Genomic DNA, 54,697 nt, shown 5'->3' on the forward strand with positions numbered 1-54,697 from the left:
TCATTTTGGCGACGGCCTCGCTGTTCGTGCCGCTGACGATCGAGCATCCGTTCTGGATGCTCGCTTTCCTGGTGCTGACGGCCGTGACCTTCAGCCTGTTCGGCTTCATCATCGGCATCTGGGCAAGAAGCTTCGAGCAGCTGCAGCTGGTGCCGCTGCTGATCATCACACCGCTGACCTTCCTCGGCGGCAGCTTCTATTCGATCAACATGCTGCCCGGCATCTGGCGCACGGTGACGCTGTTCAACCCGGTGGTCTACCTGGTTAGCGGCTTCCGCTGGAGCTTCTACGGCAAATCCGACGTTTCGGTCGGCGTCAGCCTCGGCATGACGGTGGTCTTCCTGCTTGTCTGCATAGCGATCGTCGCCTGGATCTTCAGAACCGGCTACCGGCTGCGCAACTGATCGATTGGCCTTGCCAGGCAAAGCAGCCTTATCGATCAACGGAAACAGCACTGAGTGCAGCCCCTGCGACGATAGCCCCTTGACCTTCATGTTTGGTTATATATCATGTTATGATTTATCGCGAGGCGGATTGGCCTATGGAAGACGTCGTACGATCGCTTGGCTTCCTGTGCCTGGGCAGCAGGATGAAGCGTATAGGCGAGCAACTGCAAGCGGAGGCGCAGCGCCTTCTCGACCGGCTGGATGTTCCGGTTCAGGCGAGCCAGTACCCACTGCTGGCCGCGCTCGACAGGCTCGGCCCCCTGCCTGTCGGGGAACTGGCGCAATCCCTTGGCATCGCGCAGCCAGGCGTAACGCGAAGCGTCTCGCTTCTCGCCGAGTTGGGATTGCTCGAGGTCAGTCCGTCGATCGATGACCAGCGGCGCAGGATCGTCTCCCTCACCAGGGACGGCCGGCGGCTGGTCGATGTCGCAAAGCGCGAGGTCTGGTCGCGCATCGAGAACGCCGTCGCGGATCTGTGCGCGGATCTTTCGGGGCCGCTTCTCGATCAGTTGGCCGCCATCGAGGACGGCCTCGCCGCGGCTCCTCTCGACCGTCGTGCACCAAAACCGAGAGATGCCGTGCAATGAAACACCTGCTTGACCGCCCGATCTGGAGCGCGCTTCAGACGCGACATCAGGCCTTCGCGCAAGGTGGAAACCTCGCCAGGCGATATCGGCCGTTGATTGTTCCTTTCGCCGCCACTGGCGCGGACGACGCGGAAAGCCTGCGGGCGCTTGAAAAGCTTGTCTCCCCAGGCGAGAGTGTGATCCTGCTTCAAGCGGACGCCATTGCTCTGCCCACGGGGCTTTCCGCGACGTCGACCGCAGCCGGGGTTCAGATGATTGCCGAGCAGCCGTTGCAGATCGTCTCCGACCAGCGCGTGCAACGTCTGACGCGAGACGACGCCGCTGAGATGCTGGCTCTGGCGTTGGTCACCAAGCCTGGCCCATTCACGCTCGAAGCCTTGAGCCTGGGCGATTTTTGGGGTGTGAAAATCGAGGGCAGACTTGCGGCGATGGCCGGCGAGCGCATGAAGCAACCTGGCTATACCGAACTCAGCGGGGTGTGCTCACATCCGGAATTTCGCGGCGGTGGCCTGGGCAAGCTGTTGTCAATATTCGTGGCAAACCGGATAGTGGCACGCGGCGAAGTTCCCTATCTCCACGCCTATGCCAGCAACGCCACGGCCATTAGATTGTACGAGTCCATTGGCTTCAGGTTGCGAAATACAATGAATGTGGCCGTGGTTCAGCGCACCGAATGATAGTCGGCGCATGATGCGCAGCATGGATGCATCCCGTATCGGAAAGGAAGGATTTCGTATCGCCGAAATCCTTCCTTGAGACTGCAAGACCTTGCTGCGTGTCAGACCGCGATCTTGCCACCACCTTGCCTGGTGATGGCAACGACCGCCGGCCGCACCGGCATGTCCGGCTTGAAGTCGGGCCAGCGGGTCGACAAATCCTCATAGTAGGACGGACGGCCGAAAGCCTCCCAGTCCTCGCCACCGTCGCCTGGATGCTGGACGGCAACGAAAGCGGTCTGGTCGTCCGGCGCAAACAGGGGACCACACATTTCGGCGCCGATCGGCACGCGGAAGAACAGTTTTGAGGTCGCCCGCGCCGGCCCTTCCGTATCGACCGCCCACAGACCGTCGGTGCGGCCAGTGGCCTTCGGACCCTGACCGTCGGTGGCGACCCAGAGGCGGCCGGTCGAATCAACCGCGCAATTGTCCGGCATGCCGAACCAGCCATTGGCCGTGGTTGCGGTCGAGAAGGTGGCGCCGACTGCCGCAACCGAGGGATCACCGCATTTCAAGAGCACCTCCCACTTGCCCTTGGTGGCGGCAAAATCGCCACCGTCCTCGACGATCTCGATGATGTGGCCAAAGGCATTTTCGGCACGCGGGTTGGCGGCGTCGACCTGATCGGCCTTGCGCTTCGAATTGTTGGTCAGCATGACATAGACCTTGCCGTTGGCGGCATTGGGCTGGATGTCTTCAGGGCGGTCCATCTTGGTGGCGCCGAGCAGGTCGGCGGCGCGGCGCGTCTCGATCAGCACGTCGGCCTGGCTGGCAAAGCCGTTCTCCGCCGTCAGCGGCCCTTGGCCGAAGACGATCGGCAGCCATTCGACCGAACCGTCGTCGGCAAACTTGGCGACATGCAAGGTGCCGTCGTCGAGCAAATCCATATTGGCGGCGCGGTCGTCCGGATTGAACTTGCCTGTGGTGACGAACTTATAGACATAGTCGAAGCGCTCGTCGTCGCCGAGGTAGAAGACGACACGGCCATCCTTGGCGACGATCGATTCGGCGCCCTCATGCTTGAAGCGGCCCATTGCGGTGCGCTTCTTCGGCACCGAAGTCGGATCCTGGACGTCGACCTCGACGATCCAGCCAAAGCGGTTCGGCTCGTTCGGCTCTTTGCCGATGTCGAAACGGTCGTAATGCGCTGCCCATTCATAAGCACCTTCGGGAATGCCGAGCCGCTTGTAATTGGCCGCTTCCTTGTGGCCTTGCGGCAGCTCGCCCGAGAAATAGCCGTGGATGTTCTCCTCGGCCATGACATAGGTGCCCCACGGCGTGACGCCGCCGGCACAATTGTTGACGGTGCCGACAACTTTCGTGCCGGTCGGGTCGGCGCTGGTCTTGACGCGGTCGTGGCCGGCGACGGGGCCGGACAGCGCGATCTCGGTGTTGGAGGTGATGCGGCGGTTGAGCTTGCCGTCGCGAACGACCTGCCATTTGCCGGCTTCCTTGCGGATCTCGACAATGGTGCCGCCATGCGCGGCCATCTCGACGTCGACTTGTTCCTTGCTGAGAGGCGCCTGCTTGGCTTTGCCATCGACGATGGTGACGAGGCCCGGAAACATCAGGTGCGGATTGGTGTATTCGTGGTTGACCACCAGCAGGCCGTGCTCGGCCGAGCCGTCGATCGGGATATAACCGACATAGTCATTGTTGTAGCCGAATTGTCTGGCCTGGGCTTCCGCCGACTGTTTTGTCGGATCGAATTCCGGCGAATCGGCGAACAGCGGATCGCCCCAGCGCAGCAGCACGTCGGCGTCATAACCGGGTGCAACGTGATGCTTGTCGTCGATGCCGGCCTCGAGCTCGTCGAAAGCGAAGGCGGAGCCTTCGGCGGCGCGGGCGTTGTCGGCGGTGATCAGCGCCAGCGGGCTGACGGTAGCGGCTATGGCCGAGACGGCAAGCGAGCCCTTGAGGAAGCCGCGGCGCGAGAACCGCGCGGCGATGATCTCACCCATGGTGCGGTTGTCGCTGGGATTGGCTCCTGGCCCATCGTTTTCCTCGAGCAGGCTGGTGCGGAAATGGGCGTCAGGGGTGCGATGTTCGGTCATAGGGGCCTGCCTCTGGCTGGATGGATTGCTGGAGCGTGTTGCCTGGCCAATCCGGTATCGCCGGCAGGTCACAGTTTGATGACATGCCGGCTAATTGCCATCTGCGATTTCGTGCCCAACATCAGCCCCGCTTGACCGCGACCGGCGCTTCGGAAACAAGAGCTGCGGCAGGCGCGCAAGGACCGCATCGGGAGGAGCAAAAAGTGAGTTTCTGGGGACTTGGGCAGCTCTGCATTTCGACAGTGATCTTCCTGCTTGCGGCGACGGCGGCGAAGCAATGGGGACTGGCGCCGAGCTTTGGCAAGATCGTGCTGACGTTGGCGCTCTATTCGCTCGGCAATCTGATCATGCTGAGGCTGATCCGTGAATTCGGCATGTCGGTGTCGTTCAGCCTGTCAGCGGTGATCCAGCTGGTGTCGGTGAATGTGGTGGCGCTGGTCTTCTTCGGCGAGCGCGTCAATGCCTTGCAGGCGACCGGCATCGTGCTTGCCATCGCAGCTGTGGCGCTGATCACGCTCGGACCCTATCTGCAAAGGCTGTAACTGCGATCGGGCCGATGAAGAAGACCGCAAGCAGACTGCGCAACTGGCTGGAGTTCCCGGTTCTGCTGGCCGGGCTGATCATTGCCGGCGGGCTGTGGGGGTTCGAGGAGCTAATGGAGATGGCGCGGGCCACTACGCCGCATGCCTTCGATACCGAAATCCTGCTTGCCTTCCGCAAGGCCGGCCAACCCGACAATCCGATCGGACCGGCGTGGCTGGAAGGAGCGATGCGCGACATCACCAGCCTCGGCAGCGCCAGCGTGTTGGTGCTGATCACGGCAGCAATGATCGTCTATCTGCTCCTCATCCGCAGGCCAGGCGCGGCGCTTCTCATGTTCATCGCGGTAGCGGGCGGCCAGGTCCTGTCAAGCGTGCTCAAGTTCGATATAGATCGGCCGCGCCCCGATCTGGTCTCGCATCTCGCCGACGTGGCATCACTTTCGTTTCCGAGCGGCCACGCCATGCTGTCGGCGGTGACATATTTGACGCTGGGCAGCATGGCGGCGCGGTTTTTGCCCGGGCGGACAACGAAGATCTATGTGCTCGGTCTGGCGGTGCTGACGACGGTGGTGGTCGGCATCAGCCGCATCTATCTCGGCGTCCACTGGCCCTCCGACGTATTGGCCGGCTGGTGCGCCGGCTTTGCCTGGGCGATGCTGTGCTGGCTTGCGGCCCGGTTCCTGCAGCGATGGCTCGGGCGGGCCGGCGGCACCTGACTCATGTCAGTCGATTTGCGGTCAAATCAGCCTGTTGATCAGGCCATGACCGCAGCCTGCCAGCAGGAAAACCATCGACAGCAAGGCTGTCGAGGTCGCCAACGCATTGAATATCTTCACCTGCTCATCCTTTTTGAGTCGTTGCCTGTGAAATCGGGATCGCAATGGATGTCCCGCCAAACGATGCCGAAATTGTAGCATGCTAGCGCATCGGCTGGCAAAGAGTGCTGCATGTTTCACATATGCAAGATGATGCTTGAACCATCATAATGAAGGTATTACACGTGATATCGCAGACTCAGACGGGGGTTATGGCCGATGATCACTGCCGCGCAGATGCGTGCCGCGAGGGCGCTGGCCGGCATCGATCAGAAGACGCTCGCCGAGCGCGCCGGGGTTTCGCTTCCAACCATTCAGCGCATGGAAGCGAGCGACGGCGTGGTCCGGGGCGTGGTCGATACGCTGATGAAGGTCATCCAGGCCCTTGAAGAGGCCGGGGTCGAGCTGATCGGCGACAACCAGGCGAGCGAGCGTGGCGGCAGGGGCGTTCGCCTCAAGCCTGTCACGCCGCAGAACCCGCAAGGCTGACGGTACTGCCGCATCGCCGAAAATCGAAATCGATTTTCGGATAGTCCAATGCGCGGTTCAAAAGTGTTGGAGCGTACCTGTGCGTCGATTTGGACGCACGCCGCTCCAAGTCGCGACGGCGACCGCCGACAGTCCTGCCGACGATCCCGCCGCCTCCTTGGTTTCATGGGGAAGGCACTCGATGGATCAGACCCGGCGGGCAGTGCATCAACCGGCACGGCCGACATTTTCCGAACTGTTCACGCCGAAGCTGGTGACGGTGCTGCGCGAGGGCTATACGCTCGCGCACTTCAAGGCGGATGCCATCGCCGGGCTGACTGTCGCCATCGTGGCGCTGCCGCTGTCGATGGCAATTGCCATTGCTTCAGGCGTGACGCCGGAGCGCGGGCTCTACACCTCGATCATTGGCGGCTTCCTGGTCTCGGCGCTTGGCGGCAGCCGTTTCCAGATCGGCGGCCCGGCCGGCGCCTTCATTGTGCTGGTGGCTGCGACGGTGGCGCGAGTTGGCGTCGACGGCTTGCTGCTGGCGACGATGATGGCCGGCCTGTTCCTGCTTGCCATCGGCTATCTCAGGCTTGGCACCTACATCAAGTTCATCCCCTATCCGGTGACCGTCGGCTTCACCGCCGGCATCGCCGTCATCATCTTCTCCGGCCAGATCGTCGAACTCTTCGGGCTGAAGCTCGCCGGCAAGGAACCGGGGCCGCTGGTGCCCAAGCTGATGGCCATCGGCGAGGCGGCCGGAACGATCAACCTCGGCGCAACCGCGGTGGCGGCACTGACCATCATCACCATTGCGCTGTTGAAGCGGTTTCGGCCGAAGTGGCCGGCCATGCTGATTGCCATCGGGCTGGCATCACTCGTCGTGGCATTGCTCGCCATGCCGGCCGAAACGATCGGCACGCGCTTCGGCGGCATCCCGCGCAGCCTGCAATGGCCGGCCTTCCCGCCGCTCAGCCTCGACAGGATAATCGACGTGCTGCCGGACGCCATCGCCTTTGCGCTGCTCGGGGCGATCGAATCGCTGCTGTCGGCCGTCGTCGCTGACGGCATGACCGGAAGACGGCATCGCTCCAATTGCGAGTTGGTGGCGCAGGGCTTCGCCAATATCGCCTCCGCCTTGTTCGGCGGTATCTGCACCACCGGCACCATTGCCCGCACCGCGACCAATGTACGGGCCGGCGCGCATGGACCGGTCTCAGGCATGATGCACTCGGCCATCCTGCTTGCCCTGATGCTGGTGGCGGCACCGCTGGCCAGCTATATCCCGCTTGCGGCACTTGCCGGCGTGCTGGCGGTGGTGTGCTGGAACATGTTCGAGAAACAGGCCTTCGCCACCTTGCTGCGCGCCTCGCGCGGCGATGCGCTGGTACTGCTGGCGACGTTCCTGATCGTCATCTTCCGCGACCTGACCGAAGGCATCGTCGTCGGTTTTGCGCTGGGCTCGATGCTGTTCATCGACCGCATGGCCAAGAGCATCGCGGTGGAGGCGGACCATCAATCCTTGGTCCAGGAAGACGTTGCCGACCGCGCCAGCGCTTATGATTCCAGCGAGGCGAGCGATGCCGATACCGTCGTCTACCGGATATCGGGCGCCTTTTTCTTCGGCGCCGCCTCGACCGTCGGCACGGTGCTGGACCGCATCGCCGACCAGCGCAGGAACTTCATCCTCGACTGTTCGGCGGTGCCGTTCTTCGATTCGACGGCGGCCAATGTTATTGAGGGCGCGGCCCACAAGGCCAAGCGCGCCGGCGTTCGCTTCATTATCTCAGGCGCTTCACCGCAGACACGCCGCATGCTGATCAACCACGGCGTCAAGCGGCCGCTGGTGACTTATGCCGCCTCGATCACGGATGCGCGGGCGCAGCTGAAGAAAGCCGCGCCCGCCGCCTGAGCCGATGGCTGGCTTAGTCGAGGCCTAACGCCGCGATCTCTCCGTCGTTCATCAGCGGCACGAAGATTGTCGACTTGCCGTCGGTGCCGATGTCGGCGCTGCCCGGCTTGAACGTCGCAACCGCTTGCGGCGTGCCGCCGGCTTTGTAGCTGTAGAGCGTGCCGGTCATATACGCGGTGGCGTAAACGCTGCCGCCGATGGCGACGACGCCATCGAGGTTAGCGAACTTTTCTGCGCCGGGCAGTGACGCAATTGCCTTGGTGGCGAGATCGACCGAGAGCAGGCCGCCCGGCTCCGCGGTGCTGAAATCGGGCTTGATGCCCTTGCCCCACGAAGCGACGATCAGCCGGCCGCCATCGGCGAAGATGCCATTCGGCGAAGCAAGCGCCGCATCCCTGACGAACAGTTCGGGCCGGTCGCCGTCGATGCGATAGATCGTATCGGCAAGCATATCAGTGACGTAGACCTTGCCGGACGCGTCGGCGGTCACGTCGTTGAGGAAGACCGCGTTCGGCACGTCGATCGTCGATGTTAGCTTGCCGCTTGCGAGATCGACGACGCGCACATGGGTGAGGTCGGCGACGTAGAGTTTGCCGTCGGCAATCGCCATGCCCTTGGGCGCGTCCATGCCGTCGGTCCAATGTTGCGTAACCATCTTGCCGTCCACAGACAGGACCGACAGGTATCCATTGCCGTCGGCGTCGCCGGGATTGCCAACGATATTGGAGATGATGATGCGTTTGCCGGCGGCATCGAACAGCGCCGATTCCGGTTGCTCAAGCCCGGTAGCGCGCCAGAGTTCGGCCGCCTGAACTGCCGGAGCGGCGGCGATGCCGACCAGGGCGAGAAGTATCGAGGTGAAGAGGCTCTTCATGGCTAGTCTCCTGTAATGGAATGGCGGAGAGCTAGGCCTTTCGATACTTTTCGGGAAGATGTATCGGGACTAGTACCGAAGGCTGATACCAAATCGCGTAAAAGAGGTGCATCCCATGAACGGCCCGATCTTCGAAGCGCTGAAGCGGACGCTTAAGGCCAAGGGCGTGACCTACCGTGTCCTTGCCGAGCGGATGGGCGTTTCCGAGCCGACGGTGAAGCGCATCTTCCATGAGCGCAACTGCAAGCTCGACCGGCTGATCGAGATCTGCGATGCCGCCGGCGTGGAGTTGGAGAACGTGCTCGGCTCGATGAACAGGGGACCGGGACCTGCCAACCCGATCGCGCCGGAGATCGAGCGCAGGCTCGCCGGGCGGCCGGCACTGCTGTTCGTATTCGTCATGCTTTCCGAGAAATTCACGCCAGAAGGCATCATGCGCTCACAAGGGTTGAGCGAGGCTTCGATGTTCCTCTATCTGCGCGACCTCGAGGAACTCGGCCTGGTCGCGCTTGGTGGCGGCCTGTCGGCAAGGCTGCTGGTCGAGGCGCCGATCCAGTGGAATTTCGACGGGCCATTGCGGCCGCTGTTCGAGATGACCAACAAGAATTTCATCGGCTGGGCCATCACCCATCTTGAGCGCGAGGCGACGTTCGTCAGCTTCTCCAGGCGGATGCGGCCGGAAACGGCGGAAATGGTCAGGCGCGAGGCGGAGGAATTGGCGGAGCGCGCCAAATTGCTTGCTCATCACGACCAGCACACGACGCCCGAAGACGGGCTGGTCGGCTACAAATGGACGTTTGCGTTCGGCGCAACGCCATTCCCGGTGATCATGCCGATCGGGCCACATCCGCGCGACGCAGGCGCGCGGACGGACGATCGAGTTGCGGCCGCCGCAAACGGACGACGTCTGCCGGCCTAGGTCAAATCACGGAACGACTGAGGTCGGATTCTTGGGTTTAGGCTGCTGTCCTCCACAGACGCCTTGTAAGCCGCGAAGACTAGGCAGGCGCGCCGAAAACTAGGCAAGCGGCGCCTATAAATTGGGTGACCGTACCGATGTGCATGGACATCGGCTTGCGTAGGGTGAGCCTGTGATTATCCAGGCTGCTTTGCAGTCCGGGGCCGGCGTCAGGAGGTGCGCACGGGACACCGGCCAGTAATTTATGCATCGCTTCGCAGCTTACGGGAGCACGTCGCGAAGCCGTCGCATTCGTTGACCGCAATGCAAACCTGAACGCTCTTTCGTGGCGTTGTTTCTTCATCACGGCGGTGTCTCCCAATTGATGGCGCTGCCGATCAAGGAGGTCGTGACCATGAGCGCGCTCTTAAGGGCATGCTTGCCTTGCGTCCTAAGCGTGATCCTGGCGGCGACACTTGCCGCGTCCGCGGACGAGCCGGAGCTTAGGGGACCCAATGCCGATCCAGGCTCAGGATTGCCGCCGTTGGTCCTGCCTTATATCGAATTGCTCAGCGCACCCGGTGTAGTAGCATCAGCGACGCTTGCCGCGCCCGCGGGCGACTCGGAGCTTATGGGACCCGATCCCGCCCGGCCCGGCATCCAATTGCCCGGCGCACCTGGTGCTCTTGCTCCCATGAAGATGTCTGACCGCTCGCAGCCGGCCGCGCTAATGGCAATAGCGGTATGGCTTTCGTCTGAACTCGGCCTTCCGTCGATCGAAGAGCCCCCGGCGGTAAGCTTCGTACCTGCGCGCAGGATGGCAGGTTTGCGGTTTCGCGACGTGGCGGCGGATCGCTGGAACAGCAGCCCCAATTTTGCCAGTCCGGACAATGTTGGCAAGCAGCCCACTGTTATTGCTATCTACGATGACGAAGCACGGACTATCTTCTTGCCGGAGGGCTGGACAGGCGGCACCCCGGCGGAGCTGTCGGTACTTGTGCATGAGTTGGTCCATCACGTCCAAACCGTGGCCGGGCTGAAGTTTGCATGCGCGGAAGAACGCGAGAAGGCGGCCTTTGAGGCGCAAGAGCGGTGGCTTGCCTTGTTCGGCAGCGACCTTCTGAAGGAATTTGAGCTCGATCCTTTCACGCTGTTGGTTCGCACGAACTGCCTGTATTGATGCTGAAGCCGCTTCGGGGGCAGCCAGTCTGACTGAGCTTCTTACCCCAGAGTATCGGCCGCAAAACCGGTTCTCGGAGGGCCCCATGCTCAAACCACAAGATCGAGCGGCTATCCGGCGGTCTTCGTCTCCGGAGCGGCCGCGACCGCCTTGTCATCCCAGACCATCTGCCGGTAGTCGAAGCCGTATTCCAGCGTCGGCTTGACGATGCGGAAATAGGGCGACAGGTCGAAGTCGCGCGGCGTGTAGAGCGAGTGATGGCGGATGTGCAGGATTTCCTTGCGCGAATAGCTCGACTGGGCCGAGGCACGGCCGGGCGCGCGGGTAATCTCCGGCAGGATCGGGTAGCGGATCCGGCCATAGGCCTCGGCAATCAGCGAAGAGCAGATGGCGCGCGTCGGGTCGCCGGAACCGAAAGCCAGCATGCGGCGGCGCCAGCGCACCGGCACCGGCGGCGTCGGCAAGAAGTAGCGCAGCATGTCGAATATGTTCTTGAGATCGTATCTGAGACCCAGCCTGCCGATCATGAAGGCGACGACCGCTTCGCGATCGTCGGGAGCCAGGCCGCTCGCCCGGCAGATGCGGGTGTTGTAGCTGCGGTAGCGGGACAGCGGCACGGCGATGCAGCCATCGCCGAGCGTGACCTCGATCAGGCGCCGCCGCTCCGACCCGTCCTCGGGCTCCGGCAATGCATCGCCGACATAAAAGGCGGCATGCGACCAGGTCGACTGGGTGAGGTATTTGATCGCCGCCGAGATCTTCTGGTTGCCTTCGATGAGCAGGATGTCGCCCGGCTCGAGCGTGCGGCGCAGCGTTTCGGCGTCGGACGGCGTGTACGGCTCGTAGCCGGACGATTCCTCTTGCAGCCGGCCGGCAAGCCAGCGGCCAAGTCGGTCCAGAAGCGTGTCGCCGGGCTCGGTCATGCCAGACGGCGATTATCACAGGGCGGCAAATTAGACCATGATCAGCCCACGCCAGGCGCGCCGGCGTCTTCGTGCTGCGGTGCCGCTGTGAGATCGTCGCGCGCCTTACGGGCGAGCTTCCTCGTCGAGCGCTTCGGACTGTCGCCGAAAAGCCCGGCCGCCTCGGCGAGGCAGGTTTTTTTCAGGCCCTTTTCCGAACGCTTCAGCAGCTTGCCAAGCAACCGCGTGTCCTCAGGGGGGCCAAGCGGCTGGTCCTCGGCATCGAGAACCGCGCGCATGACGAGCACATCGTGCAGTTCGCCGAGCCGCTCGCCCAGTTCGTCGACGGCCTTGCGCCGCGTCTTGATCGGCGTCGGCCACAGCCTGCCGAGCAGCGACAGGTGCATGCCATGCGTCTTGGCCGCCTTGCGCAGATCGTGAAAGTCATCGGCTTCGCCTCGCGAAGCCGCCTTGTCCAGCGCTTTCCTGGCACGGCGCAAAGTGGTGCGCGCGCCTTCGGCGAGCACGTCGGCAGCCTGCTCCGGCTGGTCGGGCAAAGCGAGCTTGTCGATGCGGACGACACCTTCCTCGCAGGCGGCAACCGCCGCGCCTATCGCAGCGTCGAGGCCCGCTCCGACATGCAGCTCATGCTGGCGCGCGACGAGCCTATCGCGGACGGCACCGAGACCGCCGCCGGCACTTTGCTCGGGAAAGCTTGCCGCCAGCCGGTCGATTGTTTCGACCAGCGCAGTCGCCTCACGCGGACCGGCAAGCAGGGCCGCCACCTGGCGGTAGCACTGATTCTCGGTCACGCAGAATGTTTCGTCCCCGGAACGAACTAGGCGCAGTAAAGCGCGGACGTTTTTCAACCGTTTGCGGCACTTGTGCAGCGCCTGTTCGGGCCTGTCATGCGCCGCGTCCAGATGAACGAGCGCCCTGCCGATCTCCTCGGCGAGGATGCGCCTGACCTCGCCGGTCAGCGACATGCGCGGATCGATACGAAAGCTCATGCGACGATCTCCGGAATCCCCCCAAGGGCGAGCGACGCGTTGTAAAATCTCGGCTCGCCGGTGACTTCGCGGCCGAGCCAATCTGGCAGCATTTCGTCCGGTACATCCTCCTGCGTCTCGAGCTCGGCGATCACCAACCCCGCAAGCGTCCCGCCGAAGACATCGACTTCGTAGAGATAGCCGCGGTGTCTAACATGGTGGCGTGTCTTCTCGATGACACGTCCGATGGCAAAGGCCTGCATCTCTTGCGCCTCCGCCAAAGGCACCGGATATTCGAATTCATCGCGCTCGCGGGCCTGGCTGCCGAACTTGAGCGTCAGCTTGGCAGCGGCATCATTGCTGATGCGCACACGCACCGTGCGGGTAGGCTCGGCGACAAGATAGAATTGACGGATATGAATGTCCGCCTTGACCATTCCCCGCCATTCCTCACCTGAGACCAGGAATTTACGCTCGATTTCCTTGCCCATGGCGAGGCACTAAAGCGCGCACGGCCAGAGTTGGCAAGCCGCTTGACCACAGTTGACTTTAATCATTCGATTGATTAAAGTATAGACCATGATCAAATCGCCCAGTGCCAGCGGCCTTCCTCATGAAGCGCCCAAGACTGCCGCGGATATGACGCGGACGGCCCTCGTGCGCGCGGCGCTGAAGCTGTTCGGACGCCAGGGTTTCGACGGCACGTCGACGCGCCAGATCGCGGCTGAGGCCAAGGCCAATATCGGCTCGATCGCCTATCATTTCGGCGGCAAGGAAGGGCTCCGCAACGCGGCGGCCGACTACATCGTAGACACCATCCAGACCATTGCGGGCCAGGCGATCGGCAATCTGCAAGCGCCGCCCGCGGCATTGGCGGACACCGAGGCCGCGCGGGCACATTTAGCCGTCGCACTGGAGCGGATGGTCGCCTTCATCGCGGCAAGGCCGGAAGCCGGCGAGATTGTACAGTTCGTCCTGCGTGAGCTGTCGCATCCAACCGCCGCGCTCGACCGTATCTATGACGGCGTGTTCGAACCGGCGCATCACCGGCTCTGCCTGATCTGGGAACAGTCGACGGGCGAGCCGGCCGAGAGCGAGCGCACTAAACTCACCGTATTCACGCTGATTGGCCAGGTCGTCTATTTCCGCATCGGCCGCGAGGCGGTTATGCGCCGGATGGGCTGGCGCGAGATCGGCGATGACGAGGCCGGCAAGATCGCGGCAACAGTAACCGACAATCTCAGCGCGATTTTAGCTCGGCGCGATTTGGCTGTCCGGAAGGATCGTGGATCATGAGCCTGCTCTGTTCTTTGCCGCTTGCCGCCCAGCTTTTCAGCGCCTGCGCGCCGGCAGCACCGCTCGCCGTCGGCTACGTCGAGGGCGATTATGTGCTGCTGGCGCCGATCGAGGTGGCCCAGGTCGAGACGATTGCGGTCAAGCGCGGCGACCGCGTAGCGCCCGGCACGCCGGTGGTGACGCTGGAAAACGCCGACGCCAAGATCGCCATCGCGCAGGCCGAGGCGGCCCTCGCGCAGGCCCAGGCGCAACTTGCCGACCTGCAGGTCGGCAAGCGGGCGGAAGAGATTGCAGTGCTCAAGGCGCAGGTCGACATGGCCAAAGCGCAAGCCGCCGACGCCAAACGCAGATACAGCCGCGCCAGCGATCTGTTCAAACGCGGCACCGGCACGCAGGCCGATTATGATACGGCTTCCGCGGCGCTGGAGACGGCCAGCGCGCAGGTCGGCCAGGCGGAAGCCAATCTCGCTGTCGGCGGCCTGCCGGCACGGCCGGAGACGATCAAGGCCGCCGACAATCAGGTCAGGCAGGCGCAATCGGCGCTGGAGCAAGCGCAATGGCGACTGTCGAAGCGTGTGCTCACGGCGCCCTCGCCCGGCAGGGTCAACGATGTCATCCGCTATCCCGGCGATACAGCCGGGCCGACCGCGCCGGTCATCTCCATACTGCCGGACGGCGCAGTGAAGCTCAGCGTCTATGTGCCGGAAAGCGCGTTCTCCTCGGTCGAGGTCGGCACGCTGCTCAACGTCCATTGCGATGGTTGCGGATCGGGCGTGAAGGCACGCGTCAGCTATGTGTCGCCGGATCCGGAATTCACGCCGCCGGTGATCTACTCGCTCGAGACCCGGCAAAAGCTGGTCTATCTGGTCGAAGCGCGGCCGGAAGGCGACGCCAGCGCATTGCAGCCCGGGCAGATCGTCGACGTCGATCTGGCGGACATCGGAAAATGAACGTCATCGACGTGCACGGCCTGGTCAAACGCTTCGGCGACAAGACTGTCGTCGACCATGTGACGATGACCGTGGCCGAGGGCGAGATCGTCGGCTTCCTCGGGCCGAACGGCTCGGGCAAAACGACGACCATCCGCATCATGTGCGGCTTGCTGACGCCCGATGAGGGTGAAGGCACGGTTCTGGGCTTCAACATCCGCACCGACAGCCTGCGGATCAAGCGCGAAGTCGGCTACATGACGCAGAGATTCTCGTTCTACGAAGACCTCACCATCGGCGAGAATCTCGAATTCGTGGCACGGCTCTACCGGCTGAAGCCGCTCGACGAACATGTGGCCAAGACGCTTGAGGAGCTCGGCCTGACATCACGCAGAAACCAACTGGCCGGCACCTTGTCCGGCGGCTGGAAGCAGCGGCTGGCGCTGGCCGCCTGCATCATGCACAAGCCGAAACTGCTGCTGCTCGACGAACCGACGGCTGGCGTCGACCCGAAGGCGCGGCGCGAATTCTGGGACGAGATCCACCGGCTGGCGAGCGGCGGGCTGACCGTGCTGGTCTCCACCCATTACATGGACGAGGCCGAGCGCTGCCACCGCATCAGCTACATCTCCTATGGCAAGATGCTGGCCACCGGCACGGTTGAGGACGTGGTGAGGAATGCCGGGCTGACCACCTTCGTCCTGCAAGGGCCGCGGCTCGATCAGGTCGCTGCCGCACTTCATGGCCGCCCAGGCGTCGACCAGGTGGCGCCGTTCGGCGCGACGCTGCATGTAGTCGGCTCCGACAGGACGGCGCTTCAGGCAGCGCTCGCCGACGTCGAGAAAGACCACAAGGGCGTCAGGGTCTCGCCCGGCGAGACCAGCCTGGAGGATGTGTTCATCCAGTTCATGTCCGGTTCGAAGGACAATATGGGATGAAGAACGGGATAAACAGCGTCTTTTCCTTCGCCAGGCTCGGTGCGCTGCTGATCAAGGAGTTCATCCAGATGCGGCGCGACCGCATCACCTTCGCCATGATGCTGGGCGTGCCGCTGATGCAGCTGGTGCTGTTCGGCTATGCCATCAACAACGATCCGAAGAGCCTGCCGGCAGCGCTGGTGGCGATGAGCAGCGATCCTTACACGCGAGCCATGGTTTCGGCGCTGCAGACCACCGGCTATTACCGCTTCGACCATGTCGCGCAAAGTGCCGCCGAAGCCGAATTCCTGATGGCGCGCGGCGACGTTGCCTTCGTCGTCACCATTCCCGCCGATTTCGCCCGACGGGTCGAGCGTGGCGACAGCCCGCAGATCCTGATCGAGGTGGATGCGACCGACCCGGCCGTCGCCAGCGGCGCCATCTCGACGCTCGGCACCGTTGCCAACCAGGCGCTGCTCAGGGCGCGCGGCATGCAGGAGACAGCGGCCGAAGCTGCCCGGGGCCAGCTCCAGGTCGTAGTGCACCGGCGCTACAATCCGGAAGCCGTATCGCAATACAACATCGTGCCCGGCCTGCTCGGCGTCATCCTGCAGATGACGATGGTAATGATGACCTCGATCGCGCTGACGCGTGAGACCGAGCGCGGCACGATGGAGAACCTTCTGGCGATGCCGTCCAGCCCGCTCGAGATCATGCTGGGTAAGGTGCTGCCGTATCTGGCGGTCGGCGCCGTGCAGGTGCTGGTGGTGCTGGCGGCATCGAAGCTTCTGTTCGCCATCCCCTTCACCGGATCGATGTCGCTGCTGTTGACGGCCGTCCTGATCTTCGTGCTGGCGCTGGTGCTGCTCGGCTACACGATCTCGACGATTGCCCGCACGCAGATGCAGGCACTGCAGCTCACCTTCTTCTTCTTCCTGCCGTCGATCATGCTGTCCGGTTTCATGTTCCCCTATCGCGGCATGCCGGACTGGGCGCAGATTTTCGGCGAGGTGCTGCCGCTGACGCATTTCCTGCGCATCATCCGCGCGGTGATGCTGAAGGGCGCCGAGCTGCCGGCGGTGGCAACGGAGATCGGCTGGCTGGTGGTGTTCGTGGCGCTGTTCGCCGGCGTGGCGCTGGTGCGGTTCCGCCGGACGTTGGATTAGGGTCGAACTCGATCCGCTTGTGCAAATGACCGAGATTCACACCGGCTTGGCCTGACCCGGGACCGGCGCCAATTCAGGCGCATTGAGCCCTTCGAAGGGATCGCGCCAGGCGTCGATTTCTTCAAGCTGCCGATACCAGCGACCGACAGAAGGATAATCATCGAGCGGCAATCGGGCGACGTCGTTGAAGGGCAGAAACGTCGCCATTCGAAAGTCGGCATAGGAAACCGAACTTCCGACCAGCCAGTCTCGCTCGGAAAGCTCGGCATCAAGTATTGCGGCGGCGGTGCTGAAGTCGCTCAGGCCCTCCTCAACCCGCGCCTGATCGATCGGGCCGAGCCCATAGCGCTGTTTGGTCCCGCGTTCGAAATGCACGACGTCGCAGGCTCTTGCGAAGTTCTCTTTGCCCCAACTCAGCCATCGGATCATCTCGGGCTCGTCGTCGCCGGTGCGCCAGAAATGCGAATGCGTGTTGCGTGAAAACCGGCAGGCTATGGCGTCGGCCTCCCAGAGGCTTTTTCCCAAGCCCACAAGGATAGGCAATGAAAGATTTGGATTGAGCGGCCGAAAGCGCTCGGCCTGCCCCGGAGCGAAGGGAGAGGCGAATTCGAACTCGACCTTGGCTTTGAGATACCGTGCCACCGCGACCGCGAGGCGAGGATTGGGATTGCGGCTGAAGAACAGTTTCATTGATCTCAGTCTTTGAAGGGTACCGGTTCGACCGGGCGCAACGGACGCTCAAGCACCTCGAATCGGCACATGACCTGGAACTGGTTGCTATCCTAGCCGGCAGCAATGATCTCGGCATAGGTGCTGAGATCGACATTGCCACCGGAGAGCGCCACGGCAATGCATTTCCCGGCAAGGTCGATCTCGCCTGACGACAGCGCGGCCAAGCCGACGCAACCGCCAGGTTCGACGACCAGCTTCAGGCAAGCCATGGCATCGCGCATCGCCTGTGCCACTGCCTTGTCGGAAACGGTGATGGCGCCGGCGAGATTCTTGCGGTTGATCTCGAAAGTGATCGCGCCCGGCTCTGCGACGAGAAGGGCATCGCAGATCGAGGTGTGGCCGGGCGCGTTCGACACCCTGGCGCCTTTGATCAGCGAGCGGCGTGTGTCATCGAAATGCTCGGGTTCCACGGCCCAGACGGCGGTGCCCGGTGAGGCGTCCTTGACCGCTATCGAAATGCCGCTGCTTAACCCGCCGCCGCCGCAGGGAACGACTACCGCATCCAGGCTGACGCCAAGCGCTTGTGCTTGGCGCATCAATTCGAGGCCGATCGTGCCCTGGCCGGCGATGATGGCCGGATCGTCGTAGGGCGGCACCAGGACCATGCCCCTTTCCACGTAAGAACGGACGACGGCAGTGCGATCGTCGCGGACCCGGTCGAAGGTGATCACTTCTGCGCCCATCTTCCTGACATTGCCGACTTTCATCGCCGGCGCATCGGTGGGCATGGCTATGACGGCCTTGACGCCGAACATCGCCGCTGCGGCGGCAACGCCTTGCGCGTGATTACCCGACGAGAAGGCGACGACGCCGCCAGCGCGTTCTTCCGCCGAGAGCGAGGAGAGCTTGTTGTATGCACCGCGGAACTTGAAGGAGCCGGTGCGCTGCAACGTCTCGGGCTTGAACAGGATCCTGGCGCCGAAGCGCTTGTTCAGCTCCGGCGATTCGATCAGCGGCGTTTCGACGATCAGGCCGGACAATCGCGCTGCTGCGCTGCGGATATCGGCGATGCCGGGAGGGGTGGTCATGGCGAGGTCCTGCAAGAAATGAGACCGCCTATGGTGCACGGAAAGGGAGGCCGCGCACCAATGAAAAAATGTGACGGTTACAATTCGTCTTGCAGGCAGGAGAGGAGCGTGCCTGCCACCTGCCGCCTCCTCGTCTCTCCGCCATGCGGTCGTCGCTTCAATCGACAAATCGTTGCCGATTGACCGGCTTGGCCGCCGCTCCTCACCCCAACAGCGTCTTTTGCCGTTTGGGACCGCCCATCTTACGCCAGGTGTTGAAGCGGTGGGTGGCGGCGGCGAAGGAGATCTTCATCTGCTGGGCGACCGAATAGCGCGACTTGCCCTCGTCGAACAGGCGATAGCAGCACTCGACACCCTCCTCAGTCAACTTGCCATCGGGAGCCTTGTTGTGCGGATTGGCGGGATCGAATTTTTCGACCTGCTGCTCGACCAGGCCTTTCAGGCGCTGCAGATCCGCCTCGATGTTGGCGATCAGGTCGAGGACTGGTTTGGGATCAAACGGCTGCTGTTTTTCCGGCATCTGCGGGTTCCTTTCTCTTGGTTCAGATTCGGTTATATAAGTGAACGTTCACCGATAGCAAACGACGACCTGCTCGGGGTTTCGAAATCTGTAGCTTTTGAGCATGAGCGGAGCACGCACGATTGACCGGCGACGTGCAAGGTCATAGTTTAGAACTATTCTAAACTAGGGTGAATTTCTCATGCTTTCCCGCGTTTTCGGCCTCGGCCGCCGTTCCTTTGAATCGCTCTCGGAACAGGAGATCCTGGCGCTCGCCATCTCCTCCGAGGAGGATGACGGGCGCATCTATCGCGCCTATGCCGACGGGCTGGCGGAAAGCTTTCCGCAATCGGCCAAAGTGTTCGAAGAGATGGCGGAGGAAGAGGACGGCCATCGCGATTCACTGATCGAGCTTTACCGCAAGCGTTTCGGCGAGCGGATACCGCTGATCCGGCGCGAACATGTGAAGGGTTATTACGAGCGCAAACCGGACTGGCTGGTGAGGCCGCTCGGCGTCGATCATGTGCGCAGCCAAGCCGAGGCCATGGAGCGGCAGGCCTACCTGTTCTATGTCGAGGCGGCCAAGCGCACAGGCGATGCGTCGACGCGAAAGCTGCTCGACGATCTGGCGATCGCAGAACAGGGCCACGAGACACTGGCGCAGCGGCTCGAGCAAAAGCATGTGCCGGGCGCGGTCAAGGACGAAGAGGCGGCGGCCGAGCAGCGCCAGTTCATCCTGACCTACGTACAACCGGGGCTGGCGGGGCTGATGGATGGGTCGGTGTCAACACTGGCGCCGATCTTTGCCGCCGCCTTTGCCACGCACGACACGTTCCAGACCTTTCTGGTCGGGCTTGCTGCCTCGATCGGCGCCGGCATCTCGATGGGTTTCACCGAAGTGGCCTCCGACGACGGTAAGTTGTCGGGCCGCGGCTCGCCGGCAAAACGCGGTCTGACCGTCGGCGTCATGACAACGCTGGGCGGGCTCGGCCATGCGCTGCCCTATCTCATCCCGCTTTTCTGGACGGCGACCATTGTCGCCGCCGTGGTGGTTTTCTTCGAGCTGTGGGCGATCGCCTTCGTGCAGAACCGCTATATGCAGACGCCATTCTGGCGCGCCGCCTTCCAGGTGGTGCTGGGTGGCGCGCTGGTGTTTGCGGCAGGGGTGCTGATCGGGAATGCATAGCAAGCAGCCCCTATCCGTTCACCACCCGGCTGTCTGCTGGCGCCTCGGCGCGTTCGGTCAGGCCGTAGTCGCGCACGACGTGGGCGATGCGCAAACGATAGTCGGCAAAGATACCGCCGCGCCCGGCTTTCTGGGCCTGCCGATGTTCCTGCGTGTTGCGCCAGGCCTTCACCGCTTCCTCGTCGCGCCAGAAGGACAGCGACAGGATGCGGTTCGGATCGGCAAGGCTCTGGAAGCGCTCGATCGACAGGAAACCGTCGATGCCGTCGAGCAGCGGCCGCAGGTCGGCGGCGATGCCGAGGTAGGCTTCGCGCTTGCCCGCCGCCGGCTCGACCTCGAAGATGACGGCGATCATGGCTTCACCAAAGGACCATGCGGCCCGGAGGCCAGCTTGAGGAAGATGCGATCCTCCTTCAGGATGAATTTTTCCCGCCGGGCGAACTCGTAATTCGCCTTGCCGGCGGGATCGGCGGCGAGCCGGGCGCGGTAGACTTCGTAGGCCGCAAGACTGTCGATGTTGTAGGCGGCATAAGCCGTGGTGGCCGAGCCTTCGTGCGGCGCGAAATAGCCGATCAGATCGGCGCCGCAGCGCGGGATCGCCTGCCCCCAATTGCGGGCATATTCCTCGAACGCCGCCTTGCCGAACGGATCGATCTCGTAGCGGATGAAGCAGGTAATGGTCATTTTCGCCTCCTTGGCGGGTGGATGTTTCTTGCGACCACAGTTCGAGCCGGGTCGAAACGTTCCGAAGATCGATATGCTAGGCAATCCCTCGCTGATCATGCCTGCCAGAAGGATTTCGCGTATTCGCGACGGACGTCTTCGGGTGTCAGGCCAAGGTCACGCAGCAGATGATCGTCGATTTCGGCGAGATCGAGGCGCTGCGAATGACGGTCGTACCACCGCTTCAGGAGCCGCAGCCGCAAGCGGCGCAAGACAATTAACGGGAACGGCCGGCGAGCAGGCGCGGCGCTGAGAATGGTCCTTGCAGGCATCGTCGTCTCCTTGATTTGCATCGAGATTAATGCTTGTCTGACGAGGATGCTTCGATGAGGAACGAACTATGCGCGAAGGCCCTGACATAGCCCGCATTGCCAGCCTGGTCGGCGATCCGGCGCGGGCAAACATGCTGTCCGCACTGATGGGCGGCACAGCACTGACGGCGAGCGAACTGGCACTCGAAGCCGGCGTGTCGCTTCCGACAGCGAGCTCCCATCTATCGAAGCTGATGGAAGGCGGGCTGCTGACGCTGGCGAGCCAAGGACGGCACCGCTATTACGGCCTCGCCGGCCCGCAGGTGGCAGGAATGATCGAAGCCATCACCGGCGTCGCTGCTGCTGTCGGGCCGCAGAGGGTGCGACCCGGCCCTCGCGACGCGGCCATGCGCGTGGCGCGGGTCTGCTACGACCACCTCGCCGGCGAGCAGGCGGTGGCGATGCTGGACCGTCTTGTCGCTCGACAAGTGCTCCTGCGCGACGACAAGGAGATCCAGCTTGGGCCGTCGGCCGCCTCGCATTTCGCCGCGATCGGCATCGACATCCATACCAAAGCGCGGCGACCGGTGTGCCGGGCGTGCCTCGACTGGAGCGTGCGGCGTTCGCACCTTGCCGGCACGCTGGGCGCCGCCATTCTCGACAAGATCCTCGCCGAGAAATGGGCGCGGCGCGAGAAGGACAGCCGTGCCGTGATCTTTTCACCGGCAGGCAAGCAGGCCTTCGAGAAAACGTTTCTCGCCTGACAGATCGCTTCGACGCGCTAGTACGCATTCGTCGTTTCACGGAAACGCCGAACCGCTCTGTCTTTTTGTTTTGACGCAATTCCGGACGGAAAACCTTTTCATACTTTTCCTGGAATTGCTTTAAAGCGCGTCGCGTTCGACCGGCCTCATGCGATGCGCTTTAGGTCCTTGTTTTGATGCATGTCGTTATCGCAAAACCGCTGCACACTTTTGCGCGACATGCACTAGTCGCGCTTGAGCAGCTTGGCCTGCTTGAAAAAATCCGCCCAGGGGTCGGCTTGCCCGAGCCGCTTCAGCGTCGTCTTGTCGCCGATCGGAAAGGCGTTGGGCGGCAATCCGGCCTCGATCTCCGCCCAGGTCACCGGCATCGATACCGTGGCGCCCTTTTTGGCGCGCGACGAATAGGGGGCGACGGTGGTGGCGCCGCGGCCGTTGCGCAGATAATCGACGAAAATCCTGCCCGTGCGTGCCTTCTTCGACAGCGTCGCCGTGTAGCGGTCGGGTGCGCCCTGTTCGAGCGCTCGGGCGAACTCATGGGCGAAGCCCTTGACCTCGTCCCAATCCGCCGACGGCTTCAGCGGCACGACGACGTGGTAGCCCTTGCCGCCCGAGGTCTTGACGAAATTCGGCAGGGACAGTTCGTCGAGCCGGCCGCGGATGTCGAGTGCCGCCGCGCGCACCGCCTTCACGTCGACGCCCTCGTCGGGATCGAGATCGAAGATGATCTGGTCGGGCTTTTCCAGCTCCTCGGTGGTCGAGCCCCAAATATGGATCTCGACGACGCCCAGTTGCACCAGTGCCACGAGACCGTCGAAATCGCGGATGAACAATATCTCCTCGCCATCGGTCGGATCCTTCATCACGGCGATCTTGTCGTGCATGCCGGCCGAGGCATGCTTCTGGAAGAAGCGTTGGCCGCCGACGCCGTCCGGCGCCCGCACGAGGCTGAGCGGCCGATTGATGACGAACTGCTTCATGCGCGGCCAGACCAGCGCGTAGTGATCGACCAGATCCTGCTTCGATACGTTCTCCTCGGGCCACAGAAGCTTGTCAGGGCGGGACAGCGTAACCGAGGTTTTCGCCGCGCCTGCGGTTTTGGTGGGCTTTGGCTTCGGCTCTGCCGTGGCTGAGCGTGCTTTCGGTTTCTCCTGCACGACTTCCTCCGCCGGCTTGTCCTCGCGCAATCCCTGGAAGGACGCGTGGCGTATTATACGGTCCGACGTCCAACTGCGAAACTCCACTTCGCCGACAAGTTCGGGCTTGACCCAGACCAGCCCCTTGCCCCTTGGCACCGCGCTGTCGAAGGGCGAGGTTGTCGTCTTCAGCGCATCAAGCCTTTTCTTCAGCTCGTTGGTGCTTTTGGCCGTGAAGCCGGTGCCGACGCGGCCGGCATAGCGCAGCTTGCCGCCCTCGTGATAGCCGACCAGCAGCGAGCGCAGGCCACGCCCGGTCTTGTCCGACGGCATGTAGCCGCCGATGACGAATTCCTGGCGCGCCGTGCATTTCGACTTCACCCAGGAGGGAACACGCCCGCTGCGGTAGGGCGCATCGGCACGCTTGGAGACGACGCCTTCGAGGCCCAGGCGGCAAGCATGCTCCAGCATGATCTTGCCGGGCTCGGCAAAGTGGTCGCTGAAGCGCACGGCCTGCTCTTCGGTCTGTCCGGCGAGCAGGCTGCGCAGCCTTTCCTTGCGCTCGACCAGCGGCTCGGAACGGATGTCTTGACCATTGAGCTGCAACAGGTCGAAGACATAGTAGATGAAACGGTCCGTACGGCCCGCCGACAGATCTTGCTGAAGCAGCGAAAAGGACGACACGCCATTATCCGCCAGCACGACGATTTCGCCGTCGATGACGGCATCGGTACATTTCAGGCCGCCAAGTGCCGCGATAATTGAGCCACCAAATTTGTCGGTCCAGTCGAGGCCGGTGCGTGTCAAAAGCCGCACCTCGGTACCGGCAAGCTGCGCCTGCATGCGATAGCCGTCGAACTTCACCTCATGCAGCCAGTCCTTACCGGGCGGGGCGTCCCGCTCCAGCGTGGCGAGCGCCGGCTCGACGAATTCGAGCCGCCTTGCCGCGACAGCCTTCGCTTTGCCGGCGGCCGGCCTGTCGGACTGCCAGACGCTTGGCTTCTTGCCGTCGGCGGTCTTGCCTTCGCCGACCTCCTCGATGGTCAGGCCGGATTTCACCGATTGCGGCGCCTCCTGCAAAATGTCCTCACCGGGACGCGCGGCGGCATCGTCGGACTTGATCAGCAGCCAGTTGTCGCGTTTTTCGCCGGGCCGCGGCTTCAGCCGCACCAGATGCCAGGCGCCATGCAATTTGTGGCCATGCAGTTCGAAATTGATATGGCCTTTCTTCATCCCTTTAGCAGGGTCGCCTTCGGGGACCCACGTGCCTTCGTCCCAGACAATGACCGAGCCGCCGCCATATTGGCCCTTGGGGATGGTGCCTTCGAACGGCGCATAGTCGATCGGGTGGTCCTCGACATGCACGGCGAGCCGCTTCTCATGCGGGTCGAGGCTGGGGCCTCGCGTGACCGCCCAGCTCCACAGCACGCCGCCATGCTCGAGACGAAGGTCGTAGTGAAGCCTGGTGGCGGCATGCTTGTGGATGACGAAGATGCCACCCGGCTCGGCTTTCTTGCCGCGCGCGAGCTTACCGGCCGGTTCGGCGGTCTTCTTGAAATCGCGCTTGGCGTGATATTGCTCGAGGCCGGCCATGGTCTGATCCTAAGCCGATTTGCGCCGGGCGGCTTTGGGCTTGGCGGCTTTTGCCGGGCGTCTGGCCTTTGCCGGCGGGCTGGCCTCCGACGAAAGGCTCTTCTTCAGTGCATCGAAGAGATTGACCACGTTGGAGGGCCGCGGTTCTGCCTTGGTCTTCGGTGCCTTCTTGCCGGCCTTCTTGGCGCGGACCAGCTCGATCAGCGCGTTTTCGTATTTGTCCTCGAATTCGGAAGGATCGAACTTCGCCTGTTTCTCATCGACAATGTGTTCGGCCAGCCTGATCATCTCGGCGTCGGTCTTCACCGGCTTGATGTCGCCGAACACCATCTCGGGCCTGCGCACCGTATCGCCATAGCGCAGCGTCGTCAGCAGCAGGCCCTTGCCCAGCGGCTCGATGACCACCGGACGCTCGCGGCGGTAGAGCACGATGCGGGCAAGGCCCGCCGTCTTCTTGGCGGCCATGGCGTCGCGGATGACGGCAAAAGCCTCTTCCGAGACATCGTCCGCAGGCGTCACATAATAGGGCGTGTCGAGATAGATCTGCTGGATCGAAGATTTTTCGATGAACCCGTCGAGGCTCATCGTATGCGAGGATTCGATCTGGACGGCTTCGATCTCCTCCTCCTCGATTTGGACGAAGTCGCCGTCGCCGATCTCGTAGCCCTTGATCTCGTCGCCTTCATCGAGCGGCTTGCCGCTTGCCGAATCGACATAGACGCGCCTGACAGTGTTGCCAGTCTTGCGGTTGAGCACGCGGAACGAAACTTTTTCGGCCTGGGTGACGACATTGGTCACTTCGACCGCGCAGGTGACCAGCGAAAGCTTGAGATACCCTCTCCAGGCGGGGCGCGGCGCCATGACAAACTCCCTGCGCGACAACGTTCAACCGAGAACGGGCAAAGTCCGTTCCGGTTCCGGCGGCGCAAAAGGCAAGTCCGGGCTTTCGGCCCAGCCTTGCCTGAACTCCATTCTCGATCGCGGCCCTACTCGGCGGCTTGCAGGTTGATCTTGCTTTCCGCCATCTCGGTAAGCTTGCGGTCGGTTGCCTGTTCCTCCTTGAGGTTGTTGGCCAACACATTGGCGCAGTCGCTGCGGCCCAGTTGCTTGGCCCAGGCAATCAAGGTGCCGTAACGGGTCATCTCATAATGCTCGACCGCCTGGGCGGACGCGATCAGTGCAGCGTCGAGGACCTCCTTGTCGGCGATGTCGCCGCTGACCTCATCGGCCTCTTCGAGAATGCCATCGATGGCCGGGCAGTCGACCTCCTTGGCCTTCACGCCGTGCAGCTCGAACACCTGCTCGACACGCTGAATATGACCCTTGGTCTGGGCGAGATGCTTCTCAAAGCCGGCTTTCAACTGCGGATCACTCGCCTTATCGATCATCTTCGGCAGCGATTTCTCGATCTGTTTCTCAGCGTAATAAATGTCGCGCAGCGTGTGCACGAAGAGATCGTCGAGTGTTTTGATATCCTTCGAAAAGAAGCCCATGGCCTTTGCCTTTCCATTGCTCTTGCTGTTTCGGATTTTCGGCCGCGGCTCAACCCGAGCACGGCGGCCTGCGGAACCGGTTCGTCCCGGCACTGGGAAATCAACGTGCGGCTGACGGGCCGGTTCCTGGTTTTTCAACCACGTGCACGGAAATTTCGCGGTGGCAGCAAAAAGTGAAACAAACGCGCGCCTCGGCGACATTCAGGCGAAACATCTGTGATGCAAAAGTCACACTGGGCGAAATGCCGACGGACAGCACGGAAACACCGCGAATCAGCCGCATTGCAGCCATGAACAAAGGCATTTTCGACCAGAGATTAACATCGCGTTCACCGACTATTCACGCCTGGACGCTATGATCCCCGCAATTCGGAAGGGACATCCGAAACGGGACAGGGACCGAGTAAAATGAGCTTCTGGAATCAAATCGCCGGCTATGCCGCCGCCATCCGCGAATTCGTCGCGCCGACCTATCGGCCCGAGCGCTATTACATGCGCGGCCCAGGCCCCGCCTGCGCACGCCGTGGCAACACGCTTGGGATCAGCGTGCACTGATGATGACCATGGAAAGCCGTCACGACAGCCGTATCTGCCGGCCCGACGCCGACAACCGGTCAACGACCTATCGCGCCGAGCGCCCTGCGCTGACCGACAGACGGCGGGCGACAACGCCAAGCCTCTAACATTCCGGGCTTTGATCCAGCCGCCGGCAGGCTTAGTGTCGCCTGACACCAGCTGCCGGGCGCCACGTGATCGTCAAGCCGAACCATTCTCCTGAGCCGCCAGAATTCGAATCAAGTCGCTCGTTGATCGTGTTCGACGGCGTCTGCGTGTTGTGCTCGGGTTTTGTGCGGACGGTGGTAAAGCTCGACCGCAAGGGCCACTTCCATTTCGTAACGGCGCAATCGCCGCTCGGCGAGATGCTGTTCAAGAAATACGGGCTGCAGACGGATCGCTACGAGACCAATCTCGTCATCATCGATGGCGCGGCTTTCACACGCCTGGACAGTTTCGTTGCCGTCATGGCCGAACTCGCCTGGCCATGGCGAGCGGCGCGGATCCTGCTGTTGTTGCCGCGCCCGCTTCGCGACTGGCTCTACGATCGCATCGCAAAGAACCGCTACGCCCTGTTCGGCAAGAAGGACAATTGTGAAATCCCTTCCGCCGAGGTGAGGGCAAGATTGATCGGCTAGGCTCATCGCCGTGGCCGGGAGCGGCGCGGGGCATTTTGGGGGAACTGCGGATGAAGGTTCTTGTCGTCGGGGGTTATGGCACCTTTGGCGGTCGCACCGTCGAGCTTTTGGAGGGCGAGCCCCATCTGATCCTGTTCGTCGCCGGGCGCTCGCTCGCCAAGGCTGACGCGTATTGCAAGAAGCGCGCCCCGACGGCAGCGCAACTGCTGCCGGCACTGTTCGACCGTGACGGCGATCTCGCCGTGCAACTCGCTGCATTTGAGCCTGATATTGTGGTCGACGCGAGCGGTCCGTTCCAGGCCTATGGCGAGGGACGCTATGGCCTGATCGAGGCATGCATCGCCCGGCGCGTCAACTATCTCGATCTTGCCGACGGCTCGGATTTCGTCGCCGGTGTCTCTGCGTTCGACGAGGCGGCGCGAAACGCCGGCGTCTTCGTGCTATCCGGAGTCTCGAGCTTTCCGGTGCTGACGGCGGCGGTTGTGCGCCGCCTGTCTTCGGACCTGACGCGGGTCGACGGAATTCGCGGCGGCATCGCGCCGTCGCCCTTCGCCGGTGTCGGCGGAAACGTCATTCGCGCTATCGCCGGTTACACCGGTCAGCCGGTGCGCCTTGTTCGTAATGGCCGTCCCGAACAAGGCTGTCCGTTCACCGAGCAGCTGCGCTATACTATCGCGCCGCCGGGCCAGCTGCCGCTTCGAAACACGCTGTTCTCGCTGGTCGACGTTCCGGACCTGCGTGCTCTGGCCGAGCTTTGGCCGGAGGCGAGGACCATCTGGATGGGAGCCGGGCCGGTACCCGAGGTGCTGCACCGCGCCCTGATCGGCCTCGCCTGGCTGGTGCGCGCCGGGTTGATCGGTTCGCTTTCGCCGCTGGCGCCGCTGATGCATCAGGCGACGAACCGGCTGCGCTGGGGCGAGCATCGCGGCGGCATGTTCGTCGAGGTGGAGGGATCGGACCGCGCGGGCGCCACCGGCAAGCGCTCGTGGCATCTCTTGGCCGAGGGCAACGATGGGCCGCTGATCCCGTCGATGGCGGTTGAAGCGCTGGTCCGCAAAGTGCTGGCCGGACATCAGCCCGCGCCGGGCGCACGGGCGGCGGTGCGCGATTTAGAGCTCCGGGACTATGAGGCCCTGTTCGCCGGGCGGACGATCTACACCGGCTTCAGGAACGGGGCCGCGGACGAGGACAAGCCGCTCTATACCGAGCTGCTCGGTGCCGCCTGGCAAGGCCTTCCCGAGGCAATTCGGTCAATGCATGACCGTACGATCACGGCCGCAGGCCGCGCTAGCGTAGAACGCGGGCACAATGTTCTTGGCCGGCTAATGGCGTGGATGGTCGGCTTCCCCGGAGCAAGCGAGGACATCCCGGTTCATGTCCGCTTCGACACCGACAAGGACGGCGAGACCTGGACGCGGACATTCGGCAAGCACAGTTTTTCGAGCCTACAGTTCGCAGGCCGGGGTCGATCGCAGCGCCTGCTGTGCGAACGCTTCGGCCCGCTGACCTTCGCGATGGCACTGGTTGCCGAGGACGGCCGGCTGGCACTGGTCTTGCGCCGCTGGAGCTTTTTTGGCTTGCCGCTGCCGATCTGGCTCGGTCCACGCTCGACTTCCTACGAAACGGTGGAGGATGGCCGCTTCCGCTTCCATGTCGATATCTCGCATCCGCTTGCCGGCATGATCGCCCGCTACCGTGGCTGGCTAGAGCCTTCCGACCCGCACGGCTCCAGCGAGATCGTGTCGCCTGCCACCTTGCCAAATTCGCGGCAGTCCTGAGCCGTGCACAGCGTCCAGCCTTGACCCGTGGCGCCCGAGGCGGCGAGCACCAGGCGCCGCTGTGGCCCGACCCGGGGCGCATAGACCCACCAGCCGTCGCGCAGCGCCGAGCCTTGCGGCGGCGCCATGCCGGCGCCCGAGCCCTTGATTCGTGCCTCGACGAGTTGCAGGCCGGACGGCAGCACCTTCCAGTCTTCCTGCCACTGGGTCTTCTCCACAGAATGCGTCCAGGAGAGCGTGAAGGCGGCGACCGCGAGCGTCATCGTCTTGCCGGCCGCGACGATGCAGAGGCTCATGCCGAATTGGCCAGTGACGCCTGCCGCGCGCGCCAGCAGTGCCACCCGATCCAGGCAAGAGACAGCGCCCAGCCCGCCTCGTCGGTGAGCGGCAGCGCCGCAACCAGCAGCACGCCAGCGGCGAAGGCGACGAGGCGTTCCCACCAGGCCATGCGCCGGGCGAGAAAGCCGACGGCGGCGGCGCCCCACAGGACGATGCCCATGCAGGCTTTGATGACGATGTAGGCGACCTCGACGGGATAGCCGAACTGGGCGGCGATCGGGCCGGGGTCCTGCAGCATCAGCGCCGGGGTATAGACCGCCATGAACGGCACCACGAAGCCAGCAATGGCAAGCTTGGTGGCCTGGATGCCGATCTTGAGGCCGCTTTCCTTGGCCATGGGTGCGGCGGCGAAGGCGGCCAGCGCCACGGGCGGGGTGAGATCAGCCATGATGCCGAAATAGAAGACGAACATATGGCTGACCACCAGCGGCACGCCGAGCGACAGAAGCGCCGGCCCGGCTAGCGACGAGGTGATGATGTAATTGGGAATGGTCGGGATGCCCATGCCGAGCACCAGGCAGGTGAGCATGGTCAAAAGCAGCGACAGGAACAGATTGTTCTCGCCGATCGAGATGATCCAGCCGATGAAGGTCGAGGCGATGCCGGTGAGCGTCAGCGTGCCGATGACGATGCCGACGATGGCGCAGGCAATGCCGACCGGCAGCGCGTTCTTTGCTCCCTCGGCAAGGGAATCGACGCATATGCGCAGTGTCTCGCGCCCGCCCTTGAAGGTGAGGCAGGCGACGACCAGCACGGCGATGACCAGGCTGAGGATGTTGACGCCGAACTTCATGAAGGAAGCGGCGGCAAGCCCGAGCGCCAGCCAGAAGACGACGCGGAAGGCGAGCGGCCCGATCGATGCCGCCAGCGGCGTGCCGAGGATAAGCACAATGGTCAACGCCAGGCCCATGGTGCCGGCGAAGACCGGTGTGTAGCCGGCAAACAGCAGGTAGATCAGTGCTGCGAGCGGCAGTACCAGCGGCCAGTGTTGTCTCACCGCATCCCACGGATTGGGCAGGTCGGCCTTGGCCATGCCGTGCAGGCCGGCCTTGCCGGCCTCCAAATGCACCTGCCAGAAACAGGCGCCAAAATAGAGCAGCGCCGGAATGATCGCCGCCTTGACCACCGCGGCATAGGGAATGTTCAGCGTCTCGGCCATGATGAAGGCAACCGCACCCATCACCGGAGGCATGATCTGGCCGCCCATCGACGAGGTCGCCTCGACGGCTCCGGCGAAGGCCGAGCGGAAGCCGAAGCGCTTCATCAGCGGGATGGTGAACTGGCCGCTGGCCACCACGTTGGCGACGCCGGAGCCGGAAATGGTGCCCATCAGCGCCGAGGACAGCACGCAGACCTGCGCCGGGCCGCCGCGCCATGAGCCGACCAGGCCAAGTGCAAAATCGTTGAACAGCGCGATCATGCCGGCGCGTTCGAGAAAGGCGGCGAAGACGACGAAGATGAAGATGTAGGCGGCCGAGACATAGATCGGCGTGCCGTAGATGCCTTCCGTGCCATAGGCGAAGGTGTCGACGAGCTGGGCGAAATCATAGCCGCGATGGATGAAAGGCGGTGGCAGATGATTGCCGGCAAATGCGTAGGCGAGAAAGATGAACGCAATAACGGCAAGCGGCAGTCCCATCAACCGCCGCGCCGCCTCGAAGACCAGCACGACCAGCACCGCGCCGACGATCAGGTCAGGCGTGGTGAGGAAGCCAGAGCGGCGGATGAGGTCGGCATAGAATACCCAGTTGTACAGACCGGTGGCGAAGCCGAGCACGCCGAGAGTCCAGAAGACTGCTTTCGCCGGGACGCTTTTGGCACGCAGATTGGCGATCAGGGCAAAGCCGAGCAGCAGCAGGAAGCCGACATGCATGGCGCGCACGACCTGGCTCGGCAGGCTGCCGTAGGCGGCGATGTAGATCTGGAAGATGGAGAAGGCGACGGCGATAAAAAAAGCCGCCTTGCCAGCGATGCCTTCGCCGAAGCCCGGTGGCAGGCCTTCGACAGGGATTTCGGCTGTGGTGGAAAGAACGGTCGGGGTTTCGGTCATTGGCGGGGTTCCTGGGGGGCGTCCCTCTCCCTTGAGGGGAGGGTGGACAGCCGCCGAAGGCGGATGGACGGGTGGGGTAACCTCAACTGCCTCGACCTTTGCCTGAACGATGGAGCGCGTCGCCGAGGACCCCTCCCGGCCCTGCGGGCCACCCTCCCCTCAAGGGGGAGGGATGGCGCCTTACTTCACCAATCCCTTTTCCTTGTAATACCTCTCGGCGCCTGGATGCAGCGGCACCGGCATGCCGTCGAGCGCCTTGGCCGGGTCGATCGCCTTGGCGGCGGCATGGGCAGCGGTGAGCTGGTCGAGATGCTCGAACAGCAGCTTGGTCATCTGGTAGGCGGTCTCGTCGGAGACATCGGCGCTGGTGATCAGGAAATTACCGACGGCGGCGGTCGCGACATCATCGGTCTGGCCCTCATAGGTGCCTTTCGGGATGACCACGGAAAGATAGGGCGAGCCGATCTTGGCGACGTCCTCCGCCGGCACCGCAACGATGTTGACCGGTACCGAGGTGGCGAGGTCGCGGATCGAGGCAACGCCCAGGCCAGCCGATTGCAGCGTGGCGTCGAGCTGGCGGTTCTTGATCAGCTCCACCGATTCGGCGAAGGGCAGATATTCGATCCGCCCGAGGTCTTCGTATTTCAGCCCGGCAGCGGCGAAGATCGTGCGGGCGTTGAGCTCGGTGCCCGAGGCCGGCGCGCCGACCGACAGGCTCTTGCCCTTGAGGTCGGCGAGCGTCTTGATGCCGGACTCCTTGCTGGCGACGATCTGGATGTAGTTGGGATAGATGGCGGCAATGCCGCGCAGCTTGTCGAGCTTGCCTGGGAAGCCGGCTTCGGTATTGCCCTCGGCGGCCAGCTTGACGGAATCGCCAAGCGCGAAAGCGATCTCGCCCTTGCCCTGCTGCAAGAGATTGAGGTTTTCGACCGACGCTTTCGTCGCCTGCACCTGGGTGCGCGCGCCTTCTATGCCCTTGCTATAGATCTCCGATAGCGCGACGCCGAGCGGATAGTAGACGCCCGACGTGCCGCCGGTCAGCACGTTGATGAATTCCTGTGCCTTGACCGATACCGCGCCAAGGCCAAGCGACAGCGCCAGCGCGCCGGCTGCAACAAATTTCGTCCTGAAATTGAGCATGCGATTTCCTCCCTGAAAAACTCGCCGCCGTGCCCTCCTCTGCGGCACGAAGCGAAGCGAGTTTAGACAGCGGGCGGGAAATGCCAACCCGCAATAGCAGCGATTAGACGAACGGCTAAGCAATGCCGCAACAGGTTGGCGCTTGCGCGAGGTCGCGTCGCGGCAGAAAGATTTTTCCAGCACCTGTCGAAATCCGGCAGGGCCGCGCGACATAAGTCCGGCTCGCAACGATGCGGCCTTCGAGAAACGGGAGAAGACCATGCGATATATGCTTTTGATCTACGGAAACGAAGCGGGGATGGCAGCGGCGCCGGCAGATGCGGTGACACAGATGTCGAGCGCGTACGTCGCCTACACCGAAGCGTTGAAGAAATCCGGCGCCTGGCTCGCCGGCGACCGGCTGAAGCCGACGCAATCCGCTACCTCGGTGCGGATGGCCAATGGCAAGACCAACGTGCTCGACGGCCCCTATGCCGACACCAAGGAGCAGCTTGCCGGTTTCTATATGATCGAAGCGGAGGACGTCGACGCGGCTATTGCCTGGGCGGCGCGCTGCCCGGGCGCCAGCACCGGCACGGTAGAGGTGCGGCCGATCTGGGAACTCACCATGTGACGCCTGAACTGCCCGACACCGCGCGGGCGGCGGCGGAAGCGGCCGCCCGGCAAAGCTACGGCAAGCTGGTCGCCTATCTCGCCGCACGCACGCGCGACGTGGCCGCTGCCGAGGACGCCTTGGCCGATGCCTTTGCAGCGGCGCTCGAGCGTTGGCCACAGGCGGGCGTGCCCGACAAGCCGGAAGCCTGGCTGCTGGCGGTGGCGCGCCGGCGCCGCGTCGACGCGCTCAGACGGCGGCTGACAAGCGAGGCGGGCCGCGACCACCTCAGGCTGATCGCGGAGGAGATGGAGGCACGCATGGCCGACGAAGACCTGCCGGACGAGCGGCTCAGGCTGATGTTTGCTTGCGCTCATCCGGCGATCGAGGCCGGTGTCCGCGCGCCGCTGATCCTGCAGACCGTTCTGGGCTTCGACGCAGCGACCATCGCCTCGGCCTTTCTTGTCTCGCCGGCCACGATGAGCCAGCGCCTGGTGCGCGCCAAGACCCGCATCCGCGAGACCGGCATTCCGTTCCGCGTACCGGAGCGGGCCGAACTCGGCGAGCGGCTGGGCACCGTTCTGGAAGCGATCTACGCGGCGTTTGCCGAAGGCTGGTCCGACCCCGCCGGCACCGAAGCGCAGCGGCGCAATCTCGCGACCGAAGGCATCTGGCTCGGCCGGCTGGTCGCCTCGCTGATGCCGGATGAGCCGGAAGCACTCGGCCTGCTGGCGCTGATGCTGTTCGCCGAAGCGCGGCGCGCAGCGCGGCGCAATGCGGCAGGCGACTATGTGCCGCTAGCGGGGCAGGATCTTGCACTGTGGGACGATACAATGATCGACGAAGCGGAGATGCTGCTCGGGCGCGCCGCTGCCAAGGGCGTGGTCGGCCGCTACCAGCTCGAGGCCGCCGTGCAGTCAGCCCATGCGACAAGGCGGCTGACCGGCGGCACCGACTGGGTCGCGATCAAGGAGCTCTACGACGCGCTGTCGGTGATTGCCGGCTCGCCGGTGGTGTCGATCAACCGTGCGGTGGCGATTGCCGAGGCCGAAGGTGCTTCGGCAGGATTGGGCGCCCTTGATCAACTCAGCGGCGACAAGCGGCTGTATGACTATCAACCTTACTGGGCCGCCCGAGCGGGCCTGCTGGCAAGACTCGGCAGAGTTCCGCAAGCGAGCGAGGCCTATGACCGGGCTATCGGCCTCGAACGCGATCCGGCCGTGCGCCGGTTCCTGCAGGAACGACGGGCAGGTCTCGACCGCGCGGAAAGACACTGAGACAAGGCGGAGTGCTTAGGCCGGCCACATGTCGTGGGAAGCATTCAGCCTCTTTATCACCCGATGTTCCCGCAAATTGGCCCACAGGCGTTCGATGTTCGGCCAAGCGGTTGGAATCTTCGCGACCTCGGGATGCCAAGCCACCAACATGACGAGATAGATGTCGGCCAGCGAGAGCCGGTCGCCGACCAGCCAGTCGCGGCCTTCGAGGGCGGCATCGAGAATGGCGAAGCCGCGATCCATTTCTGAGACCGCCGCCTGTTTGACGGCTTCCACGCCGCCGGGATCTGTCGTGTAGCGATGAGCGTAGAAGAACCGCAGGTCAGCCGAATAGATGACGGAGGACATGAAAAACATCCAGCGCAGGAAGTCGGCACGGTCAGGTGTGTTCGCTGCCGGCGCTAGAGCTGCTTCCGGATAGCGTTCGGCGAGCAGGATGCAGATTGCCGCCGACTCGGTCATCGAATGCCCGTCCGGCAAGACCAGGACCGGGACCTGGTTCAAGGGATTGATGTCGAGGAAGGCTTGGTTGGGTCGGCCTTTTGGAACATCGATCTGGTCGAAAGGCACTCCCGCTAAAGCAAGCGCCGCCTCGACGACAAAGCCGCCGGTATTGGCACGCGTATAGAGCTTGTACATGAAGTCCTCCACCTGCCGGTGCAGCGACGATTTGATATGGAAGTGACTCGCCGCTCAAGCGAACGACGCCCGCCACAGGTGGTTTTTCAGCAGTCCAGCGCTGTTATCTGGGTCCTCGGCGCACGCGTTGGAGCCTGCTGCCCCTTAGGTGAACTAGCACAGTACAAACCTTCGAGATTAGCTGAAACACCCCTCCACTTCGTCATCCCAGGGCGGAGCAAGGAGCGAAGCGACGCGGCGCAGACCCTGGGATCCATGCCGCAACTTCCGAGCGTCGCGACGGTGCAGAGCCTTTAGATGTCGGAAGACAGCGTGCATGCTGTCGATGTTGCAATGGCTTTCGTTTTCTGCACCGCGGTATTCGTTGGCCACGGTCACGGAATGGATCCCAGGGTCTGCGCTCCGCTTCGCGTTCGCTCCCCCCTGGGATGACGAGGTGTCCAGACTCTAAGCACCCAATCCCTCGAATAGGATCGTGGAGAGATAGCGCTCGGCGAAGGAGGGGATGACGACGACGAGGTTCTTGCCCTTGTTCTCCGGCCGCGAGCCGACGACGATCGCCGCCTGCAGGGCGGCACCCGACGAGATGCCGACCGGTACACCTTCGAGACGGGCGACGAGCCGTGCATTGGCGACCGAATCCTCGTTCGAGACCTTGACGATCTCGTCGTAGATCGTCGTGTCGAGGATTTTTGGTGCGAAGCCGGCGCCAATGCCCTGGATCTTGTGCGGGCCGGGTTGGCCGCCGGACAGTACCGGCGAGGCCTCCGGCTCGACGGCGACGACATGCACCGAGGGCTTGCGCTTCTTCAGCACCTGGCCGACGCCGGTGATGGTGCCGCCGGTTCCAATGCCGGCAACGAAGATATCGACTTCGCCATGGGTGTCGTTCCAGATTTCCTCGGCTGTGGTGCGGCGATGGATTTCCGGATTGGCCGGGTTCTCGAATTGTTGCGGAATGACGGCATCGGGCAGCGTCGCGGCCAGCTCGTCGGCCTTGGCGATGGCGCCCTTCATGCCTTTCGGCCCTTCGGTCAGCACCAGCTCGGCGCCGAGCAGCGCCAGCATTTTGCGGCGCTCGACCGACATGGTTTCCGGCATCGTCAGGATCAGCTTGTAGCCTTTGGCGGCGGCGGCAAAGGCGAGCGCGATGCCGGTATTGCCCGAGGTCGGCTCGATAAGCGTGGTCTTGCCGGGCGTAATCCTCCCAGAAGCCTCCAGTGCCTCGATCATCGACACGCCGATGCGGTCCTTGACCGAGGCGATCGGGTTGAAGAATTCGAGCTTGGCCAGCAGATTGGCGACGACACCCTTCTCCCTGGCGAATTTGTCGAGCCGCACCAACGGCGTGTCGCCGATCGTCTCGGTGATCGAATTGTAGATGCGGCCGCGGCCGGGCACGTGTGTGGGGGTGGCGGGCTTGTTCATTGATTTTCCTCCCAGAGGTCAAGCGGCAAGAGTCGGGCGGGCATAAGATAGAGCCATCCGCCGCGCAAGATAGGCTGTCGATCGAAAATATCCGAGTGAAGTTCGTGCCGAATGCCCTCGCCTTGGAAAGGCGTGACAATTCCTGGCCGGCTTGGCGAAAGAGGTCTATTGGCGGGCGGCGATAGCTGCCGCCGCCCCGATCATGAAACCGGCGGCGGTGCGGTTGAGTGCCCTCAGCGCCCGCGGCGACTTCAGGAACCAGCGCGCTTTGGCCGCGAGCGCCAGATAAGGCACCAGCACCACAAGCAGGACGACGATCGTGAGCGCGACTAGGATGCCGTAATCGGCCAGCGTGATCGTCTTCAGATCGACGATGGTCGGGGTGATGGCTAGATAGAAGATCATCGTCTTCGGATTGCCGAGCGTGACGGCGAGACCGGCTACAAAGCTGGATGCCAAGCCGCCCTTGCCTTTCTTCGCCTCCACCGTCTCGGGCGTGATGCCGTTCGTCCAGAAACGCCAGCCAAGAAAAGCGAGGTAGGCGACGCCCAGCCATTTGATGACCAGAAAGATCATGCCAAAGGTCTGTGCGACGAAAGCGAGGCCGAGCACCACGGCCGTGAGATACGTCAGGTCGCCGAGCATCAGCCCGAAGGACATGGCCAGCGACGAGCGGAAGCCGGAACCCAGCGCACGCGCAACGAGTGCCGTGACGCCGGGGCCGGGGCCGGGGATGGCTGCGGCGATGCCGAGGGCAGCACTATAGGCGAGGAACCCGGTGAGCGTCATGATTCGCTCTTGTCGCACAATGTGGAAAGTTGGGTGAATTCCCTCGGCCCGGATTCGATTGCGCCAGCGCAGCAGGCGACACCGCCGTTCAAGAGCGGCCGTCTTCGTAGGTAACGCGCCAGATGGTGCCGTTGCCGTCCTCGGTGACGATCAGCGAGCCGTCCTTGGCCATCGCGACACCGACCGGGCGGCCCCAGACGGCGTCGTTCGAGATAACGAAGCCGGTCATGAAGTCCTCATATTCGCCGGTCGGCTTGCCATCCCTGAATTTGAGCCTCACCACCTTGTAGCCGGTCCTGGCGCCACGATTCCACGAACCATGCATGGTGACGAAGGCGTCACCCTGATAATCCACCGGGAAGTTGTTGCCGTCGTAGAAGGCTATATTCATCGGCGCCGAATGCGCCTGCATCAGTACGTCCGGGACAGTGGCCTTACCGGCTAGGTCGGGCCGCTCGCCCTGATGGCGCGGATCCTCGTGATTGCCGATGTAGTACCAAGGCCAACCATAGAATCCGCCGTCCTTGACTACAGTTGCAAATTCGAACGGCACATTGTCGCCGAGTTCGTCGCGCTCATTGACGACGCACCACAATGCGCCGGTGGCGGGCTGCACGGTCATGCCCGTACAGTTGCGCAGGCCGGTGGCGACAGTTCGGGGATTTTTCCCATCCGGATCGAAGGCGAGCACATCGGCACGGCCGTCCTCGGAGCCCCAGGCCGCCCCGAGCGGCTTTGATTTGGCCCAGGCGTCGAGGCCGCTATCCGGCTCCTTGCCTATGTCCTCGGCGACGTTCGAGGCGGAGCCAACCGACAGATAAAGCGTCTTGCCGTCCGGCGAGAAGGCGATGTCGCGGGTCGTGTGACCGCCCGACGGGATTTTGGCGACAATGGTTTCTGGTTTACCGGATGCCTTCAGGTCACCGTCGCGATAAGGAAAGCGGACGATGCTGTCGCTGTTTGCGACATAGACCCATTGCGGCTTGTCTCCTGGCGGATAGAAGGCGATGCCGTAGGGATAACTGAGCCGCTTGGCGAAGATCGCTTTCTCGATGGGCTTGGCGCTGCCCTCGGCGAGACGATAGACACGTATCTGGTCGGCATGGCTGTTGGCAACGAACAGGTCGCCATTCGGAGCGACGCGCACGACGCGCGGATTGACGATGCCGGATGCGATCAGTTCGGCCGAAAAGCCCGGCGGCAAATCTGGCTTGGCGCTTTCGGGCCGTTCCGCCACGCCGGCGCCGTTCGACGCGGATTGGGCGGGATCGGCTGGCGGCATGTCTTGCGGCCCGATCAGGCGGCGGGTGCCAGGCCTGTCGGCGTGCCAATCGCCAAAAGCGGCTTCGCCTTTGAGCACCTTCTGATCCGCCTGCTGGGCGGCTGCCGGTGTCGCAACAAGGAGAGCAGCGGCAATGGCCGCAAAGCCGCCAGATCGGATCATCAACGTCCTCCGGGATTCGCCTCGAAAAGGGCAAACGGGATGAGGCATTGGTCGTTCCAAGCGGCCGTCCAGCACACGAGGATTTGAAGCCGAACCCCGATTCACTTGCCGGCGGCGTAGAAATCGTCGTCGAGGCGCTTTTCCAGCGCGACCAGATCGGCCGGCAGCGGCAAGCCCATGGCCCGCATCTCTTGCAGCTTCTCGCGCAACTGCTCTTGCACCTCGTGCTGATCCTCAGGCTGGTTGATCATTTCTTCGAGCAGCAGGCTGATCTGGGCCTTGAACGATTCCAGCGCCATTCTTTTTCTCCTTGCGGCAGGCCGCGGCGGCTCCTAGCGCAGCATGCGCGAAATCAGCTGCGCGGTATAGTCGACCATCGGTACTATGCGCGCATAATTCAGCCGCGTCGGCCCGATGACGCCGAGCGCACCGACGACGCGGGCGTCCTTGTCGCGATAGGGTGCCACCACCAGTGATGAGCCCGACAGCGAAAACAGCTTGTTTTCCGAACCGATGAAGATGCGCACGCCCGGGCCTTCCTCGGCGAGGTCGAGGAGCTGGATCAGCCCGTCCTGGGTTTCGAGGTCCTCGAAGAGATGCCGCAGTAGCTCGATGTCGGCCTGGGCAGTGACGTTTTCCAGGAGATTGGCGCGGCCGCGCACGATAAGCCGCCCAGGCACCCCGCTTTCGGCGCCTGCCCAGACCGCCAGGCCCTTCTCGACCAGATCCTGTGAAAGCGTATCGAGGGCTGCCCTGGTCTCTTCCTTGATGCGGGCGATCTCGACCCGCGCCTCGGCCAGCGTGCGGCCGCGAATATGGGCGTTGAGGAAGTTGGAGGCTTCGTGCAATTGCGAGACGGTGATGCCGGCGGGCAGATCGACGACGCGATTTTCGACATCGCCGTTCTGCGACACCAGCACGGCCAGCGCCTTGGTTGGCTCGAGCTGGATGAATTCGATGTGCTTCAGCGCCACCTCGTTCTTGGCGGCGAGCACGAGGCCGGCGCCGCGCGACATGCCGGACAGCATCTGGCTGGCTTCGGTCAGCATGTGCTCCAGCGTCGCGCCCGAGCCGGAGGCGCGCACCTGCGCCTCGATGGTGCGGCGCTCCTCGTCGGAGAGGTCACCGAGTTCCATGAACGCATCGACGAAGAAGCGCAGGCCAGCCTGGGTCGGCAGACGGCCGGCCGAAATATGCGGCGCATAGATCAGGCCGAGATGCTCGAGGTCGCTCATCACGTTGCGGATGGTGGCCGGCGATAGCGACGACGGCAGGATGCGCGACAGGCTGCGCGAGCCGACCGGCTCGCCATCCCTCAGATAAGAATCGACGATGCGCCGGAAGATGTCGCGCGAACGCATGTCGAGCGATTGAAGCGCGGGCGATTGCAGCGCGTGCGACGGGAGCACGTGCGATTGCGAACCGGGATCGACTGCCTTGGTCATTTCGAGCCAAAAACCTCCGGCCCGAAGATATAGACTTCCGCGGCGTCGGCGCAACCGGTCCATTTTCCTTTGCGCCTCACGCCCCGTGCGGCTACAAGCCGGCCAAGATCCCGAAGAAAGAAAGAAGCCTGAATGCGCCCTTCCAAACGCCAGTTCGACGAAATGCGCCCCATCTCCTTCGAGCGCGGCGTCTCCAAGCATGCGGAAGGCTCGTGCCTGGTGAAGTTCGGCGACACGCATGTGCTGTGCACGGCCAGCCTGGAGGAAAAGGTGCCGGGTTGGATGCGCAACTCCGGTAAGGGCTGGGTGACGGCGGAATACGGCATGCTGCCGCGTTCGACCGGCGAGCGCATGCGCCGCGAGGCTTCGGCCGGCAAACAAGGCGGCCGCACGCTGGAGATCCAGCGGCTGATCGGCCGCTCCCTGCGCGCCGTGGTCGATCTGCAGGCGCTCGGCGAGCAGCAGATCACCGTCGACTGTGATGTGATCCAGGCCGATGGCGGCACGCGCACCGCTTCGATCACCGGCGGCTGGGTGGCGCTTTACGATTGCCTGCGCTGGATGGAAGCCCGCCAAATGGCGAGCCTGGGCAAGGTGCTGAAGGATCACGTTGCGGCGATCTCCTGCGGCATCCATGATGGCCAGCCGGTCATCGACCTTGACTATATCGAGGATTCCTCGGCCGGAACCGACGCCAATTTCGTCATGACCGGCAAGGGCGGCATCGTCGAGATCCAGGGCACGGCCGAGGGCGAACCGTTCTCGGAAGAGCAGTTCGCGGCCTTGATGGGGCTGGCCAAGAAAGGCATTCAGCGCCTGGTCAGCCTGCAGCAGATGGCGGTGGACTGATCTTCAGTTTATGACGATGAGGGTGACGATCCTGTGACTCCTTCCGCAATCCTGGAATCAGCACTCTACGTAACGGATCTTGCTGCCGCGGAACGGTTCTATTCGGGCGTCCTCGGGCTCGATCCGCTCGGCAAGGTCGAGGGCAGGCATCTCTTCTTCCGCTGCGGCGACGGCGTGCTGCTTATCTTCAATGCCGAGGCGACGAAAGTGCCGCCGCCGGCCGACGCCAGGCTGCCAGTGCCGCCGCATGGCGCCGTCGGCGAGGGCCATCTCTGTTTCGCCGCAAGCGCCGACGAGATCGTGCGCTGGAAAGCGCACCTGGAAGCAAAGAGCATCGCCATCGAAAGCGAGTTCGAGTGGCCGCAAGGCGGCCGCTCGATCTATATTCGCGACCCCTCGGGCAATTCGATCGAATTCGCCGAGCCAAGAATCTGGGGCATCTGATGCATTCGCAGACTGTTCATTCGCCAATTGTTCATTCGCTTGATGGGCATAAGATCGTCGTCGCAAGCCACAATGCCGGCAAATTGCGCGAATTCGCCGATCTGATGGCGCCGTTCGGCATAGAAGCGAGGTCCGCCAAGGAATACGGCTTGCCGGAACCGGACGAGACCGGCACCACTTTCGAGGAGAACGCGCTCATAAAAGCCTTGGCCGCTGCCAAGGCCACTGGATTGCCGGCGCTGTCGGACGATTCCGGCCTATGTGTCGATGCGCTCGACGGCGCACCCGGCGTCTACACTGCCAACTGGGCCGAGACGCCGGACGGCCCCCGCGACTTCGGCATGGCCATGCAGCGCACGGAAGTGGCCTTGCAGGAAGTTGGCGCGATCGCGCCTGCTCAGCGCAAGGGCCGCTTTGTCGCGGTCATCTGCCTAGCCTTTCCCGACGGCCAGGCTGAATATTTTCGCGGCGAGGTCGAAGGTACGCTGGTATGGCCGCCGCGCGGCGAACTCGGCTTCGGCTACGACCCGGTGTTCTTGCCCAACGGGTTCGAAAAAACCTTCGGCGAGATGACCGCTGAGGAAAAACATGGCTGGAAGCCGGGCCAGCCGACAGCATTGTCGCACCGCGCCCGCGCCTTCCAGAAATTCGCGCAAGCCCGATTGGCCGCCGCATGACCATGCTGCTCGACCGCAGCCCGGGTTTTGGCGTCTACATCCACTGGCCGTTCTGCGCGGCCAAGTGCCCCTATTGCGACTTCAACAGCCATGTCCGCCACCAGCCGGTCGACCAGGAGCGTTTTGCGCGCGCCTTCGAGGCCGAGTTGGCGACCATGCGCGGCCGCACCGGGCCGCGCGAGGTGACAAGCATCTTTCTCGGTGGCGGTACGCCGTCGCTGATGAAGCCGCAGACCGTGGCGGCGGTGCTGGATGTCGTGGCGAAGAACTGGACGGTACCAGATGGCATCGAGGTGACGCTGGAGGCCAATCCTTCCTCGGTCGAGGCCGAGCGCTTTCGCGGCTATCGCGCGGCGGGCGTCAACCGGGTGTCGCTTGGCGTGCAGGCGCTGAACGACAAGGATCTGCGCTTTCTCGGCCGTTTGCACAATGTCGATGAGGCCCTGCATGCGATCGGCCTGGCGCGCGAGATTTTCCCACGGCTGTCGTTCGACCTGATCTACGCGCGGCCGGACCAGACGCCTGAAGCGTGGCAGACGGAACTCGAGCAGGCGATCGGCCACGCCGCCGACCATCTGTCGCTGTACCAACTGACTATCGAGGAAGGCACGCCGTTCCATGCACTGCATGCAGCAAGGAAATTCATCATTCCAGACAATGATGTTGCCGCCGATCTCTATGCGTTGACGCAGGAGATCACCGCCGCGCACGGACTGCCGGCCTACGAGATTTCCAACCACGCCAGACCCGGCGCCGAAAGCCGGCACAATCTCACCTACTGGCGCTATGGCGAATATGTCGGCGTCGGTCCCGGCGCGCATGGCCGTTTCGTCGAGAGCGGGCGGCGCGTGGTGACAATCGCCGAGAAAATGCCGGAGACCTGGGCCAATCTGGTCGAGGCCAAGGGCCATGGCGTCACCGGCGGCGAGATCCTGACGCGATCGGACGAAGCCGACGAGTTCCTGCTGATGGGGCTAAGGCTGGCGGAAGGCATCGACCTTTCCCGCTACGAGGCCTTCTCAGGGCGCGGCCTGTCGACGGCACGGCTGTCGGTGCTGCAGCACGAAGGCCTGGTGGCGCCGATCGGCAATACCCGCCTGCGCGCCACGCCGGCCGGCATGATCGTGCTCGATGCGGTCGTAGCGGATCTGGCCCGGTAGTAAATCCTCGAAGGGAGTTGTAACGAGCTTATTCGGTACTAAGATCCAGATCGTGTCTTAGGGGGCGAAAATGACACGAGACGAATGGAAGGCACGGTCAAGAGAGCTTGGACGAAGTGCGTCCACATTACTTGCAAATGGTCGCTATGATGTAGCTTACCATATTGCAGGGATTTCAGTTGAATGTGCGCTGAAGGCCAAGATATCTACCCTCTTTCGAGCCAACGACGACCCACCACGATTATCAAGTTTGTTGACAGAATAAGATCGGCCATTAACTCTCCGGTTCGGCTAGATAAGGTAACGGTTACAAACACAACAAACCATTTTATCAATAATATTCCTTTATTTAGCTACCACAGCGAAGCTCAACCCCTTCATCGTTTTCGGGGAGGGTTTTTAGGTGATGTCGATATTGAGGATGGTCTGATCTATAAGATCGATAGAACGGTGAAGGCCTCGAAAGCCGCACCTCGGCCAAATGCCGAAGCTATCCGCAAGGCGAGATCGATCGCGGCCTAGCGAAGGACGAAGTGCCCGGCTAAGCGTCGTGCTTGAAACGACGCTTGCCGCGGTCCTTCTCGGCATGCGCTTCTCCGGAGCGGGTCTGCTTGATCTCGCTCTTGTCGCGCGGGGCAGAATGCTGGTCGCCTGTGGGATGTGATGCTGCGCCATCGCGGGCGCTTTTTGTTTCGAGACGGGTGATGAAAATATCGAAGCGATTGGGCATCGTCCGGTCAGTGCTCCGTCGTGCTGTCGGTTTCGGTTACGGGCTTGCTCTCTGCCAATGGCTGGCGTGCGAGCGGTTTCCTGGCCTCGCCATCCGCGTTGCCACGCAGGCTCTTGTCGCCTGGCGCGGCGAAGCGCTTGCGGCCGGCATAACAGGGTTCGAAAACGTCCTGTATCGTAAGGCTGTCCATCCTGCTCCTCCCGAGATCAGGGTTAAAATTCGCCGGCAACGGTTTCGTTCCCTACTATGGCAAAGGCATGGCGGCCGGTTCACGTCGGGACCCCGTTTGGAACCGGGCGTTTGCAACCCAGGCTTTTGCAACCAGGCGTGAGCCGTGCCAAACAGGGTCGAACGGAGTTGTGCAGGTGACCGGCGAATTGGCCAAACGCAGTTATGTGGTCGGGCAGACCGAGATCGCCGCCCGGCCGCTCGAGCCGGCGCTCTATCTGGTGGCTACGCCGATCGGCAATCTCGCCGACATCACGCTGCGCGCGCTGGAAACGCTCGCCGCCGCAGATATCGTCGCCTGCGAGGACACGCGTGTTTCGCGCGTCCTGCTCGACCGCTACGGCATCCGCCGCCGCACCACCGCCTATCACGAGCACAATGCCGCCGAGGCCGGGCCGAAGCTGATCGCGGCACTGCTGGCCGGGCAGAGCGTAGCGCTGATCTCTGATGCCGGCACACCGCTCATCTCCGATCCCGGCTACCGGCTGGTTGGCGAGGCGCTGGAACGCGGCATTCGTGTCGTGCCGATCCCCGGACCGTCGGCGCCACTTGCCGCTCTGACGGCATCCGGCCTGCCTTCGGACGCCTTTCTGTTTGCCGGCTTTCTGCCGGTGAAGACCGGCCAGCGGCTGACGCGGCTGGAAGCGCTGAAGGCGGTGCCGGCAACGTTGATCTTCTTCGAATCGCCGCGCCGGCTGGCCGAGACGCTCAGTGCCATGGTCGAGGTGCTGGGCGGCGCCCGCAAGGCGGCGATCGGCCGCGAGCTGACCAAGACTTTCGAGGAGATGCGGACCGGCACCCTGCAGTCACTCGCCGGCCATTACGCGGCAGCCGATACGCCTAAGGGCGAAATCGTCATCTGCGTCGGCCCGGCCGATGCGGTCGCTGATGAGCCTGAAGACATCGACCGGCTGCTGCTTTCGCTGGCGGCCGAGATGCCGGCCTCCAAGGCGGCGGCGGAAGCCGCCAAGATGACGGGTGGCCAAAAACAGACGCTCTACCGACGGCTGCTCGACCTCAGGAATGCCGGAAGAGACGGGGCCGGCGGAGACCGCGATGGCTGAACGGCGGAGCGCCAGCCGGCAAAAGGCCTACCGGCGCGGCCATCACGGTGAATGGCTGGCGGCGGCGGCGCTGATGCTGAAGGGCTACCGGATTCTTGCCCGCCGCCACCGTACCAGGTTTGGCGAGATCGACCTGATCGCGCGGCGTGGCGATTTGGTGCTGATCGTCGAGGTCAAGGCACGCCGTACGCTGATCGAGGCGATGGAGGCCGTCGGCCGCGAATCGGAGCGCCGCATCGAAGGCGCGGCCGATTTCTGGCTGTCGCGCCAATCCGACTACGGAAAATTATCGGTGCGCTTCGACATGGTGGCGGTATTGCCGTGGCGCTGGCCGGTGCATGTCGAGAACGTTTTTTACGGGGGGAACTAGGTCATTCCCGAAGTGGGGTCGGTTTTGCCGCGATCTCCGGTTCAGATTCGATTGCCTGTCGTCTCGTCGATGGGAACAAGCAAGTAGCGCCATTTGCTGCCTGGATCATGTGCCGACGCTCACCTGGATTCGCTCAATCGATCGGTTTGTCGACCTGGTCTCCGCCCAGCACTGACTGGAACAAAAGCGTTCCTGCGTTGTTCTCCAACCGTCCTGATGTTCGACGGGCTGGTTCAAATGCCGATCAGGGCAGTCCTCGTGGCAGGCGTGCGAGGACAAGGGATGGCGAGGCAAATGGATCCTGACGATCTCAACCAGGAACGGATCGTCACCGTGTTCGGCGGAACTGGCTTTCTCGGGCGCAGGATCGTGACGCGGCTCCTGGAAAGGGGTTTCACGGTGCGCGCCGCATCTCGCCATCCGGCTCGCGTGGCCCTGGTCTTTTCCTCGATTACAAGGATGCCCGAAGCAGTCGAGGCGGATATATTGGATGCGTCCTCGATTGGGTCGGCCATTACCGGATCACAGGCGGTCGTGAATGCTATCAGTCTTTACGTCGAGCAGGGCGTCCAGACCTTTGAACGCGTCCATGTGAAAGCCGCGGCCGATCTCGCTGCCGTGTCGCGCAAGGTCGAGATCGATCAGTTCGTCCAGATTTCAGGGATCGGCTCCGATCCTCAATCGGATTCGAATTATATAAGGGCACGTGGGCGCGGAGAAGTTGCCGTGGGAAACGCATTTCCCGGCGCTTTCATTGTGCGTCCCGCCGTCATGACAGGACCTGACGACGCTTTCCTCACGACCATTGTGAGGCTGATACGCCTCCTGCCGGTCTATCCGCTGTTCGGCGATGGTGGCACACGGCTTCAGCCGGTCTATGTGGCCGACGTCGCGGAAGCAGTGAGCAGGCTGATCGACGGGCGAAGCCACAAGGGTTCACCCATATTCGAATTCGGCGGCCCGCGTATCTATACCTATAAGGAACTGCTTCGGGAGATCGCCCGACAGCTCGATACGCACGTAAAGCTGATGCCGGTGCCGTTTGCTGTATGGAACGCCTTGGCTGGCGTCGCGGAACTCCTCCCGGCTGCCCCCATAACACGCAACCAGATCGATCTTATGCGTCAGGATAATGTGGCAGCAATTGACGCGCCGGGCCTGAAGGAACTCGACATCGAGCCGCGGGATATCGACGAGGTGATCCGCGTGATCGAACAGCGCCGAGGCGTAGGCTCGCGCTCGTCTCCGCCTTAGGACGGCCCCCTGATCCTGGCGGGAACCTATCGCCGCGCGACAGGTTGGTCGAGCTTGAAGCCAATTAAAGAAGGAAAAGAACTATGGCCAGATGCGATCAATGCGGGAATGACTACGACAAGGCTTTCAAAGTGACGATGGCCGAGGAGACCTACACATTCGACAGCTTCGAATGCGCGGTCCAGAAACTTGCTCCGACGTGTCCGCATTGCGGATGCCGGATCATCGGACATGGCGTCGAACAGGATGACATCATCTACTGCTGCGCACATTGCGCCGCTGAGGAAGGTGCGAGCGCGCTGACCGATCGCGCGCCTTGATGCACCTCCTTTGGCGTCTCCAGGGCGACCATTCCGAATGACTGCGCCGGCTCATCCCTATATGGTCCCTATATGGCCAGTGCTGTCAGCCCGACGACGACCAGCCGAGGTCCCGACGCGCCGAGGTCAAGGCCGCCGCACCTGGACAAGTCGCTCCACAATGCCAGCCACCTCCTCTGGAATGGCCGGTATGGTGCCCGATTTCCGTGTCGACCCGAAATCGAGGCCGGCGAAAAAGAGACCTGGAACAGCGCCGACGCCATCCTCGTGGACGGGCTGGCCGGCCGCATCGAGCGCGCCAGGAAGCCGGACCCATGAGAAATCGCCGGTGAAACCCGTGCACCAGATCACTGATCTGATGCCGCTCGCCGTCCAGTCGAGGGAGCGGATCGGAGGATCGGGCAAGCGCGGGGCAACCGTCTCGGCTGGATCATCCTCGGCCAGGGGCGCATCGAGGCCGGCGCGCTCAATGTACTCGTCGACCAGGCGCTTGGCATTCGCCGAAACCTCGTCGGCAAATCGCATATGGTCGTCGAGTTCGTCGCCGAAGACGAGGCTGCCATTCTCCTCGCCCCTGAAGCGGCCGAGCAGCACCACGCCCTGTGCACTCAGCGATTGCAGGCTGATTGTATGGGTCGCGCCGACCAGCGCGCGGGCCTGCAGCTTGCCGGAGGGGAGGACGAGTTCCTTGCGCGGAACGTCGAGAAAACCGGACAGCGTCAGCCATTTAAGTATGTTGCCCCCGCGGTAGCGCCGCACCCAACGGCCGTTGCGGCTGGTCGCCAAAAAGACCGCACGTCCGGCCACCGCCAGATCCTCGGCGATCTGGCCGCCGACTGGCCGCTGCCGACCACCAGCACCGCGCCATTCTCGAACTCGGCCGGGTTGCGATAAGCCGAAGAATCGACTTGGCGAACTGCCGCCGGCAAGTCCGCCGACCCTGGTGGCCGGACCTGTCGGTTCTGGTCGCCGGTGGCGATCACCACATTGCGCGCCAGAAGCACGCCACGAGCCGCCGTAGTGACGCGAAAGATCCCATCGTCTCTCGTCAGCTCTTGAACCGGAGTTTGGGTGCTTACCGGCAGGCGGTGCCGCTCGGCATAGCCTTCGAGATACGCGACAAATTCGTGGTGGGTTATCGCGCCCCAGGGCTCCGGCCCCTCGTAGGAATCACCGGGTAAGATGGAGCGAATGGTCGGCGAATTCAGTCGAAACGAATTCCATCGCTGCGTTCGCCACGTTTCGCCGATCCGGCCTCGATCGAGCACACGGTGGTCGCGGCCCTGCCGTTTCAAGAAGTAGCTGACGCCGAGCCCCGCCGGACCGGCGCCAATAACGAGGGCGTCAAGAACTTCGCTCATGCATTCCCCCTGCCAACCATACGTCCACAAGATCGTATGGCGCGGTTTGGGGCAAGAATAGAGTTCCGGCTGGGATTGCGCTATCCGCGCCGGCTCACCCCCAGATTGCCAGCCCCGCCAGGCCGACGATGCCCACGACCAGCCGCCACCAGCCGAACAGCGCATAGCCATGGCGCGAGACATAGTCGAGCAGGAAGCGCACGACGATTAGCGCGGTGACGAAGGCGGCGACGAAGCCGACGGCGATGATAGGCAGGTCGGCACTGCTCAGCACATTGCGGTTCTTGAACAGGTCGAAGGCGAAGGCGCCGACCATGGTCGGGATGGCAAGGAAGAAGGAGAATTCCGCCGCCGCCCGTTTGTCGACCCCGAGCAGCAGCGCGCCGACGATGGTCGAACCCGAGCGCGATGTGCCGGGGATCAGCGACAAGCACTGGAACAGCCCGATCTGCAGATAGAGCCTGGTCGGGAACCGCTCGACATCGTGGTAATATGGCTTCGGCTTCATGCGATCGACCAGCAGCAGGATGACGCCGCCGATGATCAGCATGATGCAGATCAGCCGCGGCGATTCGAACAGCACCGTCTTGATGAAATCATGCGCCAGCGCGCCGACGACGGCCGCCGGCAGGAACGCGATGAGAATGCCAAGGACGAAATGCCGCGTCAGCCGATCGTATGGCAGTTCGAGCAGCATCTTCCAGAGCCGGCGGAAATAGACGCTGAGGATCGCCAATATGGCGCCGAGCTGGATCAGGATCTCGAAGGCCTTGCCGGTCGAATGAAAGCCGAGGAAATGGCCGGCGAGCAGGATATGACCGGTCGAAGACACCGGAATAAACTCGGTCAGGCCCTCGAGCATGCCGAGCAGCAGCGCTTCGACGACGGTCTGGCTTTCCATGGCAACCTCGGCGTTGGAGGGAGGGCTTGAGAAAACGGCTTGCTTGTCACGGCGCGGAACTCCCCCTATAGGTCGCAGCACCCTGACAGCCCCTGAATCGGGCGGCCAAGACTTACCGGCGCAGCCGGCGATTTGCCAGTGCGCTCTATTATCGCGGGACCATGCTAACGCTTTTCCACCATCCGATGTTCGCCAGCTGCCGCTTCGTCCGCCTCGCCTTTGGCGAGTATGGCGAGGAACTGGCACTGATCGAAGAGAAGCCGTGGACGCGGCGCAAGGAGTTCCTGGCGCTGAACCCGGCCGGCACGCTGCCGATCCTGCTTGCCGAGGGCGACGTGCCGATTGTTGGCGCAGTGGTCATTGCCGAATATCTCGACGAGACGCGCGGCGTACTCAAGCGCGACAAGCGGCTATTCGCCGAAGACCCGATGGAACGCGCCGAAATCCGCCGGCTGACCGACTGGTACCTCAACAAGGCGGAAAGCGAGGTTACCCGGCATCTGGTGCGCGAGCGCGTCCTGAAGCCGGTCATGCCGGAAACGGCGGGCGGCGGCTCGCCCGATTCGGCGGCGATCCGCGCCGCCCGCGCCAATATCCGCCAGCACATGAAGTACACCAACTGGCTGGCCGGCACCCGTCATTGGCTGGCCGGCAACAAGGTCACCTATGCCGATCTCGCGGCGGCGGCGGCACTGTCGGTGCTCGACTATCTCGGCGAGATCGACTGGCGCGAACACAGCGCTGCGCGCGAATGGTATACCAGGGTGAAATCACGGCCTTCGTTCCGGCCGCTTCTGTCCGACCGGGTGCGTGGCCTGTCGCCGGTGTCACATTATGCGGACCTCGATTTCTGATACGGCAAAGCTGCGCGCGCTGATCGACCGCGAGGCGCGGAACGCCGGCTTTGACGCCGTCGCCGTCACGACGCCCGATGCGATCCCGCAGGCGCCGGCCCGGCTAGCCGAATTCGTTGCCGACGGCTTTCACGGATCGATGGACTGGATTGCCGAAACGCTCGAGCGGCGAGGCAAACCGACGGCGCTTTGGCCGGAGGTCCGCTCGATCATCGTGCTGGCGATGAATTACGGCCCCGACCACGACCCACGCGACATCCTGGCAAAACGCGATCGCGGCGCGATCTCCGCCTATGCGCAGAACCGCGATTATCATGACGTCATGAAAGGCCGGCTGAAGGCGATCGCCGGCAAGCTTGTGGCGCGCGCCGGCGGCGACGTCAAAGTGTTTGTCGACACCGCGCCGGTGATGGAAAAGCCGCTGGCCGAGGCGGCCGGCCTCGGTTGGCAAGGCAAGCACACCAACCTGGTCAGCCGCGCCCATGGTTCCTGGCTGTTCCTCGGCACCATCTTCACGACGGCCGAGCTGGTGCCGGACGCGCCTGAGGACGATCATTGCGGCTCCTGCCGCGCCTGTCTCGACGCCTGCCCGACGGACGCCTTTCCGGCGCCTTACCGGCTCGATGCGCGGCGCTGCATTTCATACCTCACCATCGAGAACAAAGGACCGATCCCACATGAGTTCCGGGAAAAGATCGGCAATCGCATCTATGGCTGCGACGACTGCCTGGCCGCCTGTCCGTGGAACAAGTTCGCCCAAGCTGCCTCCGAGGCTAAGCTTGCCGCCCGCGCGGACTTGCGCGAACCGCCGCTCGCCGAGCTGCTTTGCCTGAACGACGCTGCCTTCCGCGCGCTTTTTTCGGGCTCGCCGGTCAAGCGCATCGGCCGCGACCGTTTTATCCGCAACGTGCTGATCGCGGCCGGCAATTCCCAGGACTTGTCGCTGGCCGGCGCCGTCCGCGCGCTGCTCGACGATGCCTCGCCGCTGGTTCGCGGCGCCGCGGTATGGGCGCTGTCGCGGCTAGTGCCGGGTCAGGAATTTGCCGAACGTGCCGCAGCCGCTTTGCAAGTAGAAGGTGACGAGGCGGTAAGAGGCGAATGGCTTCTGGCCCTGCCAAAGCCGATCGAGGCCCATCCATGACAAAAAAGCAGATTTTCATCTTCGGCGCCGGTTATTCGGGCAGGGCCTTCGCCGGCGCCAACAGGGATGCCGACACAACGATCTTCGGTACAACACGGTCGCTGGAAAAATTCGCGGCGCTGCGGCAAGCCGGTATCGTGCCGCTGCGTTTCGATGGCACGCTGACTTCCGAAATCGGCGATGCGCTTGGGAAGACAACCCATCTCGTCGTCTCGGTCGCGCCGGACGAGGCCGGCGACCCGGTGCTGGGCGCGGCACGCGAGGTGATCGTGGCCAACATGCCGGAGCTCGAATGGATCGCCTATCTCTCCACCGTCGGCGTCTATGGCGACCATGGCGGCAACTGGGTGGACGAGGCCGCCGAATGCCGGCCGTTGTCGAAGCGGTCGGTGATGCGTGTCGCAGCCGAGCAGGATTGGCTGCAACTGGGCCACGACATCCATCGGCCGGTGGCGATCCTGCGGCTTTCCGGCATTTATGGGCCGGGCCGCAACGCCCTGGTCAATCTCGAAAACGGCACCGCCCGGCGACTGGTCAAGCCGGGCCAGGTGTTCAACCGCATCCATTGCGACGATATTGCCGGCGCTCTCTGGCATCTAGCCGAAGGCGATCGCGGCGGCATCGTCAACGTCACCGACGACCTGCCGGCGCCGCCGCAGGACGTCGTCGCCTATGCCGCCAGGTTGATGGGCATCGAGCCGCCGCCCGAAATTCCGTTCGAGACCGCCCAACTTTCGCCCATGGCGCGGTCCTTCTATGGCGAGAACAAGCGTGTCGCCAACGCGGCGATCAAGGCGGCCGGCTATGGCTTTCGCTTTCCCGACTACCGCTCGGCTCTCGACGCCATGTGGGCGAGCGGCGACTGGCGCGACGGCGAGGCGCGCAGTCCGATGAAACGGTCGTGATCGATACGTTGCGCGGGGCGTGGTATGATGCGGTTCAAATCGCGGAGGGGTCCAGCTTGGGGAAGACGTTAAAGCGAGCCTTGCCGGGAAAAACACTGCTGCTGACGGCAGCACTGGCCGTCGCCGGCCTAACGCTTGCCGCGCAAACGGCGAGCGCCGAGCAACGGGCAAAAGAGCTGTTCGGCGCCAAAAAGCTGCCGGCACTCGCAGCAGCGCAATCGATCGGCTTTTATTCCAAAGGCTGTTTTTCCGGCGGCGTCGCGCTGCCCATGGACGGCCGGCACTGGGAGGTGATGCGACCGTCGCGCAACCGCCGTTGGGGCCATCCGGCGATGATCGCGATGATCGAGAAACTATCGCGCGATGCCGCGGCCGACGGCTGGCCGGGCCTGTTGATCGGCGACATCTCGCAACCGCGCGGCGGGCCGATGCTGAGCGGCCATGCCTCGCACCAGATCGGCCTCGACGCCGACATCTGGCTAACGCCGATGCCCGACCGCAAGCTTTCGACCGAAGAGCGCGAAAACATCAGCGCTACCTTGATGGTCGATGAAAAGACCCATCTGGTAAAGGATGGCCTGTGGACGCCGATGCACACGCGGCTGTTGAGGCGCGCCGCGAGCTATCCCGAAGTCGAGCGCATCCTGGTCAATCCAGGGATCAAGAAGAAGCTCTGCGACACGGTCAAAGGCGACCGCAGCTGGTTGCGCAAGGTCAGGCCGTTCTGGGGCCACGATTACCACTTCCACATTCGTATCGGCTGCCAGCCTGGGTCACCCGACTGCAAGGCGCAGGAAGCGACGGCGCCAGGCGATGGCTGCGACCAGGCGCTGGCCTGGTGGTTCACCGAGGAGCCGTGGCGCCCCAACAAGAATCCGGACAAGCCAAAGGCACGCGACGTGATGACGATGGCGAACCTGCCCAGGCAATGCCAGTTCGTGCTCGACGCGCCGGCTCCGGCCTCGGCGGAAGCAGTCACCTATTATGGCGACGGCGTGCCGATCGCGGCCGTACCCGCTCCCGCGGCAGAGCCTTCGCCGCCGCCGACGGTCGCAGCCGGCGCGGCAGCGCTTCCGGCCTCGGCGAACGCCTTTGTGGCGACCCCCGAGATCCGCATTCCGCTGCCGCGGCCACGACCGGGGCACTGATGGGCAGCGTGTTCGCTGTCTGCATCCGTGCATCTCCACTTCGAAAACCGATTTCCCTTTTTGCGGTCATGCGCTAGTCAACGAGAGAACGGCGATACGCGTCGGGAACGGACGAGAGCATGCCAGGCGTAAGCGACGACGACACTCTGTTGCGGTTTCCGATTCTGATCGGCGACATAGGCGGCACCAATGCGCGCTTCTCGATCGTGCTTGACGCGAATTCCGAAGCCGGCGAGCCGACGATCGTCCAGACCGCCAACTTCAATACGATCGACGAGGCGATCCAGTCGGCCGTGCTCGACCGCTCGTCGGTCCGGCCGAATTCAGCTGTGCTGGCGGTAGCCGGTCCTGTCGAAAGCGACGAGATCCCGCTTACCAATTGCCCATGGATCGTCAAGCCGAGACAGATGTTCGCCAGTCTCGGTCTCAGCGACGTCGTGGTGCTCAACGACTTCGAGGCGCAGGCGCTGGCCGTCGTCGCGCTCGGCGAAGAGCATATGGAAAAGATCGGCGGTGACGCGCCGGAACCGAATTCCGGGCGGGTAGTGCTCGGCCCGGGAACCGGGCTCGGCGTCGCCGGGCTGGTCTATGCGCTGCATCACTGGATACCGGTGCCCGGCGAGGGCGGCCATATGGATATCGGCCCGCGCTCGCCGCGCGATTTCCAGGTGTTTCCGCATATCGAGAAGCTCGAGGGCCGCATCTCCGGCGAACAGATCCTGTCCGGGCGCGGCCTGGTCAATGCCTACCGGGCGGTGGCCAAGGCGGACGGCAAGCCGTCGCCCTTTACCACGCCCGCCGAGATCACCGCCGCGGCGCTGGCAAAGAACGATCCGGTGGCCGAAGAGGCGCTGTCGATCTTCGTCACCTGCCTGGGACGCACCGCCGGTGACCTCGCTCTGGTGTTCATGAGCCGCGGCGGCGTGTTTCTCACCGGCGGCATCGCGCAAAAAATCCTGCCGGCGCTGCGGACCGGCAATTTCCGCGCCGCCTTCGAGGACAAGGCGCCGCACAGTGCCCTGATGCGCAGCATGCCGGTCTATGTCATCACCCATCCGCTGGCGGCGCTTTTAGGGCTGGC

61 protein-coding genes (2 of these 61 only partly in view) are annotated in these 54,697 nt (G+C 63.3%); 33 read left to right on the forward strand and 28 right to left on the reverse strand.

Annotation, left to right across the window (positions count from 1 at the left end):
• The 3 genes from NKH37_RS10935 to NKH37_RS10945 all read left to right on the forward strand — a co-directional run.
• Positions 1–404: the 3' portion of an ABC transporter permease gene (locus tag NKH37_RS10935; protein ID WP_023718882.1), read on the forward strand. The gene continues 358 nt to the left of window position 1, outside the view; only the last 404 of its 762 coding nucleotides appear in the window; its start codon lies beyond the left edge, outside the window; its stop codon occupies positions 402–404.
• 137 nt (positions 405–541) lie between these two features.
• Positions 542–1,033 carry a MarR family winged helix-turn-helix transcriptional regulator gene (locus NKH37_RS10940; protein WP_352815867.1) on the forward strand — a complete coding sequence of 164 codons (492 nt, stop codon included), beginning with the start codon at positions 542–544 and terminating at the stop codon, positions 1,031–1,033.
• A complete protein-coding gene (locus tag NKH37_RS10945; protein WP_352592336.1) occupies positions 1,030–1,710 on the forward strand; it encodes a GNAT family N-acetyltransferase in 681 nt (226 codons plus the stop codon). Before NKH37_RS10940 ends, NKH37_RS10945 begins: the two co-directional genes overlap by 4 nt.
• Before the next feature lie 101 nt (positions 1,711–1,811).
• On the opposite strand, the gene NKH37_RS10950 is transcribed toward NKH37_RS10945, so the two are convergent.
• Positions 1,812–3,803, reverse strand: coding sequence for a PhoX family protein (locus NKH37_RS10950; protein WP_352481384.1), 1,992 nt, complete (start codon positions 3,801–3,803; stop codon positions 1,812–1,814).
• 203 nt (positions 3,804–4,006) lie between these two features.
• On the opposite strand from NKH37_RS10950, the gene NKH37_RS10955 reads away from it, so the two are divergent.
• The 4 genes from NKH37_RS10955 (at position 4,007) to NKH37_RS10970 (ending at position 7,543) form a co-directional block, all read left to right on the forward strand.
• Positions 4,007–4,345: a hypothetical protein gene (locus tag NKH37_RS10955; protein WP_023718878.1), complete on the forward strand. Its 339-nt coding sequence runs from the start codon at positions 4,007–4,009 to the stop codon at positions 4,343–4,345.
• A 14-nt stretch (positions 4,346–4,359) separates the two neighbouring features.
• Entirely contained in the window at positions 4,360–5,061 is a 702-nt protein-coding gene (locus tag NKH37_RS10960; protein WP_023718877.1) for a phosphatase PAP2 family protein, read from the forward strand.
• 318 nt (positions 5,062–5,379) lie between these two features.
• A complete protein-coding gene (locus NKH37_RS10965) occupies positions 5,380–5,649 on the forward strand; it encodes a helix-turn-helix domain-containing protein (RefSeq protein WP_023718875.1) in 270 nt (89 codons plus the stop codon).
• Positions 5,650–5,830: 181 nt separating this feature from the next.
• Complete coding sequence (locus NKH37_RS10970; RefSeq protein ID WP_353006078.1) at positions 5,831–7,543, forward strand: SulP family inorganic anion transporter; 1,713 nt, start codon at positions 5,831–5,833, stop codon at positions 7,541–7,543.
• Positions 7,544–7,556: 13 nt separating this feature from the next.
• Here NKH37_RS10970 and NKH37_RS10975 read toward each other — a convergent pair whose 3' ends face one another.
• Positions 7,557–8,417 (reverse strand): SMP-30/gluconolactonase/LRE family protein, encoded by an 861-nt coding sequence (locus tag NKH37_RS10975; protein ID WP_352851348.1) that lies wholly within the window; start codon positions 8,415–8,417, stop codon positions 7,557–7,559.
• Positions 8,418–8,532: 115 nt separating this feature from the next.
• Here NKH37_RS10975 and NKH37_RS10980 point away from each other — a divergent pair, with 115 nt between their 5' ends.
• Both NKH37_RS10980 and NKH37_RS10985 read left to right on the forward strand, forming a co-directional pair.
• Positions 8,533–9,336: a helix-turn-helix domain-containing protein gene (locus tag NKH37_RS10980; RefSeq protein WP_353006077.1), complete on the forward strand. Its 804-nt coding sequence runs from the start codon at positions 8,533–8,535 to the stop codon at positions 9,334–9,336.
• Between the two features lie 325 nt (positions 9,337–9,661).
• The gene (locus NKH37_RS10985; protein ID WP_353006076.1) at positions 9,662–10,495 is read left to right on the forward strand and encodes a DUF6647 family protein; all 834 of its coding nucleotides are present in this window, start codon (positions 9,662–9,664) and stop codon (positions 10,493–10,495) included.
• Between the two features lie 110 nt (positions 10,496–10,605).
• Here the strand turns inward: NKH37_RS10985 and NKH37_RS10990 are convergent, their stop codons facing one another.
• The 3 genes from NKH37_RS10990 to NKH37_RS11000 are packed head-to-tail and all read right to left on the reverse strand — an operon-like array spanning position 10,606 to position 12,877.
• Complete coding sequence (locus NKH37_RS10990; protein WP_352789088.1) at positions 10,606–11,418, reverse strand: C40 family peptidase; 813 nt, start codon at positions 11,416–11,418, stop codon at positions 10,606–10,608.
• Positions 11,419–11,459: 41 nt separating this feature from the next.
• Positions 11,460–12,407, reverse strand: a complete 948-nt coding sequence (locus NKH37_RS10995) for a CHAD domain-containing protein (RefSeq protein ID WP_353006075.1) — start codon at positions 12,405–12,407, stop codon at positions 11,460–11,462.
• Entirely contained in the window at positions 12,404–12,877 is a 474-nt protein-coding gene (locus tag NKH37_RS11000) for a CYTH domain-containing protein (RefSeq protein WP_023718867.1), read from the reverse strand. The genes NKH37_RS10995 and NKH37_RS11000 overlap by 4 nt, the downstream gene beginning before the upstream one ends.
• A gap of 88 nt (positions 12,878–12,965) precedes the next feature.
• On the opposite strand from NKH37_RS11000, the gene NKH37_RS11005 reads away from it, so the two are divergent.
• The 4 genes from NKH37_RS11005 to NKH37_RS11020 are packed head-to-tail and all read left to right on the forward strand — an operon-like array spanning position 12,966 to position 16,694.
• On the forward strand, positions 12,966–13,682 hold the full coding sequence (locus NKH37_RS11005) for a CerR family C-terminal domain-containing protein (RefSeq protein WP_023718866.1): 717 nt from the start codon (positions 12,966–12,968) through the stop codon (positions 13,680–13,682).
• Positions 13,679–14,632 (forward strand): HlyD family secretion protein, encoded by a 954-nt coding sequence (locus tag NKH37_RS11010; protein ID WP_353006074.1) that lies wholly within the window; start codon positions 13,679–13,681, stop codon positions 14,630–14,632. Before NKH37_RS11005 ends, NKH37_RS11010 begins: the two co-directional genes overlap by 4 nt.
• Complete coding sequence (locus NKH37_RS11015; RefSeq protein WP_023718864.1) at positions 14,629–15,549, forward strand: ABC transporter ATP-binding protein; 921 nt, start codon at positions 14,629–14,631, stop codon at positions 15,547–15,549. Before NKH37_RS11010 ends, NKH37_RS11015 begins: the two co-directional genes overlap by 4 nt.
• A gap of 8 nt (positions 15,550–15,557) precedes the next feature.
• Entirely contained in the window at positions 15,558–16,694 is a 1,137-nt protein-coding gene (locus NKH37_RS11020) for an ABC transporter permease (protein WP_353006087.1), read from the forward strand.
• Positions 16,695–16,730: 36 nt separating this feature from the next.
• On the opposite strand, the gene NKH37_RS11025 is transcribed toward NKH37_RS11020, so the two are convergent.
• The 3 genes from NKH37_RS11025 to NKH37_RS11035 all read right to left on the reverse strand — a co-directional run bounded on the left by NKH37_RS11025 (position 16,731) and on the right by NKH37_RS11035 (position 18,974).
• The gene (locus NKH37_RS11025; RefSeq protein WP_353006073.1) at positions 16,731–17,384 is read right to left on the reverse strand and encodes a glutathione S-transferase family protein; all 654 of its coding nucleotides are present in this window, start codon (positions 17,382–17,384) and stop codon (positions 16,731–16,733) included.
• A 92-nt stretch (positions 17,385–17,476) separates the two neighbouring features.
• On the reverse strand, positions 17,477–18,454 hold the full coding sequence (locus NKH37_RS11030; RefSeq protein WP_353006072.1) for a threonine/serine dehydratase family protein: 978 nt from the start codon (positions 18,452–18,454) through the stop codon (positions 17,477–17,479).
• 202 nt (positions 18,455–18,656) lie between these two features.
• A complete protein-coding gene (locus tag NKH37_RS11035) occupies positions 18,657–18,974 on the reverse strand; it encodes a hypothetical protein (protein WP_023718860.1) in 318 nt (105 codons plus the stop codon).
• A 181-nt stretch (positions 18,975–19,155) separates the two neighbouring features.
• Here NKH37_RS11035 and mbfA point away from each other — a divergent pair, with 181 nt between their 5' ends.
• A complete protein-coding gene (gene mbfA / locus NKH37_RS11040; RefSeq protein ID WP_023718859.1) occupies positions 19,156–20,139 on the forward strand; it encodes an iron exporter MbfA in 984 nt (327 codons plus the stop codon).
• Positions 20,140–20,149: 10 nt separating this feature from the next.
• On the opposite strand, the gene NKH37_RS11045 is transcribed toward mbfA, so the two are convergent.
• From NKH37_RS11045 to NKH37_RS11055, 3 genes are all read right to left on the reverse strand, one after another.
• Positions 20,150–20,494: an antibiotic biosynthesis monooxygenase family protein gene (locus NKH37_RS11045; RefSeq protein ID WP_023718858.1), complete on the reverse strand. Its 345-nt coding sequence runs from the start codon at positions 20,492–20,494 to the stop codon at positions 20,150–20,152.
• A complete protein-coding gene (locus NKH37_RS11050; RefSeq protein ID WP_353006071.1) occupies positions 20,491–20,823 on the reverse strand; it encodes an NIPSNAP family protein in 333 nt (110 codons plus the stop codon). The genes NKH37_RS11045 and NKH37_RS11050 overlap by 4 nt, the downstream gene beginning before the upstream one ends.
• 95 nt (positions 20,824–20,918) lie before the next feature.
• Positions 20,919–21,134: a DUF1127 domain-containing protein gene (locus NKH37_RS11055; protein ID WP_353006070.1), complete on the reverse strand. Its 216-nt coding sequence runs from the start codon at positions 21,132–21,134 to the stop codon at positions 20,919–20,921.
• Positions 21,135–21,202: 68 nt separating this feature from the next.
• Here NKH37_RS11055 and NKH37_RS11060 point away from each other — a divergent pair, with 68 nt between their 5' ends.
• On the forward strand, positions 21,203–21,877 hold the full coding sequence (locus NKH37_RS11060; RefSeq protein ID WP_352789094.1) for an ArsR/SmtB family transcription factor: 675 nt from the start codon (positions 21,203–21,205) through the stop codon (positions 21,875–21,877).
• A 224-nt stretch (positions 21,878–22,101) separates the two neighbouring features.
• Here the strand turns inward: NKH37_RS11060 and ligD are convergent, their stop codons facing one another.
• The 3 genes from ligD to NKH37_RS11075 form a co-directional block, all read right to left on the reverse strand.
• Positions 22,102–24,603, reverse strand: coding sequence for a DNA ligase D (gene ligD / locus NKH37_RS11065; protein WP_353006069.1), 2,502 nt, complete (start codon positions 24,601–24,603; stop codon positions 22,102–22,104).
• Positions 24,604–24,612: 9 nt separating this feature from the next.
• Complete coding sequence (gene ku / locus NKH37_RS11070; RefSeq protein WP_353006068.1) at positions 24,613–25,464, reverse strand: non-homologous end joining protein Ku; 852 nt, start codon at positions 25,462–25,464, stop codon at positions 24,613–24,615.
• A 125-nt stretch (positions 25,465–25,589) separates the two neighbouring features.
• Positions 25,590–26,096: a YciE/YciF ferroxidase family protein gene (locus tag NKH37_RS11075; RefSeq protein WP_023718852.1), complete on the reverse strand. Its 507-nt coding sequence runs from the start codon at positions 26,094–26,096 to the stop codon at positions 25,590–25,592.
• Positions 26,097–26,504: 408 nt separating this feature from the next.
• Between NKH37_RS11075 and NKH37_RS11080 the strand changes: the two genes are divergently transcribed.
• From NKH37_RS11080 to NKH37_RS11090, 3 genes are all read left to right on the forward strand, one after another.
• The gene (locus NKH37_RS11080; protein WP_023718851.1) at positions 26,505–26,651 is read left to right on the forward strand and encodes a hypothetical protein; all 147 of its coding nucleotides are present in this window, start codon (positions 26,505–26,507) and stop codon (positions 26,649–26,651) included.
• A 257-nt stretch (positions 26,652–26,908) separates the two neighbouring features.
• Positions 26,909–27,289, forward strand: a complete 381-nt coding sequence (locus NKH37_RS11085; RefSeq protein ID WP_502895944.1) for a thiol-disulfide oxidoreductase DCC family protein — start codon at positions 26,909–26,911, stop codon at positions 27,287–27,289.
• Between the two features lie 50 nt (positions 27,290–27,339).
• Positions 27,340–29,067 carry a saccharopine dehydrogenase family protein gene (locus NKH37_RS11090; RefSeq protein ID WP_352964553.1) on the forward strand — a complete coding sequence of 576 codons (1,728 nt, stop codon included), beginning with the start codon at positions 27,340–27,342 and terminating at the stop codon, positions 29,065–29,067.
• Here the strand turns inward: NKH37_RS11090 and NKH37_RS11095 are convergent.
• The 3 genes from NKH37_RS11095 to NKH37_RS11105 all read right to left on the reverse strand — a co-directional run bounded on the left by NKH37_RS11095 (position 28,980) and on the right by NKH37_RS11105 (position 32,596).
• Positions 28,980–29,363 (reverse strand): DUF1850 domain-containing protein, encoded by a 384-nt coding sequence (locus NKH37_RS11095; RefSeq protein ID WP_353006066.1) that lies wholly within the window; start codon positions 29,361–29,363, stop codon positions 28,980–28,982. The two genes, NKH37_RS11090 and NKH37_RS11095, sit on opposite strands and share 88 nt — an antisense overlap.
• On the reverse strand, positions 29,360–31,456 hold the full coding sequence (locus tag NKH37_RS11100) for a TRAP transporter permease (protein ID WP_023718848.1): 2,097 nt from the start codon (positions 31,454–31,456) through the stop codon (positions 29,360–29,362). Before NKH37_RS11100 ends, NKH37_RS11095 begins: the two co-directional genes overlap by 4 nt.
• 180 nt (positions 31,457–31,636) lie before the next feature.
• Complete coding sequence (locus NKH37_RS11105) at positions 31,637–32,596, reverse strand: TAXI family TRAP transporter solute-binding subunit (protein ID WP_352592304.1); 960 nt, start codon at positions 32,594–32,596, stop codon at positions 31,637–31,639.
• 259 nt (positions 32,597–32,855) lie between these two features.
• Between NKH37_RS11105 and NKH37_RS11110 the strand changes: the two genes are divergently transcribed.
• Together NKH37_RS11110 and NKH37_RS11115 are read left to right on the forward strand one after the other, a co-directional pair.
• Positions 32,856–33,209 carry a YciI family protein gene (locus NKH37_RS11110; RefSeq protein WP_023718846.1) on the forward strand — a complete coding sequence of 118 codons (354 nt, stop codon included), beginning with the start codon at positions 32,856–32,858 and terminating at the stop codon, positions 33,207–33,209.
• Positions 33,206–34,465, forward strand: coding sequence for an RNA polymerase sigma factor (locus tag NKH37_RS11115; protein WP_353006065.1), 1,260 nt, complete (start codon positions 33,206–33,208; stop codon positions 34,463–34,465). Before NKH37_RS11110 ends, NKH37_RS11115 begins: the two co-directional genes overlap by 4 nt.
• Before the next feature lie 15 nt (positions 34,466–34,480).
• On the opposite strand, the gene NKH37_RS11120 is transcribed toward NKH37_RS11115, so the two are convergent.
• From NKH37_RS11120 to hrcA, 6 genes are all read right to left on the reverse strand, one after another.
• Positions 34,481–35,104, reverse strand: coding sequence for a glutathione S-transferase family protein (locus NKH37_RS11120; protein ID WP_023718845.1), 624 nt, complete (start codon positions 35,102–35,104; stop codon positions 34,481–34,483).
• A 447-nt stretch (positions 35,105–35,551) separates the two neighbouring features.
• The gene (gene cysK, locus NKH37_RS11125; protein ID WP_023718844.1) at positions 35,552–36,532 is read right to left on the reverse strand and encodes a cysteine synthase A; all 981 of its coding nucleotides are present in this window, start codon (positions 36,530–36,532) and stop codon (positions 35,552–35,554) included.
• Between the two features lie 165 nt (positions 36,533–36,697).
• Entirely contained in the window at positions 36,698–37,321 is a 624-nt protein-coding gene (locus NKH37_RS11130; RefSeq protein ID WP_353006064.1) for a LysE family translocator, read from the reverse strand.
• A gap of 88 nt (positions 37,322–37,409) precedes the next feature.
• The gene (locus tag NKH37_RS11135) at positions 37,410–38,765 is read right to left on the reverse strand and encodes a PQQ-dependent sugar dehydrogenase (protein ID WP_353006063.1); all 1,356 of its coding nucleotides are present in this window, start codon (positions 38,763–38,765) and stop codon (positions 37,410–37,412) included.
• A 101-nt stretch (positions 38,766–38,866) separates the two neighbouring features.
• On the reverse strand, positions 38,867–39,064 hold the full coding sequence (locus NKH37_RS11140) for a hypothetical protein (RefSeq protein WP_023718841.1): 198 nt from the start codon (positions 39,062–39,064) through the stop codon (positions 38,867–38,869).
• 33 nt (positions 39,065–39,097) lie between these two features.
• Positions 39,098–40,210: a heat-inducible transcriptional repressor HrcA gene (hrcA, locus tag NKH37_RS11145; protein WP_352481369.1), complete on the reverse strand. Its 1,113-nt coding sequence runs from the start codon at positions 40,208–40,210 to the stop codon at positions 39,098–39,100.
• Between the two features lie 132 nt (positions 40,211–40,342).
• On the opposite strand from hrcA, the gene rph reads away from it, so the two are divergent.
• Genes rph through hemW form a run of 4 tightly spaced genes read left to right on the forward strand, consistent with a single transcriptional unit; the run spans position 40,343 to position 43,340 of the window.
• The gene (gene rph, locus NKH37_RS11150; RefSeq protein WP_023718839.1) at positions 40,343–41,059 is read left to right on the forward strand and encodes a ribonuclease PH; all 717 of its coding nucleotides are present in this window, start codon (positions 40,343–40,345) and stop codon (positions 41,057–41,059) included.
• A gap of 33 nt (positions 41,060–41,092) precedes the next feature.
• Complete coding sequence (locus NKH37_RS11155; protein WP_023718838.1) at positions 41,093–41,503, forward strand: VOC family protein; 411 nt, start codon at positions 41,093–41,095, stop codon at positions 41,501–41,503.
• On the forward strand, positions 41,503–42,180 hold the full coding sequence (gene rdgB / locus NKH37_RS11160; RefSeq protein WP_023718837.1) for an RdgB/HAM1 family non-canonical purine NTP pyrophosphatase: 678 nt from the start codon (positions 41,503–41,505) through the stop codon (positions 42,178–42,180). The genes NKH37_RS11155 and rdgB overlap by 1 nt, the downstream gene beginning before the upstream one ends.
• Entirely contained in the window at positions 42,177–43,340 is a 1,164-nt protein-coding gene (hemW, locus tag NKH37_RS11165; protein WP_353006062.1) for a radical SAM family heme chaperone HemW, read from the forward strand. Before rdgB ends, hemW begins: the two co-directional genes overlap by 4 nt.
• Positions 43,341–43,881: 541 nt before the next feature.
• On the opposite strand, the gene NKH37_RS11170 is transcribed toward hemW, so the two are convergent.
• Both NKH37_RS11170 and NKH37_RS11175 read right to left on the reverse strand, forming a co-directional pair.
• A complete protein-coding gene (locus NKH37_RS11170) occupies positions 43,882–44,070 on the reverse strand; it encodes a hypothetical protein (RefSeq protein WP_023718834.1) in 189 nt (62 codons plus the stop codon).
• Between the two features lie 7 nt (positions 44,071–44,077).
• The gene (locus NKH37_RS11175; protein WP_352815889.1) at positions 44,078–44,260 is read right to left on the reverse strand and encodes a hypothetical protein; all 183 of its coding nucleotides are present in this window, start codon (positions 44,258–44,260) and stop codon (positions 44,078–44,080) included.
• Between the two features lie 175 nt (positions 44,261–44,435).
• Here NKH37_RS11175 and rsmI point away from each other — a divergent pair, with 175 nt between their 5' ends.
• The 4 genes from rsmI to NKH37_RS11195 all read left to right on the forward strand — a co-directional run bounded on the left by rsmI (position 44,436) and on the right by NKH37_RS11195 (position 47,306).
• A complete protein-coding gene (rsmI, locus tag NKH37_RS11180) occupies positions 44,436–45,362 on the forward strand; it encodes a 16S rRNA (cytidine(1402)-2'-O)-methyltransferase (protein WP_352495438.1) in 927 nt (308 codons plus the stop codon).
• A complete protein-coding gene (locus tag NKH37_RS11185) occupies positions 45,355–45,732 on the forward strand; it encodes a YraN family protein (RefSeq protein WP_023718831.1) in 378 nt (125 codons plus the stop codon). The genes rsmI and NKH37_RS11185 overlap by 8 nt, the downstream gene beginning before the upstream one ends.
• A 216-nt stretch (positions 45,733–45,948) precedes the next feature.
• Positions 45,949–46,986, forward strand: a complete 1,038-nt coding sequence (locus tag NKH37_RS11190; protein ID WP_353023486.1) for a complex I NDUFA9 subunit family protein — start codon at positions 45,949–45,951, stop codon at positions 46,984–46,986.
• An 83-nt stretch (positions 46,987–47,069) separates the two neighbouring features.
• Entirely contained in the window at positions 47,070–47,306 is a 237-nt protein-coding gene (locus NKH37_RS11195; RefSeq protein WP_023718829.1) for a metallothionein, read from the forward strand.
• A gap of 126 nt (positions 47,307–47,432) precedes the next feature.
• Here the strand turns inward: NKH37_RS11195 and NKH37_RS11200 are convergent, their stop codons facing one another.
• From NKH37_RS11200 to NKH37_RS11210, 3 genes are all read right to left on the reverse strand, one after another.
• Entirely contained in the window at positions 47,433–48,065 is a 633-nt protein-coding gene (locus NKH37_RS11200; protein WP_353041003.1) for an NAD(P)/FAD-dependent oxidoreductase, read from the reverse strand.
• Complete coding sequence (locus NKH37_RS11205; protein WP_353006058.1) at positions 48,026–48,667, reverse strand: NAD(P)-binding domain-containing protein; 642 nt, start codon at positions 48,665–48,667, stop codon at positions 48,026–48,028. Before NKH37_RS11205 ends, NKH37_RS11200 begins: the two co-directional genes overlap by 40 nt.
• Before the next feature lie 94 nt (positions 48,668–48,761).
• Positions 48,762–49,568, reverse strand: coding sequence for an undecaprenyl-diphosphate phosphatase (locus NKH37_RS11210; RefSeq protein WP_352481365.1), 807 nt, complete (start codon positions 49,566–49,568; stop codon positions 48,762–48,764).
• A gap of 161 nt (positions 49,569–49,729) precedes the next feature.
• Between NKH37_RS11210 and NKH37_RS11215 the strand changes: the two genes are divergently transcribed.
• The 5 genes from NKH37_RS11215 to NKH37_RS11235 all read left to right on the forward strand — a co-directional run.
• Positions 49,730–50,422 (forward strand): glutathione S-transferase family protein, encoded by a 693-nt coding sequence (locus NKH37_RS11215; protein WP_023678968.1) that lies wholly within the window; start codon positions 49,730–49,732, stop codon positions 50,420–50,422.
• On the forward strand, positions 50,403–51,563 hold the full coding sequence (queG, locus tag NKH37_RS11220; protein ID WP_352481364.1) for a tRNA epoxyqueuosine(34) reductase QueG: 1,161 nt from the start codon (positions 50,403–50,405) through the stop codon (positions 51,561–51,563). Before NKH37_RS11215 ends, queG begins: the two co-directional genes overlap by 20 nt.
• On the forward strand, positions 51,560–52,468 hold the full coding sequence (locus NKH37_RS11225; protein ID WP_352481363.1) for an SDR family oxidoreductase: 909 nt from the start codon (positions 51,560–51,562) through the stop codon (positions 52,466–52,468). Before queG ends, NKH37_RS11225 begins: the two co-directional genes overlap by 4 nt.
• A gap of 56 nt (positions 52,469–52,524) precedes the next feature.
• Entirely contained in the window at positions 52,525–53,616 is a 1,092-nt protein-coding gene (gene mepA, locus NKH37_RS11230; protein ID WP_031193975.1) for a penicillin-insensitive murein endopeptidase, read from the forward strand.
• A gap of 119 nt (positions 53,617–53,735) precedes the next feature.
• Positions 53,736–54,697, forward strand: partial view of a glucokinase gene (locus NKH37_RS11235; protein ID WP_023718823.1) — the 5' portion only. It continues 64 nt past the right edge of the window; only the first 962 of its 1,026 coding nucleotides appear in the window; the start codon lies at positions 53,736–53,738; the stop codon falls past the right edge of the window.

The organism is Mesorhizobium sp. M1217, assembly GCF_040318275.1.
GTDB lineage: Bacteria > Pseudomonadota > Alphaproteobacteria > Rhizobiales > Rhizobiaceae > Mesorhizobium.

Coding starts and splice junctions, on each gene's coding strand:
- NKH37_RS10965 (WP_023718875.1), top strand. CDS start 5,380: ATGATCACTGCCGCGCAGATGCGTGCCGCGAGGGCGCTGGCCGGCATC.
- NKH37_RS10950 (WP_352481384.1), bottom strand. CDS start 3,803: ATGACCGAACATCGCACCCCTGACGCCCATTTCCGCACCAGCCTGCTC.
- NKH37_RS10995 (WP_353006075.1), bottom strand. CDS start 12,407: ATGAGCTTTCGTATCGATCCGCGCATGTCGCTGACCGGCGAGGTCAGG.
- NKH37_RS11135 (WP_353006063.1), bottom strand. CDS start 38,765: ATGATCCGATCTGGCGGCTTTGCGGCCATTGCCGCTGCTCTCCTTGTT.
- NKH37_RS11075 (WP_023718852.1), bottom strand. CDS start 26,096: ATGGGCTTCTTTTCGAAGGATATCAAAACACTCGACGATCTCTTCGTG.
- ligD (WP_353006069.1), bottom strand. CDS start 24,603: ATGGCCGGCCTCGAGCAATATCACGCCAAGCGCGATTTCAAGAAGACC.
- NKH37_RS11095 (WP_353006066.1), bottom strand. CDS start 29,363: ATGAGCCTCTGCATCGTCGCGGCCGGCAAGACGATGACGCTCGCGGTC.
- queG (WP_352481364.1), top strand. CDS start 50,403: ATGCGGACCTCGATTTCTGATACGGCAAAGCTGCGCGCGCTGATCGAC.
- NKH37_RS11210 (WP_352481365.1), bottom strand. CDS start 49,568: ATGGAAAGCCAGACCGTCGTCGAAGCGCTGCTGCTCGGCATGCTCGAG.
- ku (WP_353006068.1), bottom strand. CDS start 25,464: ATGGCGCCGCGCCCCGCCTGGAGAGGGTATCTCAAGCTTTCGCTGGTC.
- NKH37_RS10970 (WP_353006078.1), top strand. CDS start 5,831: ATGGATCAGACCCGGCGGGCAGTGCATCAACCGGCACGGCCGACATTT.
- NKH37_RS11050 (WP_353006071.1), bottom strand. CDS start 20,823: ATGACCATTACCTGCTTCATCCGCTACGAGATCGATCCGTTCGGCAAG.
- mbfA (WP_023718859.1), top strand. CDS start 19,156: ATGCTTTCCCGCGTTTTCGGCCTCGGCCGCCGTTCCTTTGAATCGCTC.
- NKH37_RS10975 (WP_352851348.1), bottom strand. CDS start 8,417: ATGAAGAGCCTCTTCACCTCGATACTTCTCGCCCTGGTCGGCATCGCC.
- NKH37_RS11175 (WP_352815889.1), bottom strand. CDS start 44,260: ATGGACAGCCTTACGATACAGGACGTTTTCGAACCCTGTTATGCCGGC.
- rdgB (WP_023718837.1), top strand. CDS start 41,503: ATGCATTCGCAGACTGTTCATTCGCCAATTGTTCATTCGCTTGATGGG.
- NKH37_RS11060 (WP_352789094.1), top strand. CDS start 21,203: ATGCGCGAAGGCCCTGACATAGCCCGCATTGCCAGCCTGGTCGGCGAT.
- NKH37_RS10940 (WP_352815867.1), top strand. CDS start 542: ATGGAAGACGTCGTACGATCGCTTGGCTTCCTGTGCCTGGGCAGCAGG.
- NKH37_RS11105 (WP_352592304.1), bottom strand. CDS start 32,596: ATGCTCAATTTCAGGACGAAATTTGTTGCAGCCGGCGCGCTGGCGCTG.
- NKH37_RS11025 (WP_353006073.1), bottom strand. CDS start 17,384: ATGAAACTGTTCTTCAGCCGCAATCCCAATCCTCGCCTCGCGGTCGCG.
- NKH37_RS10990 (WP_352789088.1), bottom strand. CDS start 11,418: ATGACCGAGCCCGGCGACACGCTTCTGGACCGACTTGGCCGCTGGCTT.
- NKH37_RS11015 (WP_023718864.1), top strand. CDS start 14,629: ATGAACGTCATCGACGTGCACGGCCTGGTCAAACGCTTCGGCGACAAG.
- NKH37_RS10980 (WP_353006077.1), top strand. CDS start 8,533: ATGAACGGCCCGATCTTCGAAGCGCTGAAGCGGACGCTTAAGGCCAAG.
- NKH37_RS11185 (WP_023718831.1), top strand. CDS start 45,355: ATGGCTGAACGGCGGAGCGCCAGCCGGCAAAAGGCCTACCGGCGCGGC.
- NKH37_RS11055 (WP_353006070.1), bottom strand. CDS start 21,134: ATGCCTGCAAGGACCATTCTCAGCGCCGCGCCTGCTCGCCGGCCGTTC.
- NKH37_RS11100 (WP_023718848.1), bottom strand. CDS start 31,456: ATGACCGAAACCCCGACCGTTCTTTCCACCACAGCCGAAATCCCTGTC.
- NKH37_RS11130 (WP_353006064.1), bottom strand. CDS start 37,321: ATGACGCTCACCGGGTTCCTCGCCTATAGTGCTGCCCTCGGCATCGCC.
- NKH37_RS11190 (WP_353023486.1), top strand. CDS start 45,949: ATGTTCGACGGGCTGGTTCAAATGCCGATCAGGGCAGTCCTCGTGGCA.
- NKH37_RS11110 (WP_023718846.1), top strand. CDS start 32,856: ATGCGATATATGCTTTTGATCTACGGAAACGAAGCGGGGATGGCAGCG.
- NKH37_RS11080 (WP_023718851.1), top strand. CDS start 26,505: ATGAGCTTCTGGAATCAAATCGCCGGCTATGCCGCCGCCATCCGCGAA.
- hrcA (WP_352481369.1), bottom strand. CDS start 40,210: ATGACCAAGGCAGTCGATCCCGGTTCGCAATCGCACGTGCTCCCGTCG.
- NKH37_RS11205 (WP_353006058.1), bottom strand. CDS start 48,667: ATGAGCGAAGTTCTTGACGCCCTCGTTATTGGCGCCGGTCCGGCGGGG.
- NKH37_RS11170 (WP_023718834.1), bottom strand. CDS start 44,070: ATGCCCAATCGCTTCGATATTTTCATCACCCGTCTCGAAACAAAAAGC.
- NKH37_RS10960 (WP_023718877.1), top strand. CDS start 4,360: ATGAAGAAGACCGCAAGCAGACTGCGCAACTGGCTGGAGTTCCCGGTT.
- NKH37_RS11140 (WP_023718841.1), bottom strand. CDS start 39,064: ATGGCGCTGGAATCGTTCAAGGCCCAGATCAGCCTGCTGCTCGAAGAA.
- NKH37_RS11045 (WP_023718858.1), bottom strand. CDS start 20,494: ATGATCGCCGTCATCTTCGAGGTCGAGCCGGCGGCGGGCAAGCGCGAA.
- NKH37_RS11225 (WP_352481363.1), top strand. CDS start 51,560: ATGACAAAAAAGCAGATTTTCATCTTCGGCGCCGGTTATTCGGGCAGG.
- NKH37_RS11195 (WP_023718829.1), top strand. CDS start 47,070: ATGGCCAGATGCGATCAATGCGGGAATGACTACGACAAGGCTTTCAAA.
- NKH37_RS11000 (WP_023718867.1), bottom strand. CDS start 12,877: ATGGGCAAGGAAATCGAGCGTAAATTCCTGGTCTCAGGTGAGGAATGG.
- NKH37_RS11035 (WP_023718860.1), bottom strand. CDS start 18,974: ATGCCGGAAAAACAGCAGCCGTTTGATCCCAAACCAGTCCTCGACCTG.
- hemW (WP_353006062.1), top strand. CDS start 42,177: ATGACCATGCTGCTCGACCGCAGCCCGGGTTTTGGCGTCTACATCCAC.
- NKH37_RS11090 (WP_352964553.1), top strand. CDS start 27,340: ATGAAGGTTCTTGTCGTCGGGGGTTATGGCACCTTTGGCGGTCGCACC.
- NKH37_RS11030 (WP_353006072.1), bottom strand. CDS start 18,454: ATGACCACCCCTCCCGGCATCGCCGATATCCGCAGCGCAGCAGCGCGA.
- rph (WP_023718839.1), top strand. CDS start 40,343: ATGCGCCCTTCCAAACGCCAGTTCGACGAAATGCGCCCCATCTCCTTC.
- NKH37_RS10945 (WP_352592336.1), top strand. CDS start 1,030: ATGAAACACCTGCTTGACCGCCCGATCTGGAGCGCGCTTCAGACGCGA.
- NKH37_RS11215 (WP_023678968.1), top strand. CDS start 49,730: ATGCTAACGCTTTTCCACCATCCGATGTTCGCCAGCTGCCGCTTCGTC.
- NKH37_RS11010 (WP_353006074.1), top strand. CDS start 13,679: ATGAGCCTGCTCTGTTCTTTGCCGCTTGCCGCCCAGCTTTTCAGCGCC.
- NKH37_RS11120 (WP_023718845.1), bottom strand. CDS start 35,104: ATGTACAAGCTCTATACGCGTGCCAATACCGGCGGCTTTGTCGTCGAG.
- NKH37_RS11005 (WP_023718866.1), top strand. CDS start 12,966: ATGATCAAATCGCCCAGTGCCAGCGGCCTTCCTCATGAAGCGCCCAAG.
- cysK (WP_023718844.1), bottom strand. CDS start 36,532: ATGAACAAGCCCGCCACCCCCACACACGTGCCCGGCCGCGGCCGCATC.